Below are 56,731 nucleotides of genomic sequence, written 5' to 3' on the forward strand. Positions count from 1 at the left end.
GCGCTTCTTTCCCATGGGGGGCAGCCTACGTTCTCATTCGCCGGACACACGCGAATGCCTTGGCCTAAGCTGTCCCCAACTGTCACAGCAGTGCGGTGCGACATCAACCCCTCGGCTTGATTTTCACCCTTCCCGAATGGGGTGGACTCATGTCCGAATCCCGCCTCCTGTGTGGGGCGCGCTCCACTGGCGACTCGGTGATTTCACCCGAATCGCCGGAATGGTCGGGCATGTCGTCCGATCACTCCGTCGGGTGATCTGCCGCTTACCCATAGTCCGTTCGGACCATTCAAGATTGGGCCCGTCGGGGGTGTTGCACTGTGCCCGCCTTCCGTAACGTCCTCAACTGGCAGCGGTGAATATGCCGCTGCCGCCGTGGGGGAGCCTCGATTCGGGAGAGGACGGCGCCGGGATGGGCTGGGTTACCGACTGGAGTGCGCAGGCAGCCTGCCGCACTACCGATCCGGATGAACTGTTTGTTCAAGGAGCGGCACAGAACAGGGCCAAGGCGGTGTGCACCGGATGTCCGGTGCGGACCGAGTGCCTGGCCGACGCGCTCGACAATCGCGTCGAGTTCGGCGTGTGGGGCGGAATGACCGAGCGGGAACGACGTGCGCTGCTGCGCCGGCGTCCCACCGTCACCTCGTGGCGACGGCTGCTCGAAACCGCTCGCACGGAGTACGAGCGCAGTACGGGCATCCTGACGATGGATGCCGACGAGGAGATCGACGTTCCGTACGAGACGTACGCGGCGGCCGGGTAGGTCACCCGGACCCGCACGTACGGTACGAACGCCTACGCTCCGGCCGGAACCCCGGCCGCGAGTCGCTCTCCGATGGCCCGCAGCCCGGCGAGGTCGTGCACATCGCCGGGCAGGGCGGCCACTTCGGCCACCGCCACCTCGGGGTGCAGTGAGGTGAAGCGATCGCGTGTGCGCTGCTCGCGCGCGATCACCTGCATCCGTTCGGCATGCAGGCGCAGCAGTCCTGCCGTGATCTCGTCCACGTCGGGGGAGCCGTCGTCGGCGGCGTCACGAAGTCCAGCTTTCCCGGGCTCCTGATCGACAATGCCGCCTTCTTCAAGATTCTCTGCGGCGGCCAGCGCCCGTTCGGCGGACAGTTGGTCGGCTCCGCTGCCGTGCACCCGGTTCAGCACCAGACCGGCCAGCGGCATGTTCTCCGCGGCCAGCCGCTCCACGAAGTACGCGGCCTCGCGCAGGGCGTCCGGTTCGGGCGCGGCGACCACCAGGAAGGCCGTATCGGGGGCCTGGAGGAGCCGGAAGGTGGCGTCCGCGCGGGTGCGGAAGCCGCCGAACATCGTGTCCATGGCGGCCACGAAGGTCTGTACGTCCTTCAGCAGCGAGGCACCCATCAGCTTGCTGAGCGTGCCCGTCATCATCGACATGCCGACATTCAGGAACTTCATCCCGGCCCGGCCGCCCACCTTCGCCGGAGCCATCAGCACCCGGATGAACTTGCCGTCCAGGAAGGACCCGAGCCGCTTCGGCGCGTCCAGGAAATCCAGCGCGGACCGGCTCGGCGGGGTGTCCACGATGATCAGGTCCCAGTCGTCCCGGGCCCGCAGCTGCCCCAGCTTCTCCATCGCCATGTACTCCTGCGTGCCCGCGAAGCCGGCCGACAGCGACTGGTAGAACGGGTTGGCGAGGATGGCCTGGGCCCGCTCGGCGTCCGCGTGCGCTTCGACGATCTCGTCGAAGGTCCGCTTCATGTCCAGCATCATGGCGTGCAGTTCGCCGCCGCCCGCCCCTACGGTCGCCACCCTGCGCGGGGTGTTGTCCAGCGAGTCGATCCCCATCGACTGCGCGAGCCGCCGCGCCGGGTCGATGGTGAGCACGACCGCCTTGCGCCCGCGCTCGGCCGCCCGCACGCCGAGGGCCGCGGCCGTGGTGGTCTTGCCGACCCCGCCCGCCCCGCAGCACACGATGATCCGCGTCTTCGGATCGTCCAGCAGCCGGTCGACCGCCAGCTGCGGCGGAGTGTCCAGGCCCACGGTGTCCACCCCCTCGCTCATTCGGCCACCGACTGCTTCCGCAGGTCCTTGGCCAGCTCGTACAACCCGGCCAGATCCATCCCCGCACCGAGCAGGGGGAGTTCGTACGTCGGCACGCCCAGCTCGGCCAGTACGGCACGCTGCGCGCGCTCCAGCTCCACCCGGCCCGCGTGCTCGGCGGCCTGCGCGAGCAGCGGCTCCACCAGCCGCTCGGCCGCCGCGCCGCGGCGCGCGCCGCCCAGGCCCGCCCGGGACAGCGCCCTGGCCACCTCGGCGCGGTGCTCGCCGGCCGCGGTGCGCAGGGTGTCTTCGTCCAGGTGGTGCGGGCGCACCATGTTGACGACGACGCGGCCCACCGGAAGCCCGGCTTCGCGGAGTTCGGCGATGCCGTCCGCGGTCTCCTGGACGGGCATCTCCTCCAGGAGGGTGACCAGGTGCACGGCCGTCTCGGGCGACTTGAGCACCTTCATGACGGCCTGCGCCTGGTTGTGGATCGGCCCGAACCGGGCCAGGCCCGCCACCTCGTCGTTGACGTTCAGGAACCGGGTGATCCGCCCGGTCGGCGGCGCGTCCATGATCACGTGGTCGTAGACGAACCGGCCGGACTTGTCCTTGCGCCGCACCGCCTCGCACGCCTTGCCGGTCAGCAGTACGTCGCGCAGCCCGGGGGCGATGGTCGTGGCGAAGTCGATGGCGCCGAGCTTCTTGAGCGCGCGGCCGGCCGAGCCGAGCTTGTAGAACATCTGGAGGTAGTCCAGCAGCGCCCGTTCGGCGTCGATGGCGAGCGCGAAGACCTCGCCTCCGGCCTCACCGCCCCCGCCCGGGGCCACCGCGATCTTCCGCTCCTCGTACGGGAGCGCCTCGGTGCCGAAGAGCTGCGCGATTCCCTGCCTGCCCTCGACCTCCACCAGAAGAGTCCGCTTGCCCTCGCGTGCGAGGGCAAGCGCGAGTGCCGCGGCGACCGTGGTCTTGCCGGTGCCGCCCTTGCCGCTGACCACCTGGAGCCTGCTCACAGCGTCCGAGCCTAACGACTCGGATCCCGGGGCGCGCATGAGCCCCGTAGGACAGGCACTACCCTCGCTCCCATGACCAAGAAGTTCGAATACGCGACGGTCCCGCTGCTGGTCCACGCCACCAAGCAGATCCTGGACACCTGGGGCGAGGACGGCTGGGAGCTCGTCCAGGTCGTGCCCGGGCCGAACAACCCCGAGCAGCTCGTGGCCTACCTCAAGCGGGAGAAGGCATGAGCGGCGTCGTCGACGCGAAGCTGGCCGAGCTCGGCCTGACCCTCCCCGAGGTCGTCCCGCCGCTGGCCACCTACCAGCCGGCCGTGCGGTCGGGCGTGTACGTCTACACCGCCGGGCAGCTCCCGATGGTCAAGGGCAGCATGCCGGTCACCGGCAAGGTCGGCGCCGAGGTCTCGCCGGAGCAGGCCAAGGAACTGGCCGCCACGTGCGCGCTCAACGCCCTGGCCGCGGTCAAGTCGGTCGTCGGCGACCTCGACAAGATCGCGCGTGTCGTGAAGGTCGTCGGCTTCATCGCCTCGGCCCCCGACTTCACGGGTCAGCCGGGTGTGCTGAACGGGGCGAGTGAGCTCCTGGGCGCCGTCCTCGGTGACAAGGGATTCCACGCCCGCAGCGCGGTCGGCGTGGCGGTCCTCCCGCTGGACGCCCCGGTCGAGGTCGAGATCCAGGTCGAACTGGTCGCCGGAGCCTGAGTTCCCCCGAGGCGGCCGGCTCGCGCGGCTCGGCCGCCGGGCCGCCGCACCCGGCGGTGCCGTCCTGGTGCGGCGCCGCTGCCGGAACGCTGCCCCGGACCCTTCCCTGACTCCGTCCGGGGGACCCCGGCGCCTCGGATGCCGACGGGGTCCGATCGCGCCGGGCGCGCGGTTCCACGTCCGCCGTGCGGGCGGCACCGGCCGCATCCGGCCCGGCCGGCGTTCGAGGCGCCGGGCCCGGGGCGGAGTCCGGGAGGCCGGGCGGAGACCCGCCCGGCGTCGCGCCGCGTCGCGTCGCGCCGGGGTGCCCTCGAACATCGGCCCGGATGGCCGTAGCATCCGGCCATGCCGAATGGTCAGCAGCAGCCCCAGGCCCAGCCCCCCGCCGGAGGCCAGTGGTACCCGCCGGAATGGCCCGCCCGCATCCGCGCGCTCGCGGAGGGCTCACTCACTCCGGTCGACCCGCGCCGCGCCGCCACCGTGATGCTGCTCCGCGACACCCCCGCCGGGCCCGCCGTGCACATGTTGCGCAGGCGCGCCTCCATGGCCTTCGCCGGAGGCGCGTACGCCTACCCCGGCGGCGGGGTCGACCACCGCGACGAGGAACACCAGGTGGGCTGGGCCGGGCCGAGCCGGGACGACTGGGCCCGCCGCCTCGGCACGGACACCCGCACCGCCCAGGCCATCGTCTGCGGCGCCGTCCGGGAGACCTTCGAGGAGGCGGGCGTCCTGCTCGCCGGGCAGACCCCGGACACCGTCGTCGGCGACACCACCGGCGACGACTGGGAGGCCGACCGCCAGGCCCTGGTGGCCCGGGAGCTGTCCTTCGCGGAGTTCCTGGACCGCCGCGGCCTGCTGCTGCGCTCCGACCTGCTGGGGGCGTGGGCGCGCTGGATCACCCCGGAGTTCGAGCCGCGCCGCTACGACACCTGGTTCTTCGTCGCCGCCCTCCCCGAAGGCCAGCGCACCCGCAACGCCTCCACCGAGGCCGACCGGACCGTGTGGATCCGCCCCGCCGACGCGGCCGCCGGGTACGACAAGGGCGAGCTGCTGATGATGCCGCCGACCATCTCCACCCTGCGCTCGCTGGAGCCGTACGGGAGCGCCGCGGACGCGCTCGCCGCGGCCGGCGCGCAGGACCTGACCCCCGTACTGGCCCGGGCCGTGCTGGAGGACGGCGAGCTGGTGCTCAGCTGGCCGGGGCACGACGAGTTCACGAAGCGAGTGCGCCCCGGAGGCCCCGCGTGACCGACGCCGCCGCACTGCCGGGCCAGCCCCGAGGGGTCGTCGCCTCCGGGCCCGCCACCTCCCGCGCCGTCAACGTCCTGGCCCCCAACGCGTCCGCGATGACCCTGGACGGCACCAACACCTGGCTGCTGTCCGAGCCCGGGTCCACCCTGGCCGTGGTCGTCGACCCCGGACCGCTGGACGAGGCGCACCTGCGCGCGGTCATCGACACCGCCGAGCGGGCCGGCCAGCGGATCGCCCTGACCCTGCTCACCCACGGCCACCCCGACCACGCCGAGGGCGCCGGCCGGTTCGCCGAGCTGACCGGCACCAAGGTCCGCGCCCTGGACCCGGCGCTGCGCCTGGGCGACGAGGGCCTGGCCGCCGGGGACGTGATCCGCACGGGCGGTCTGGAACTGCGCGTGGTCCCGACCCCGGGCCACACCAGTGACTCGCTCTGCTTCCACCTGCCCGCCGACCGGGCCGTCCTGACGGGCGACACGATCCTCGGCCGCGGTACCACCGTCGTCGCGCACCCCGACGGCCGTCTGGGCGACTACCTGGACTCTCTGCGCCGCCTGCGCTCGCTCACGGTCGACGACGGCGTGCACACCGTCCTGCCGGGCCACGGGCCGGTCCTGGAGGACGCCCAGGGCGCCGTCGAGTACTACCTGGCCCACCGCGCGCACCGCCTCGCCCAGATCGAGACCGCCGTCGAGGACGGGTTCGTCACCCCGGAGCAGGTCGTCGCCCACGTCTACGCGGACGTGGACCGCTCGCTGTGGCCGGCCGCGGAATGGTCCGTCCGGGCGCAGCTGGAGTACCTTCAAGATCACGGACTGATCCCTGGGGGGCCCGAATGAACACCGTGTTCTTGCTCGTCATGCTCGTCGCGACGGCCGGTTGGATCACCTCCACGGTGACGCTCCGCGTGCAGAGCCTGCAGCTCAAGGCGGACCGCATGGAGCGTCGCCTGGCCCTGGTGCTGGACCACTTCGGCATCGAGGAGCCGGAGCCGGCCGGGATGGACGAGGTACGGGCCCATCTGGTGGCCGACCGCAAGATCTCGGCCATCAAGGCCTACCGCCGGATCACCGGCGCGGGCCTGGCCGAGGCCAAGCTGGCCGTCGAGTCCCTCGAGGTCGCCGGGAAGTCCTGAGGCAGGCCCGGGGGCCAGCCCCGTTCGCGAGGCGTCTTCGTACCGTGGCGGGCCGTGTACTCGTCCGCGAGCCATGGTCCGAGGTCCTCGATGTAGCCGTGCAGGACGGCCGGGTCCGCGACGGGGTGGACCGCCACGGCGGCCGCGGCCCGCATCTGGGCGGCCCGCTGCGGGTAGTAGGTGCCGAAGACCTCCGCGGACTCGGCGAGGTCGCTGGTCCAGCCGCCCCACCGCGGCATGACCAGGGTGAATCCGGTGCGCAGCAGGCGCCGCGCGAAGGCCCGGCTCAGGGCCCGGTACTCGTCCGGGGAGGACGCCGCCCGCGCCTTCGCCCGCCAGGTGGGCAGTACGTCGGCCAGGTCGCCGTTGGTCTCCCGGGCGAGCAGGCTGTCGGGGCGGTAGCGGGGCAGGTGCTCGGCCAGGTCGGCGCCGAGCAGCGGGGTGCACAGGCAGGCGAGGAACCAGCCCAGGCCGAATCGTTCCTGCTCGCTCAGCAGGGTCTCCTTGCCGTACAGCGGGATCGTGGCGCCCAGGATCTGCGGGAAGTCCTCGTCGAGGCCGCGCGCCAGCACCTCGGCGGCGTCACCGTCCTCGGCGGCGGGCTCGTGGTGCAGGGCGAGCAGCAGGTCGAGGCCGGACCGCCCGGGCCGGGCCGTCCCGCGCGGCACGGACCCGTACAGGTAGGCGCTGTGCAGCCGCCGTCCGTACGCCTCGGCGGTCCGTTCCCGCGCGGCGGCGACGACCTCCTTGAACTCGGCCCGCACCTGCCCCAGCGATCCCTCCCGCTCGAAGTACCCGTACGCGTCGAGGCCCCTGTGCTCCATACCTCCACTGTGCACGGTTCCCGGGCGAATCCGGCTGCGAACGGGTGAATCCGGGCGGGTCGGGGCAAAACACGGTGCCGGGAAACGCGAAGGCCCCGCCCGGGGTACGGGCGGGGCCCTTCACGAAGCCAGGGGTCAGCGTGTCAGCGCGAACGCTTCGCGAGGCGCTCCACGTCCAGCAGGATCACCGCACGCGCTTCCAGGCGGAGCCATCCGCGGCCGGCGAAGTCGGCCAGGGCCTTGTTCACGGTCTCGCGCGAGGCGCCGACGAGCTGCGCGAGCTCTTCCTGCGTCAGGTCGTGCACCACGTGGATGCCCTCTTCCGACTGCACGCCGAAGCGGCGCGACAGGTCGAGGAGCGCCCGCGCCACACGGCCGGGAACGTCGGAGAAGACCAGGTCGGACATCTGGTCGTTGGTCTTGCGCAGGCGCCGCGCGACGGCGCGCAGCAGCGCGGTCGCCACCTCGGGCCGGGCGTTCAGCCACGGCTGCAGGTCGCCGTGGCCCAGGCCGAGGAGCTTGACCTCGGTCAGCGCGGTGGCGGTGGCGGTGCGCGGGCCCGGGTCGAACAGCGACAGCTCGCCGATCAGCTCGCCGGGACCGAGGACGGCCAGCATGTTCTCGCGGCCGTCGGGGGAGGTGCGGTGGAGCTTCACCTTGCCCTCGGTCACGACATACAGCCGGTCGCCGGGATCGCCCTCGTGGAACAGGGCGTCACCGCGTGCGAGGGTCACCTCGCCCATGGAGGCGCGGAGCTCCGCGGCCTGCTCGTCATCGAGCGCCGCGAAGAGCGGGGCGCGCCGCAGAACGTCGTCCACGAGTCTCTCTCCTATGTCGACCAGCTCAGGGGACCGGTCTCCCATTTTGCCGGACGGCTCAAACAGTGCGATCAATCACTACCTAGGATGCCGGACATACGGGCGTGCTGTGCGGTGGGAGGCCAATCGGGGTGGTGTTACCTGAGGTCCGGGCGGGTGTCAGCGGCCGGCCTTAGGCTGGCCGGGTGTCCAACAAGCCGGTGAGAGCACAGGCCAAGGGGTCTGCGGGAGTGACCGCCGCCCATAATTCAGCCGTGGGCGAACAAGCCCCCTCGAAGGTGTCCGAGAAGGCCCGGCCCGCCCCTCAGGGCAAAGGTTCGGCCAAGAAACCGTCCGTGGCCAAGCCGGAGTCCCGTCTGGCCATGGTGCGCCGGGCCCGCCGCATCAACCGCGAGCTGGCCGAGATCTATCCGTACGCCCATCCGGAGCTCGACTTCCGCAATCCGTTCGAGCTGCTCGTCGCGACGGTGCTGTCCGCGCAGACCACCGACCTGCGGGTGAACCAGACGACCCCGGCCCTCTTCGCCGCCTACCCCACCCCCGAGGACATGGCGGCGGCGGCTCCCGAGCACCTGGAGGAGCTGATCAAGCCCACCGGGTTCTTCCGCGCGAAGTCCAGGTCCCTGCTCGGCCTCTCGCAGGCCCTGCGGGACGACTTCGGAGGGGAGGTGCCGGGCCGGATAGAGGATCTGGTGACCCTGCCCGGAGTCGGCCGGAAGACCGCGAACGTGGTCCTCGGCAACGCCTTCGGGGTTCCGGGCATCACCGTCGACACCCACTTCGGCAGGCTCGTGCGCCGCTGGAAGTGGACCGAGCAGGAGGATCCGGAGAAGGTCGAGGCGGAGATCTGCGCGATCTTCCCGAAGAGCGAGTGGACGATGCTCTCGCATCGCGTCGTCTTCCACGGCCGCCGGATCTGCCATGCCCGCAAGCCCGCCTGCGGGGCCTGTCCGATCGCCCCCCTCTGCCCCGCGTACGGGGAGGGCGAGACCGACCCGGAGAAGGCGCGCAAGCTGCTCAAGTACGAGAAGGGCGGCCAGCCGGGCCAGCGCCTGAGCCCGCCGCCGGACTACCCGGGCCTCCCGGCCCCGCCACTGGGCGCCCCGGTGCCCTGACGGGCGCGGGCAGGAACGAATCGGTACCCGGGCCGCGTTTGGCGGTGTGGGAGACGGTGTTCACGGAAAAGCTGCGACAGGGGTGCCTATGACGCGCGGTACACGGGACGAGACGACGGCGGGGCCTCGTGATGTCGGCGGAGCCCGGCCGGGCCGCGACGCGATCGAGGTCACCACGGACGGCCTGCCCGACTGGCTCGACCCCGTCGTCGAGGCCGTGCGCACGGTGCGTCCGACCCAGCTGAGCCGGTTCCTGCCGCCCGAGGACGGCCGGGGCCGGCAGTCCGCCGTGCTCGTCCTGTTCGGCGAGGGCCCCCGCGGGCCCGAGCTGCTGCTCATGGAGCGCGCCGGCACCCTGCGCTCGCACGCGGGCCAGCCGTCCTTCCCCGGGGGCGCCCTGGACCTGGAGGACGGCGATCCGCACACCACCGGCCCGCTGCGCGCCGCGCTGCGCGAAGCCGAGGAGGAGACCGGGCTCGACCCCTCCGGTGTCCAGCTCTTCGGGGTGCTGCCCCGCCTCTACATCCCGGTCAGCGAGTTCGTCGTGACCCCGGTCCTCGGCTGGTGGCGCGCTCCGAGCCCGGTCGGCGCCGTGGACCCGGCCGAGACGGCCCGGGTCTTCACGGTCCCGGTGGCCGATCTCACGGACCCCGGACACCGGGTCATGACCGTCCATCCCAGCGGCCACCTGGGTCCGGGATTCACCGTCGAATCGGCTCTGGTCTGGGGTTTCACCGCCGGGGTGATCGACCGGATCCTGCACTTCGCGGGATGGGAGCGGCCGTGGGACCGCTCACGTCACGTCCCGCTCGACTGGCGCGCATGAGACGGTGGCCCACGTGAACGTGCTGGACATCTTGTTGCTGCTCGCCGCCGTATGGTTCGCGATCGTCGGCTACCGCCAGGGGTTCGTCGTCGGCATCCTGTCGGTGATCGGCTTCCTCGGCGGTGGTCTCGTCGCGATGTCGCTGATCCCGCTGGTCTGGGACCGGGTGACGGACAACGGCACCCAGGTGTCCACCACGGTCGTCGTCATCGCCGTCGTCGTGATCATCGTCTGCGCCTCGATCGGCCAGGCCCTGACCACCCACCTGGGGAGCCGGCTCCGCCGCCACATCACCTGGTCGCCGGCGCGCGTGCTGGACGCGACCGGCGGCGCGCTGGTCAACGTCGTCGCGATGCTGCTGGTGGCCTGGCTGATCGGATCCGCGCTCGCCGGTACGTCACTTCCCACGCTGGGCAAGGAAGTCCGCAACTCCAAGGTGCTCCTGGGCGTGTCGCGCGTGCTGCCCTCCCAGGCGAACACCTGGTTCTCGGACTTCAGTTCCACCCTGGCGCAGAACGGTTTCCCGCAGGTCTTCAGCCCGTTCTCCAACGAGCCCATCGCCGAGGTCAAGGCACCCGATCCGGCGCTCGCGCGCAGTCCCGTCACCGAGCAGGCCAAGCGCTCGATCGTGAAGGTCGTCGGCACCGCCCCCAGTTGCAGCAAGGTGCTGGAGGGCACGGGCTTCGTCTTCGCGCCCGGCCGGGTGATGACCAACGCGCACGTCGTCGGCGGAGTCAGCGAGCCGACCGTGCAGATCGGCGGCGAGGGCAGGCTGTACGACGGCAAGGTCGTGCTCTACGACTGGGAGCGTGACATCGCCGTCCTGGACGTGCCCAAGCTGAAGGCCCCGCCGCTGGAGTTCACCGACAGGGACGCGGCGAGCAGCAGTGACGCGATCGTCGCCGGTTTCCCGGAGAACGGCGCCTACGACGTCCGCTCCGCCCGCGTCCGCGGCCGGATCAACGCCAACGGCCCGGACATCTACCACCGGGGCACCGTCCGGCGCGACGTGTACTCGCTGTACGCGACCGTCCGCCAGGGCAATTCCGGCGGCCCGCTGCTGACGCCCGACGGCAAGGTGTACGGGGTCGTCTTCGCGAAGTCCCTCGACGACCCGAACACCGGCTACGCGCTGACGGCGGACGAGATCCGCGACGACATCCGGATCGGCCGGATCGCCGAACAGCGGGTCGACAGCCAGGGTTGCGCCCTCTGAGACGCTGAGATGAGGTGGGGCCCCGACGCCGAGGCGCGGGGCCCCAGTGTCCTTCTACGTCCGTGGATGGCGCAGCCGCGCCGAGACCCACAGGGCCCGGCGGCGCAGGATGCGCGGAATCCCGAGTCGGAGGTCGTGGCCGTGGCGGCCGGCCCTCTCGTAGCTGCCCGGCGTCGCTGCCGAGCGGCGTTCGCGTGCGGTGTCACCGTAGTCGTGCGTCCAGCCCATACTCCGAGCTGTGCCCGTGCCCCAAGGTCGGTAACCCCGTCCGGGGCGGCCAATTGGCCTATGCGCCGGGCAATTGAATGCTTGTCATATCGGTCAGCGGTCCGGCTCGGGGTCCTTGAGCCAGTTCACCAGCTCGGTGGAGAAGGCCGCCGGGTCCTCCTCGTGCGGGAAGTGCCCGAGACCGTCGAACAGCCGCCAGCGGTACGGGGCTTCGACGTACTGGCCGGAGCCGGCCGCGCTCCGCGTGCGCATCACGGGGTCGAGCGAGCCGTGCAGGTGCAGCGTCGGCACCCGTACCGGCCGCTTCATCCGCCGGTTGAACTGGAGCCCGTCGGGCCGGGCCATGGACCGCATCATCCAGCGGTAGGGCTCGATCGAGCAGTGCGCGGTCGACGGGATGCACATCGCCCGCCGGTACACCGCGATGTCCTCGTCGGTCAGGTCCTCCTGGAGCCGCGGCCCGGACCAGTCCCGGATCAGCCGCCCGACGAGGGCCCCGTCGTCGGCGACGAGCTGCCGCTCGGGCACGAACGGCCGCTGGAAGCCCCAGATGTGCGAACTCGCCCGGGTCTGACCGAAGTCCGACAGCATCGCCGAACGCCAGCGGCGGGGGTGCGGCATGGACGAGACGACGAGCCGGCGCACCAGCTTGGGCCGCATCACGGCCGCCGTCCAGGCGAGGTAGCCGCCCAGGTCGTGCCCGACGAGCGCGGCGTCCGGCTCGCCGAGGGACCGTACGACCCCGGTGATGTCGAGCGCCAGGTTGGCGGGGTCGTAGCCGCGCGGGGTGCGGTCGCTGCCGCCCACGCCGCGCAGGTCCATCGCGACCGCGCGGTAGCCCGCGTCGGCGAGCGCCACCATCTGGTGCCGCCAGGTCCACCAGAACTGCGGGAAGCCGTGCAGGAGCAGCACGAGCGGTCCGTCGCCGAGCTCGGCGACGTGGAAGCGGGCGCCGTTGGCGGCGACGTCCCGGTGGGTCACCGCTTTCCCGCCGGGGAGGTCGAGCCGTACCGCCGTGGCAGCCGTGGGGGGAGTGCTGGGGTCCGGCGAGGGCGCTGTCATGAGGACGAGCGTGCCACACCCACGGCCTTGTCACTCAACGGCCGCTCGTGGGGCTTGACGGTTCCGACGAGCGCGGCGGTCTGCTTGACCGACTCGATGGTCTTCACCGGCGGCTTGACCTTCTTGAACTTCGCGTAGGCGAGGAGCCCGACCAGGCCCGCGAGCAGCCAGAACGCGACGCCGACGATGAGGAAGGACCAGGCGAGCCCGAGCCCGAGGTTATGGATCCCGTAGGCCGCGGCGAAACTCAGTACGGGGAGGGAGAAGAGCAGGAGCACGCCCGCGGCCATCGCGGCGCCGCTGCCGATGCCCGCGCGCTTGACGTCCTGCTTGATCTCCACCTTGGCGAGGGCGATCTCGTCGTGCACCAGGGCGGACATCTCGGCGGTGGCCGCGGCGACCAGCTGGCCGAGCGTGCGCTCGGCTCCCGGCACCCCTTGGTCCACTACGCTCATCGCTCTCTCCCTCAGTCGTCTGCTGCCGGCGGCTGCCTAGCGCCGTCGGTCCCAGTCAGATCATGCCGGACCGTCGTCCTCGATGCTGGACCCGGCCGCCGCTTCGGCCTTGCGGCGGTGCTCCGCGGCCTTCTCGTCGTAGATCTTCGCCATCCGCAGGTGGTACGCCGGGTTGTGCTCCTCGTAGATGTCCGGGATGCCGTCGAGGTCCTCGTCGCGCTCCTCGGCCTCGGTGAGCGCCCGGTACTTGCGGTCGCGGAGCTTGAGCAGGACACAGGCGACGACCGCGGCGATGAGGGAACCGATCAGGACGGCGGCCTTGATCTCGTACATGAGGGGCCGGTCGTCGCTGAAGGCGAGTTCGCCGATCAGCAGCGAGACCGTGAATCCGATGCCGGCGAGCGAGGCGATGGCGAGCACGTCCGGCCAGGCGAGGTCCTCGTTCAGCTCCGCCTTGGTGAAGCGCGCGGCCAGCCAGGTGCCGCCGAAGATGCCGACCGTCTTGCCGACGACCAGGCCGAGGACGACGCCGAGGGTCTCCGGCCGGGTGAAGACCTGGGCGATGGCCTCGTCGGAGAGCGAGACTCCGGCCGAGAAGAGCGCGAAGAGCGGGACGGCGAGCCCGGCCGAGACGGGCCGTACGAGGTGCTCGATGTGCTCGCCGGGGGACTGCTCCTCGCCCTCCTCGCGGTGGCAGCGCAGCATCAGGCCCATGGCGACACCGGCGATGGTGGCGTGGACCCCGCTGTTGTACATCAGGCCCCAGACGACCAGGGCGAGCGGGACGTAGACGTACCAGCCGCGGACACCCCGGCGCAGCAGGAACCAGAACAGCGCGAGGCCCACGACGGCGCCGCCGAGGGCCGGCACGTCGATGTCGCTGGTGAAGAACACCGCGATGATGACGATCGCGAAGAGGTCGTCGACGACGGCGAGGGTCAGCAGGAAGGCGCGCAGGGCGGACGGCAACGAGGTGCCGATGACCGCGAGGACGGCGAGCGCGAAGGCGATGTCGGTGGCGGTCGGGACCGCCCAGCCGGCCTGCGAGCCGTCGCCGAACACGTTGACGAGGGCGTAGACCCCCGCCGGGGCGGCCATGCCGCAGAGGGCGGCGATGACCGGGAGGGCGGCGGCCTTGGGGTCGCGCAGATCGCCCGCGACCAGCTCGCGCTTGAGCTCGATCCCGGCGACGAAGAAGAAGACCGCGAGCAGGCCGTCGGCCGCCCAGTGTTGTACCGACAGGTCCAGGCCGATGGCGGCGGGGCCGAAGTGGAAGTCGCTGACGGTCTGGTAGCTGTCCGCGAGGGCGGGGGTGTTCGCCCAGACGAGGGCGCCGACCGTGGCCACGAGCAGCAGCACACCACCGACCGTCTCGGCGCGCAGGGCATCGGCCACGAACCGGCGCTCGGGCAGCGAGAGCCGGCCGAGGAACGTGCGGCGCTGGGGTTCGGTCGGGTTGGGCGTGGCCACGGAAGGGAACCTCCGGTTGGTCGACGGCATGACGAATGCAGTTGCCGACCAGACTTCCCGGCTCACCCTGTGGACTTTCTTGACGCTTTCAATATGTTACAGGGTGTAGCCAAGGGCGTATCCGGCGATCGTCACTTTATGCGCGAAAAGGGCGCCCGGCGCGTTGCGCACCGGACGCCCTCCTTGGTCCGACCGGGCCGTCGGCCCGTCTCAGTCCTCGCTGGACGCGGCCGGCAGCTTGGACTGGATCAGGTCCATGACCGAGGTGTCGGCCAGCGTGGTGACGTCACCGACCGCGCGGTTCTCCGCCACGTCGCGCAGCAGACGGCGCATGATCTTGCCCGAGCGGGTCTTCGGCAGCTCCTGCACCGGCAGGATCCGCTTCGGCTTGGCGATCGGGCCGAGCGTGGCGCCCACGTGGTTGCGCAGGTCCGCGACCAGGTGCTCGGTCTCGGAGGCGCTGCCGCGCAGGATGACGAAGGCCACGATGGCCTGGCCGGTGGTCTCGTCGTTCGCGCCGACCACGGCCGCCTCGGCGACCGAGGGGTGCGACACGAGGGCCGACTCGACCTCGGTGGTCGAGATGTTGTGGCCGGACACCAGCATCACGTCGTCCACCCGGCCCAGCAGCCAGATGTCGCCGTCGTCGTCCTTCTTGGCGCCGTCGCCCGCGAAGTACTTGCCCTCGAACCGCGACCAGTACGTGTCGATGAACCGCTGGTCGTCGCCCCAGATGGTGCGCAGCATCGAGGGCCACGGCTCGGTGAGGACGAGGTAGCCGCCTCCGCCGTTCGGGACCTCGTTCGCCTCGTCGTCCACGACGGTGGCGCCGATGCCGGGCAGCGCGCGCTGCGCCGAGCCCGGCTTGGTCTGCGTGACGCCCGGCAGCGGGGAGATCATCATCGCGCCGGTCTCGGTCTGCCACCAGGTGTCCACGATCGGGCAGCGGTCGCCGCCGATGTGCTTGCGGTACCAGATCCAGGCCTCGGGGTTGATCGGCTCGCCGACCGAGCCCAGCACGCGCAGGCTCGACAGGTCGAACTTCGCGGGGATGTCGTCGCCCCACTTCATGAACGTGCGGATGGCCGTGGGCGCCGTGTAGAGGATGGTGACGCCGTACTTCTGCACGACCTCCCAGAACCGGCCCTGGTGCGGGGTGTCCGGCGTGCCCTCGTACATCACCTGGGTGGCGCCGTTCGCGAGCGGCCCGTAGACGATGTACGAGTGTCCGGTCACCCAGCCGATGTCGGCGGTGCACCAGTAGACGTCGGTCTCCGGCTTCAGGTCGAAGACCGCGTGGTGGGTGTAGGCCGCCTGCGTGAGGTAGCCGCCCGAGGTGTGCAGGATGCCCTTCGGCTTACCCGTGGTCCCCGAGGTGTAGAGGATGAACAGCGGGTGCTCGGCGTCGAAGGCCTGCGGCGCGTGCTCGGCGGACTGGCGGCCGACCACGTCGTGCCACCAGACGTCGCGGCCCTCGGTGAAGGCGGTGTCCTGGCCGGTGCGCCGCACGACGAGCACGTGCTCGACCTGCGGACACTTGGCGACGGCCTCGTCGATGGCGGGCTTCAGGGCGCTGGGCTTGCCGCGGCGGTAGCCGCCGTCGGCGGTGATGACCAGCTTGGCGTCGGCGTCCTGGATGCGGGAGGCCACGGCGTCCGCGGAGAAACCGCCGAAGACCACCGAGTGCGCGGCGCCGATACGGGCGCACGCGAGCATCGCGACGACCGCCTCGGGGATCATCGGCAGGTAGACGGCGACGCGGTCGCCGGCCTGGACGCCGAGCTCGGTCAGGGCGTTCGCGGCCTTGGAGACCTCGTCCTTGAGCTCGGCGTAGGTGATCGCGCGGCTGTCGCCGGGCTCGCCCTCGAAGTGGATGGCGACGCGGTCGCCGTTGCCGGCCTCGACGTGCCGGTCCACGCAGTTGTACGCGACGTTCAGCTTGCCGTCCGCGAACCACTTCGCGAAGGGCGGGTTCGTCCAGTCGAGCGTCTCGGTCGGCTCCGTGGCCCAGTGCAGCCGCCGGGCCTGCTCGGCCCAGAAGCCCAGCCGGTCCGCGTCGGCCTGTGTGTACGCAGCCTGTGTCACGTTGGCGGCGGCGGCCAGATCGGCGGGCGGTGCGAACCGCCGCTCCTCCTTGAGCAGATTGGCCAGGCTTTCGTTGCTCACGACATCTCCCTTTCCCAGGGTGTCCGTTGTGTCCCCGGGCATAGCTCATCAGTCAGCGGCCCAGGTGACAAGGGGTAGCCGGAAATTGGTTTAGACCTATAGCATGTCCGGACCCATGCGACGGCCCCTTCCCGCCGCAGGTCGCGGGAAGGGGCCACACGATGGCACGGACAGGGGAGGCTACCGGTTCATCGCTCCGGGGTTCAGGCGCGCTGGCCGACGGTGGCGAAGACCCGGCAGTCGAAGAAGTCCTCTCCCTCGGACAGCAGGTAGGCCTGCGCCTCGCCCACGTGGAAGTACATCCCGTGCAGCTCCAGCGTGCCCTCGGCGAGCCGCCTCGCCACCGATTCGTGCGCCCGCAGGTGCTCCAGCTGCTGCACCACGTTGGTCAGGCACAGCTGCTCCACGGCGTCGGCGGGGAGCCGGCCCGAGATCCGGGCCCAGGCGTGGTGTCGGCTCGCCATCCGCTCCAGGCTGGGCAGCCCGTGCCGCAGCCAGCGGCGCAGCGGGGTCATCGGGGTCCCGGGGGAGGAGTTGAGGAGCGCCTGCATGGCCCCGCAGCCCGAGTGTCCGCACACCGTGATGCTGTCCACCTTGAGCACGTCCACCGCGTACTCGATGGCGGCCGCGACCGAGTCGTCGGTGGACTCGGCGCCCGGCAGCGGGACCAGGTTGCCGACGTTGCGGACCGTGAACAGGTCGCCCGGCCCGCTGGCCGTGATCATGCTGGTCACCAGGCGTGAGTCCGCGCAGGTGAGGAAGAGCTGGGAGGGCCGCTGCCCCTCGCGGGCCAGCCGGGCCAGCTCGTCCCGTACGTGGGGCGCGGTGTCGCGCTGGAATGCGCTGATCCCGTTGGCCAGTTGGCCGGCGCCGCGCCGGCGGGGAGCCCGTGCGGAGGCCGCCGCGGCCGCTGACGCCGCTGACGCGGGAGCGCCTGCGGCGGTCGCGCCGTCGGTGGCCGTGTCCGGCGCCGCGCCCGCGCCCGTGGCCGCCGCCGTGTCAGCACGGGTGTCCGCGGCGCGGTGGTCGCAGTGGTTCTGCCACGGTGTCCAGGGGCGACAGCACTGGTGGCCCCCGCGCTGCGGTGTGCGCCGGGCCGGGTCGAGGAAGTGCGCGCCGTCGGCGCGGCGGCCGGTCACCTCCACCGATCCACCGTGGGCGCGGTGGGAGTCCTGCCAGTCCTGCAGCGTCTCGTAGGCCGCGTGGTCCATGAACGAGCCGTCCAGCTCGATCACGGCGCGCCCGTCGTGCGGGATCTGGTTCAGCACCCGGCTCAGCCGCGGCACGGCGAGGAAGGTCAGCTGGCCACGCGCCCATACGCGGTGGACCCCGGTCTCCAGCTGCTCCAGCGTGATCCGGGTGCGCGCCAGCCGGTGCAGGGCGAGTGCGACCGCCACCGCGATGCCGATGGCCACGCCTTCCAGGACCCCGCTGAGTACCACTCCCACGATGGTCGTGCCGTAGACCGCGATCTCGCCGTGCCGGGTGACCGTGCGCAGGTGCGTGGCGCTCACCATCCGCACCCCCACCGCCATCACCAGCGCGGCCAGCGCGGCCAGCGGGATCAGGTCGAGGGCGGGGACGAGCAGCCCCGCCGCGATCAGGACCCAGAGGCCGTGCAGCATGACCGACTTCCGGCTGGCGGCACCGGACTTGACGTTCGCCACGCTGCGCATGGCCCCGCCCGCGACGGGCAGCCCGCCCAGCGCGCCGGAGACGATGTTCGCCGCGCCCTGTCCCCGCAGTTCCCGGTTGAGGTCGGCGCGCGGCGGGCGCTTGCCCCTGCCGCGCTCGGAGGCGATCAACTTGTCGGTCGCGACCGCGGAGAGCAGGGACTCGACGCTGCCGACCAGGGTGACAGTCAGGACGGCGGCGATGATGCCGAGGACCGGGCCCTCGGGGAGCTCGGGCAGGGCGTGGCTGCGCCACGACGGCAGGTCCACCCGGGGCAGGCTGAGGCCGGCCAGGGCGGCGAACGCGGTGGCCGTCGCCACTGCGGCGAGCGCTGCCGGAACCTTGCGCAGGGCCCGGCCGGTCCGCCCGGGCAGCCTCGGCCAGCTGAACAGGACGAGCAGCGTCAGTGCGCTGATGCCGAGCGCGGCCGGGTGCAGATCGGCCAACTGGTCGGGCAGGCCGAGGACGTTGGCGACGGCGGAGCTCTGCGGCGTGCCGCCGAGCACGATGTGCAGCTGGGCCAGGGCGATGGTGACGCCGATGCCGGCGAGCATGCCGTGCACGATGGCCGGGCTGACCATGAGCGCGGACCGGGCGGTGCGCAGCAGGGCGAGGCCGAGCTGGCAGAGGCCGGCGAGCACGGTGACGGCGCAGGTGGTACGCCACCCGTAGTGCTGGATGAGTTCGGCGCTGACGACCGTGAGTCCGGCGGCGGGGCCGCTCACCTGGAGCGGGGCGCCGCCGAGCCAGCCCGCGACGATCCCGCCGACGGCCGCGGCGACCAGCCCGGCCTGGAGCGGGGCGCCGGTGGCCAGGGCGATGCCGAGGGAGAACGGCAGGGCGATCAGGAAGACGGCGATGGAGGCGGAGAGGTCCGCGGAGAAGTCCGCGGGGCGGTCCTTGCGGCTCTGCTGGTGGATCTCTTTGTTCGTGGATGTGGGGGAAGTGGCTGTCATAAGGTCCCGTCTCCTCGGGGGGAGGGATGAAGCGGCGGGAGTCTCAACACTCGGTAAATGGATGGTAATGGTGAGTAAAGAGCGATGGTGGGTAATGGGGGCAAATAGCCTATGAATTAACCCTCCAGGGTGATTAAGCATTTTGTACGGCTTGTCACACCTTCCTCGCATCGGATCGCGTGGGACGTTGCGGCGCGGAAGTCCTGCGATGAACTGCGAGGGAGAGGTGGGGCGGATGATCGCCGCCACGAAGAAGATCGCCGGCGGCCTGGCCGCCACGGCGCTGGTCCTCGGAGTCGCCGGGTGCGGCTCCTCGGAACCCGCCAAGCCCCCGGCGCCCGGAGGCCAGAACGCCCGGAAGGGCGCCGCCGCCCCCGAGGCCCCCGGCAGCGTCAACCGGCTCATCGGCGACGGTTCGACCGCGTACACCGGCGCGCAGCCGAACGTGCAGAAGGCGCAGAAGCTGAAGCCCGGCGAAAAGCCGCCGCAGTTCGTGGTGTTCTCGTGGGACGGGGCGGGCGAGGACAGCCAGAAGCTCTTCTCGCACTTCCGCGAGGTCGGCAAGAAGTACAACGCCCGGATGACGTACTTCCTCAGCGGCGTGTACATGCTGCCGGAGGAGAAGCGTTCCCTCTACACCGCGCCGCAGCACGAGTCCGGCCGCTCCGACATCGGCTTCGGCGACCTGCAGGGCATCAAGGACACCGCCACCCAGGTCCGCGGCGCCTGGCTGGAGGGCAACGAGATCGGCACCCACTTCAACGGCCACTTCTGCGGCCCCGACGGTGGCGTCGGCACGTGGTCCGTGGAGGAGTGGAAGAGCGAGATCAACCAGGCCAAGTCGTTCGTCAAGAACTGGAAGACCAACGCGGGCCTGAAGGACATGCAGGCGCTCCCGTTCGACTACGACAAGGAGCTCATCGGGGCCCGCACCCCCTGCCTCGAAGGCCAGAAGAACTTCATGCTGGCGGCGAAGGACATGGGCTTCCGCTACGACTCCAGCGGCATCAGCAAGCAGGTCTGGCCCAAGAAGACGGACGGGCTCTGGGACATCCCGCTGCAACTGGTGCCCGTGCCGGGTCGCGCTTTCGAGACGCTGAGCATGGACTACAACTTCATGACGAACCAGTCCGGGACCACCTCCCAGGGCGATCCCTCGCAGCACGCCTACTGGGGCGACCAGATGCGCGACGGCCTGGGCCAGGCCTTCGAGCGGGCCTACCAGGGCAACCGCGCACCGCTGATCATCGGCAACCACTTCGAGTCCTGGAACGGCGGCACCTACATGCGCGCCGTCGAGGAATCCATCAAGAACATGTGCACCCGGAAGGACGTCCGCTGCGTTCCGTTCCGGGAACTGGCGGACTGGCTGGACGCCCAGGACCCCAAGACCCTTGAGTGGATGCGCGCCCTCGACGTCGGCGAGACGCCGAAGCAGGGCTGGACGAAGTTCCTGACCGCGGGGCCGCCGCCCGCGCCTCCGACGGCCCCCGCAGGGGTCAAGCCGGCTGCGGAGCCGGCCGATGCCGGTGCGGACGAGGGCTGACGAGAGCGTCCGGATCCGCTGTCTCCCCGACCCGTTCGGTACGGCCCAGGCCCTCGCGCAGGACGAATTCGGGGTCGACCTGGTCCGCCAGGTCGGCCCCGGTCCTGGCGTTGCCCCAGCTCTCCGCGTTCCTGAGGTGGAACCGCACCATCTGCTCCGTGTACCGCTCCCAGTCGCGGTGCGCGTACGAGTCGTCGGCGGCGTCCTGGAGGGCCTGGAGGGCCAGCCTGTTGGTCGCCTCCAGCAGCTCGAACGAGGCCGGCCGGCCCTTCTCCATCGCCCGTACCCAGTCGGAGTGTCCGACGGTGACCAGCAGGTCCTCGCCCACCTCGTCCTGGAGGAACTCGATGTCCTCGGGGCCCTGCACCTTGTTGCCGATGACCTTGAGCGAGACCCCGAAGTCCCGCGCGTACTCCTTGTACTGGCGGTAGACGGAGACGCCCTTGCGGGTCGGTTCGGCGACCAGGAACGTCATGTCGAACCGGGTGAACATGCCCGAGGCGAAGGAATCCGATCCGGCGGTCATGTCGACGACGACGTACTCGTCGGGCCCGTCGACGAGGTGGTTGAGGCACAGCTCGACCGCCCCGACCTTGGAGTGGTAGCAGGCCACGCCCAGGTCGGCCTCGGTGAACGGCCCGGTGGCCATGAGCCGTACGGGCTCCCCGTCGAGGAGGAGCGTGCGCGCACAGGCCTCGTACACCGGGTTGTCCTCGGTGACCCGCAGCAGGCGCGACCCCCGGCCGGGCGGAGTCGTCTTGATCATCGTGTCGGCGGACGCGATGCGCGGGTTGGTGCCCCGCAGGTACTCCTTGATCAGGGGCAGGTGCGCGCCGAGGGCGGGCAGCGCGGCCGCGTCCGCGTCGTCGAGTCCGAGCGCGGCGCCCAGGTGCTGGTTGATGTCGGCGTCCACCGCGACGACGGGGGCCTCATTGGCGGCGAGGTGGCGGATGAAGAGGGAGGACAGCGTCGTCTTGCCGCTGCCGCCCTTTCCTACGAAAGCGATCTTCATGTTCACCAAGCGTAGCCGGTCGAACGCGTTGAGTTGTCAAGGTGAGTGAAGAAGACCACTCCAAGGAGGGGTCGGTGCTAAGGGTGCGCAGTGCGTAGGCTCCCTACTTATGAGTAGCGCTTCTGACCCGTTGGCCGCCCTGTCCGGGCTGCCGGGTGTCGCCGATTCCGTGGATTCCGTACGCAAGGCCGTGGACCGGGTCTACGGGCACCGGGTGATGCGCCGCCGCAGTGGCGAGATCACCTCGGAGGCCGCACTGCGCGGCGCCCGCGGGAGCGCGGCGCTGTCCGGTGCGGACTGGGCGCTGGAGGAGGTGCGCCGCCGGACCGACTTCGGGTCGGAGCCGGAGGCGCTGACGGTGGGCGCCGCGCTGCGGCTCACCGCCGAGGCGGGCCAGCTGCTGAGCATCTGGCGCCAGTCGCCGCTACGGGTTCTGGCGCGGCTCCACCTCGTGGCGGCGGGGTCCACGGCGGCCGGGGACGTGGTGGGCCGCCCCCGCCTGGCGGGCGAGCCGGTGGACGAACCGGTGGTCGATCTCCCACTGCCGGGCGCCGAGGAGGTCGCGGGCCGACTGGACGGACTCTCCCGCCTGATCGTCGCGGGCGGCTCGGCCCCGGCGCTTATCACGGCGGCCGTGGTGCACGGCGAACTGCTGGCCCTGCGCCCCTTCGCCACGTACAACGGCCTGGTCGCGCGGACGGCCGAGCGCATCGTCCTGATCAACAGCGGGCTGGACCCGAAGGCGATCTGCCCGGCGGAGGTCGGCCACGCGGAGCAGGGCCGGGAGGCCTACCTGGCTGCCTTCGAGGGGTACGTCTCCGGTACCCCCGAGGGGGTGGCCGCCTGGATCGCCCACTGCGGACGCGCGATCGAGCTCGGGGTCCGCGAGTCGACGGCGGTGTGCGAGGCGCTGCAGCGCGGCGCGGCCTGAGGCCTTCCGGCGGGGCTGGCCGGCCCGGCCGGACCCGGCGAACAGGGCCGGACACGGGTTGCGGCGACACCGTCTTGCTTTGGTGTCGCCGCTGGCACTTACGCCCAGTTACCAAGCGTCCTCGAAAATTGCCCATCAGGTCGGGAACTTTGCCCGTCACCTGGTGCAGCTGGCCCGTAATCGACGGGTCGACGTCGCGTGGGTGCTCGGCGTTCATGCTTCGGTCCGTGGGCCTTACTGCGTTTTAAAGATGATCCTCTCGGATGTTCTTTGGTCTCGCGGGCCGTTGCTTTATTTGTACTCCGCTTCGGAGTTATGCGAAACCCCTGGCTCCACTTTTTACCTAGCGGGATGACCTGGGGCGAATCGGACGGCCTGAATCGCCCCAGGTCGGGACAATCGCCCGGCGGGCGCTCGCCTCAGGCGGCGGGCGCTCGCCCAAGGCGGCGAGTGTCAGGCGGAGGCGGCCAGCGCGCGGCTGCGGCGCCGGCTCGCGTACCAGACCAGCCCGGCCGTGGCGGCGGCGGCGCCCACGGCGGCGGCGGCGACCAGCGCCGGCCGGGCGGGCATCGACAGCCCGGGCAGCCGCTGCTTCAGCCGCACCGGGCGGTTGAACACGAGCACCGGCCACTCCCGCGCCAAGGCCTCCTTGCGCAGGGCCCGGTCGGGATTGACGGCGTGCGGGTGTCCGACCGCCTCCAGCATCGGGATGTCGGTGGCCGAGTCGCTGTAGGCGTAGCACCGGTCGAGGTCGTACCCCTCGGACTCCGCGAGCTCGCGGACGGCTTCCGCCTTGGTGGGGCCGTAGGCGTAGTACTCGATCTCGCCGGTGAAGCAGCCGTCCTCGCCCACGACCATGCGCGTGGCGACGACCCGGTCGGCGCCGAGCATCTCGCCGATCGGCTCGACCACTTCCGCGCCGGAGGTCGACACGATCACCACGTCGCGGCCGGCGGTGTGATGGGCCTCGATGAGGGACGCGGCCTCGTCGTAGATGATCGGGTCGATCAGGTCGTGCAGGGCTTCCGCGACGATCTCCCGCACCTGCTGCACGTTCCACCCCTTGCAGAGGGCGGAGAGGTACTCGCGCATCCGTTCCATCTGGTCGTGGTCGGCGCCGCCGGCCAGGAAGATGAACTGCGTGTACGCGGTGCGCAGCACGGCTCGCCTGTTGATCAGGCCGCCGCGGTAGAAGGACTTGCTGAACGTCAGAGTGCTCGACTTCGCAATGACCGTCTTGTCCAGGTCGAAGAAGGCTGCGGTGCGAGGCGAGGAGTGCGGCAAGGGCTGATTTTCCACGCCCCGAGCATATGCGCCCACCATTCGGCGTAAGGTGTGGCGCGTGGGTTTGCCTGAGAAGGCTCTCGGGTACACCATGGAAGTCACGGATCGTTCGCGACCGTGCTAACCCGGTCTGGCTCCTCCCCCCCCGAGTCGGACCGTGGGGACGACCCCCGCTCTCCCCCCCGGCGGGGGTCGTCGCATGTCCGGACGCGGTTCGCGTCCCCGCCTTCGGCCCCGAGTGACCATCCCTGCGGCCCTCCTGTTGTACGAGGCCTCCATGGCGAAGGCCCTCACCCCTTCCAACTCGTGACGTTGCGTAGTGGTTCCGCCGCGCTCCGGAACTCACCTGCGCGAGTGGCCGGGTTATTCACAATCGGCGCGCTGTCCACAGTTTTCGCCCAAGATCCACTTCTTTTTCCCGATCGCTGCACGGTGATTCCAGCCGCGAAGTCCGCGGTGCTGGATTCGCAGCGAGAAGGGGGCGGAGATCGTGGCTCGATCGAAGTCGTACGAAACACCGAAGTCCGCGGTGGGCGGGGCCGGGAGCGTCGCCGCGGGTGCCGCCGTCGGCGGGCGCCCGCTGATCATCACCGAGGATCCCCTGCTGCTCGACGACCTGCTGCGGCTGTGCGCCGCCGCGGGTGCCGAGCCGCACGTGCACCACGAGGTGCCGGAGCCGGGTGGTACGGGCGGGCCTCGTGGGCCCGGTGGGAGCGGTGGGAGCGTCGGATGGGAGTCCGCGCCCCTGGTGCTGGTCGGGGACGACGCGGCCCGGCGGGTGCGCGGGGCACCGCGCAGGGACGGCGTGTTCCTCGTCGGCCGGGATCTGGACGACCCCCTCGTGTGGCAGCGGGCGGTGGAGATCGGCGCCGAGGAGGTGCTGAGGCTCCCGGACGCCGAAAGCGGTCTCGTCGACCGCATCGCCGACGTGGTGGAAGGAGCCGGGCGGCCCGCGCTGGCCGTCGGGGTGATCGGCGGCAGCGGCGGGGCCGGGGCATCCACCCTCGCCTGCGCACTCGCCGTCCGCGCCGCGCGCACGGGGGAGCGGACCATCCTCATCGACGGAGACCCGCTGGGCGGCGGCATGGACGTCCTGCTCGGAGGCGAGGGCGCGGAAGGGCTGCGCTGGCCCGACTTCGCGGCCTCGCGCGGCCGGGTGGCCGCCGGAGCCCTGGAGGAGTCCCTGCCCGAACTGCACGCGCTGCGGGTGCTGAGCTGGGACCGCGGGGACCGGGTCGTGGTGCCGCCCGCCGCGATGCGATCGGTGGTCTCGGCCGCCCGCCGCCGGGGCGGGGTCGTCGTGGTCGACCTCCCGCGGAGGGTGGACGAAGCCGTGGCGGAGGTACTGGCCCAGCTCGACCTGGTGCTGATGGTGGTGCCGGGCGAGCTGCGGGCGGTGGCCGCCGCGGGCCGGGTGGCGGCCGGGGTGCGGATGGTGGCCGGGGACGTGCGCGTCGTCGTCCGGGGCCGCTGCCCGGGCGGTCTCGACCCGGAGGCGGTCGCCGCACTGCTGGGGGTGCCACTGGCCGGTGAGGTGCCGGTCGAGGTGGGACTTCCCGGACGGGTGGCCGAGGGGGAAGCACCGGGGACACAGGGGCGGGGCGCGCTGTCCCGCTTCTGCGACGGCTTCTGGCAGCGGGCGCTCGGCTCCGCCCAGGGGGTGCCGGCATGAGCGCCTTGCTCCTGGACGCGGTGCGCCGCCAGCTCGCCGAAAGCGGCGCGGAACCGACCCCGGCGCGGGTCGCGGCGGCGCTGCGCTCTCAGGGCCGCCTGCTGGGCGACGCGGAAGTGCTCGGCGTCGCCGCCGAGTTACGGTCCGAACTGGTCGGCGCGGGCCCCCTGGAACCGCTGCTCGCCGACCCGGAGGTCACCGATGTACTGGTGGCCGCCCCGGACCGGGTGTGGGTGGACCGGGGCGGCGGGCTGGAACTGACCGGGGTGACCTTCACCGACCCGGGGGCCGTGCGCAGGCTCGCCCAGCGGCTGGCCGCCGTCGCAGGGCGACGGCTGGACGACGCCCGGCCCTGGGTGGACGCCCGGATGCCCGACGGCACCCGGCTGCACGCGGTGCTGCCGCCGGTGGCGGTCGGGTCGGCCTGCCTCTCCTTGCGGGTGGTGCGGCCGCGGGCGTTCACCCTGGAGGAGCTGGTCGCGGCGGGGACACTGCCGCCCGGCGGGCACCGGCTGCTGCGGGAGATGATCGAGGCCCGGCTGTCCTTCCTGGTCTCCGGCGGGACCGGAACCGGTAAGACCACTTTGCTCAGCGCCCTGTTGGGACTGGTCGGTTCCGGTGAGCGGATCGTGCTGGCCGAGGATTCGGCTGAGCTGCGCCCCGACCATCCGCATGTGGTGCGGCTCGAAACCCGGCCCGCCAACCAGGAGGGTGCGGGCTTGGTGACGCTGGCGGACCTCGTCCGCCAGGCGCTGCGGATGCGTCCCGACCGCCTGGTGGTCGGCGAGGTCCGGGGAGCGGAGGTCGCAGACCTGCTCGCGGCGCTGAACACCGGTCACGAAGGGGGCTGTGGCACGGTCCACGCCAATGCCGCGGCCCATGTCCCGGCCCGGCTGGAGGCCTTGGGGACGGCGGCCGGGCTCGACCGGGCCGCCCTGCACAGCCAGTTGGCGGCTGCGCTGACCTTGGTGGTGCACCTGGTGCGGGACCGCGAAGGGCGGCGCCGGGTGGCCGAGGTGCACGTGCTGGAGCGGGATGCCGCAGGTCTGGTGGTCACCGTGCCGGCGCTGCGCTGGGCCGCGAGGGGCTTCGTACGGGAGCGGGGCTGGGAGCGGCTGCGCCCGCTGCTGCGAGGTGCCCGGTGAGCGCCGTGGCGGCGCTGCCGGTGCCGGTGTTCGCGGGTGTGCTGTGCGCCGGGGCGGCCGCCTGGGGTCTGACGGGCGGCGACCGGGTGTTCCGGCGGGCCCGGGCGGTGGCGTCGGCCGGGAGCCGTCCGACGGCGCCGCGCGAACCGGTGCGCCTGGATCGCCTGCTCGCGGTTGTTCGGGTGCGGGCGGCCCGGTGGCGCGAGTGGGGCTGCCTCGCCGCCGGGCTGGTGGTCGCCGTGCTCGGCACGTCGGTGATCCCGCTGCTGGCCGGGGTGGCCGCCGTACCGCTGGTGCGGCGGTGGCTGCGGACCCGGGCTCGGGAGCGGGCCCGGGTGGCGCGGGCCGCAGAGGTGGTGGCGCTCTGCGGTGCGGCGGCGGGGGAGTTGCGGGCGGGAGCCCAGCCCGGCCAGGCCCTGACGGCGGCGATACGGAGGGCGGCGCCGGGACCCGGCGGTCCGGGCGCCGTGGAGGCGGGCGTGCTGGCCGCCGCGGCGTTCGGCGGGGACGTGCCCGGGGCGCTGCGCCAGGCGGCGCGGGAGCCCGGCGCGGAAGGGCTGGCCGGTATGGCCGCCTGCTGGCGGGTGTCGGTGGACGGCGGTGCGGGCCTGGCCGCCGGGCTGGACCGGCTGGAGGGGGCCCTGCGGGCCGAGCGGGACCGCCAGGAGTCGCTGGGTGCCCAGTTGGCGGGGGCGCGGTCCACGACGGTGGTGCTCGCCCTGCTGCCCCTGGTGGGCCTGGTGATCGGCACCGGGCTGGGAGCGGATCCGCTGCGGGTGCTGCTGCACACCCCGATGGGGTGGGGCTGCCTGGTCGCGGGCGGGGTGCTGGAAACGCTGGGTCTGCTCTGGTGTCGGCGGATCGTACGGATGGGGGAGCGGTGATGGGCGGCTTCGGGATCCACAGGCTGGGGATCGTGCTGTGCCTGGCGGTGGCTGCGCTGTGCGCGGTGGCGGCGGTGGCCGAGCGGATCCGGGCTCGGCGGGCCCGGCGCAGGCTCGGGGCCCTGCTGGGCGTGCGGCCGGCCCCACGGGAGCCGGTGCCGATGGCGCGGCTGCGCGGTGTGGTGGCCGTCTGGGGCCGGCCGGCCGGGGCACTGCTGGCGGGCTGGGTGCTCGTCGGCGGGGTGGCCGGGGTGGCCGTCGGCGTCGTGGCGGCGCTCGGGACGCGGCGGTGGCAGGCCAGGGCGCGGCCTGTGGCCGGGGTCGATCTGCGGGAGGCGGAGCGTCAGCTGCCGTTCGCGGCGGACCTGTTGGCCGCCTGCCTGGCAGCCGGGGCCGGTCCGGTGGAGGCGGCCGAGGTGGTGGGCGAATCGCTGGGCGGCCCGGTGGGCGAGCGGCTGGCACGCGCCGGGGCGGAGCTGCGGCTCGGCGGCGAACCGGGCGCCGCGTGGGGGAGGCTGGCGGAGATACCGGGTGCCCGGGCCCTCGCGGAATGCCTGGAGCGGGCCGCCCGGACGGGTGCTCCCGCGGCGGAACCCGTCTCCCGGCTCGCCTCGGCCCTCCGGGAGGACCGCGCCCGGCAGGCGGGCGCCAGGGCGCAGCGGGCGGCGGTGCTCGTCACCGCGCCGGTGGGTCTGTGTTTTCTCCCCGCTTTCCTCGCGATCGGGGTCGCTCCGGTGGTGATCGGAATGGCGTCGGGTCTCCTCACGAACACCTGACGCCCCATTAACCACGCATGTCAGCAAGGAAAATCAACAGGAGGTTGCCATGAGGATCATCTGGTTTCGTGTGCGGTCGGTACTGCGAGGTCGTGGGAGCGACGCGGGGATGTCCACCTCGGAATACGCCATGGGCACGATCGCGGCGTGTGCGTTCGCGGCTGTTCTGTACAAGGTGGTGACGAGCGAAGCGGTCGCCACGGCGCTTCAGTCGACCATCGGGAAGGCGCTCGATGTGCCGTTCTGAGGGAAATCCGGGCCGAATCCGGGGAATGGGCGACCGGGGATATGTGACGGCGGAGGCCGCCCTGGTGATCCCGGCCCTGGTGCTGTTCGCGGCGCTGCTGGTGTGGGCGCTGATGGCGGCGGCCGCGCAGATCCGGTGTGTGGACGCGGCCCGGGCCGGCGCCCGGGCGGCGGCCCGGTCGGAACCGGCCGAGGTGGCGGTGGCGGCGGCCCGGTCGGCTGCGCCGTCCGGGGCGCGGGTGGAGCTGGAGCGGGAGGGGGACCTGTGGCGTGTGCGGGTGGCGGCCCCGGCGCCGGGGCCGGGCGGACTGCCGGTGCGGCTCGGGGCGCAGGCGGTGGCCTTGGCGGAGGACAGCGTGGGGCCGCCGTCGTGAGCCGGGACCGGGGTTCGGCGACGGTGTGGGCGGCGCTGGTGGCGACGGTGCTGGGGGCGGTGTTCGGCGGTGTGCTGCTGCTCGGGCAGGCTGTCGTGGCCCGGCACCGGGCGGCGGCGGCCGCGGACCTGGCGGCGCTCGCGGCGGCGGCGACCTGGGCCCACGGTCCGCAGACCGCCTGCGCCGCGGCCCACCGGGTGGCACGGGCCCAGGACGCGGCCCTGGGTACCTGCACCCTCCGGGGCGAGGTGGCCGAGGTGACGGCCCAGCCCGTCACGGGACCCTTCGCCCCCACGATCACCGCCCGCGCAGGCCCTCCCGCCGGGGCCGTCGGGACCGGCGGTCCCGGTGGCGAGGGGGACTCCGGCCCCTCCCGTAAGCCGCCCGGAATCGGCCTCGGTTCCGGATCCGGCCTTGGTCCCAGAGACGCCCTCGGCTCCGGAATCGATCCAGGCAGCCCAGGCCCAGATTCTGGGGCGGCTGCGGGGAGCGGGGGCCCAGCTACTGCTGCGGGGTCTGCGGGGTCTGCGGGGCCTCGGACAGGAGGCGGGTGAGGAGGCGGACGGCGCCCCGCTTGTGGAGCGGGTCGTTGCCGTTGCCGCACTTGGGGGACTGGATGCAGGAGGGGCAGCCGGCCTCGCACTCGCAGGCCGCGATCGCGTCGCGGGTCGCCGTCAGCCAGGTGCGGGCCGTGTGGAAGGCCCGCTCGGCGAATCCGGCGCCGCCGGGGTGGCCGTCGTAGACGAAGACCGTCGGGAGGAGGGTGTCGGGATGCAGCGGCACGGAGACGCCGCCGATGTCCCAGCGGTCGCAGGTGGCGAACAGCGGGAGCAGGCCGATGGAGGCGTGCTCGGCGGCGTGCAGGGCGCCGCCGAGGATCTCCGGGTTGATCCGGGCCTCGTCGAGCTGGTCCTCGGTGACCGTCCACCACACGGCGCGGGTGCGCAGGGTGCGGGGCGGCAGGTCCAGCTTGGCCTCGCCCAGCACCTCGCCGGTGACCATTTTGCGCCGCAGATAGGAAACGACCTGGTTGGTGACCTCGACGGAGCCGTAACAGAGTCGGGCCGCGCCCCAGGGGATCTCCGCCTCGGTCTCCAGGACCGAGATGGAGGTGGTGTCGCGCGCGGTGGTGGAGAAGGGCGGATCCGCCTCCTCGACAAGGGCGACAGCATCCTCCAGGTCCAGGTGCTTCACGAGGTACGTGCGGCCCTGGTGCAGGTGGACGGCCCCGTCGTGGACGGCGGTGTGGGCGGCCGACTCGTCGACCGTGCCCAGCAGCCGGCCGGTAGAGGCCTCCACGATCTGCACCGGGCGCCCGCCGCCGCCCCGGATGTCCGTCAGGTCCGAGGCCCGCTCCCGGCGGGTCCAGTGCCAGGCCGTGGCCCGCCGCCGGAGCAGCTTCGCCGCCTCCAGCTGGGGGATGAGCTCGTGGGTGGCCGGGCCGAAGAGCTCCAGGTCGGCCTCGGTCAGCGGCAGCTCCGCCGCCGCCGCGCACAGGTGGGGGGCCAGGACGTACGGATTGTCCGGATCCAGGACGGTGGCCTCCACCGGCTGGCGGAACAGCGCCTCGGGGTGGTGGACGAGGTAGGTGTCGAGCGGGTCGTCACGGGCGATCAGCACGGCCAGGGCACCCTGGCCCGAGCGCCCGGCCCGGCCCGCCTGCTGCCACAGGGAGGCCCGGGTGCCCGGGTAGCCGGCGATCAGGACCGCGTCGAGCCCCGACACGTCCACACCCAGCTCCAGGGCGGTCGTGGCGGCCAGGCCAAGCAGCTCGCCGGAGTGCAGGGCCCGCTCCAGGGCCCGGCGCTCCTCGGGCAGGTATCCGCCACGGTAGGCGGCTACCCGCCGTACCAGCGAACGGTCGACCGCCCCGAGCCGCTCCTGGGCGATCACGGAGATCAGCTCGGCGCCGCGCCGGGAGCGGACGAAGGCCACCGTGCGGACCCCCTGAACGACCAGGTCGGTCAGCAGGTCGGCGGTCTCGGCCGTGGCCGTGCGGCGGACGGGCGCGCCCCTCTCGCCCCGCAGCTCGGTGAGGAGCGGCGGCTCCCAGAGGGCGAAGACCACCTCACCGCGGGGGGAGGCGTCGTCGGTGATCTCGACGACGCGGACCCCGGTCAGCCGGGACGCCGCTTTCGCCGGATCGCTGGAGGTGGCGGAGGCGAGCAGGAAGACCGGGTCGGAGCCGTAGCGGGCGCACAGCCGTCGCAGCCGGCGCAGTACCTGGGCCACGTGGGAGCCGAATACCCCGCGGTAGGTGTGGCACTCGTCGATCACCACGTAGCGCAGGGCACGCAGGAAGGAGGACCAGCGCGGGTGGGCCGGGAGGATGCCGCGGTGCAGCATGTCGGGGTTGGTGAGCACGTAATTGGCGTACTGGCGCACCCATTCGCGTTCTTCTACCGGCGTGTCGCCGTCGTACACGGCGGGCCGTACCGCGTTGCCGAGCGGGGCCGCCAGTTCCCGTACGGCGCGGCGCTGGTCGGCCGCCAGGGCCTTGGTGGGGGCCAGGTACAGGGCGGTCGCGCCGCGGCCGTTCGGGGCCTCGGCGCCGTCCACGAGGGCGGAGAGCACGGGGGCCAGATAGGCCAGGGACTTGCCCGAGGCGGTGCCGGTGGCGACGACCACGGATGTGCCGTCCAGGGCGTGCTCGGCGGCCGCGGCCTGGTGTTCCCACGGATGGTCGATCCCGGCGGCCTGAATAGCGGCTACGACATTCGTTCGGATGCGGTCCGGCCAGACTGCATGACGACCCTCCCGAGGGGGCAAGTGCTCCGTATGGGTGATGCGCGCAGCCCGGGAAGGCCCCCGTGACAGCCGGTCCAGGACCGTGTCGGGGGTGGGTCGAGGGTCCGCGGGTGGCGTGGGCCGACCGGGACGGTGAGTATTGGCCATTGGAACCGAGTGTGTCACTGGCGTGCGGGACAATGGTCCCAAGGCGTCGTGCGCGCCTGCCGGTAAGTGATTGAATGCCATCGCGGCAGCCAATCCCTCACCTACCTTCGGGTGGGGAGGCCCCTGGGGGGCGCCGCTCGATAGCAAGGTGCTGGAGGATCCGTGGACCTGTCCCTGTCGACTCGCACTGTCGGCGACCGTACGGTCGTAGAGGTCGGTGGCGAGATTGATGTGTATACCGCGCCCAAGCTGCGCGAGCAGTTGGTCGAGTTGGTGAACGACGGCAGCTACCACCTGGTTGTCGACATGGAGCGAGTGGACTTCCTCGACTCCACCGGGCTTGGTGTGCTCGTGGGAGGCCTCAAGCGCGTCCGCGCGCACGAGGGTTCGCTGCGTCTGGTGTGCAATCAGGAGCGCATCCTGAAGATCTTCCGCATCACCGGTCTGACCAAGGTGTTCCCGATCCACACCACGGTGGAAGACGCCGTCGCCGCCACCGACTGACGGCTCCGTAAGGCGAGGAGCCGAAGACGAGAGCGGGGGTACCGGGCCACGGTTGGCCCGGGCCCCTGTCAAGGCACGCCCGTAGTCCGAGGGGGACGCGCATGGCCACCGTTGAACTGCGCTTCAGCGCCCAGCCCGAACACGTCCGGACGGCCCGCCTGGTCGCGGCCGCCGTGGCGCGCCGGGCCGGAGTCGAGGAAGCCGTCCTCGACGAGGTCCGCCTCGCCGTGGGCGAGGCCTGCTCGCGTGCCGTCGGACTGCATCGCAGCATCGGGCTGTCCGCGCCCGTCCGGGTCGTCCTGACCGAGGAGGAGAAAGTTTTCTCCATCGAGGTCGGCGACGGGGTTCCCGGACCGGCCGGCGGCCAGGGCGATGCCGTGTCGGGCATGGACGCCGTCCTGGACCCCGACATCGAGGGCGAGGACGAGATGGGCCTCGCCGTGATCAGCGGGCTCGTCGACGACGTCGAGGTGACCAGTGGGGAATCGGGCGGGACCATCCGGATGCGCTGGCCGGTCTCGGGAGCCGCCGAGTCGCCGTAGATCCACGGCGCCGCGCATTCCTACGTATCTTCCGATCTTTATCAGGGCCCTGCTGAGCAGGGCCTTTTTCATTTCCCTAGATCAATGACCCGGCGTCAATGCTTTTGCCCCATTACTACTTTCGAGGGTAATGGAGTGACGCGATCTATTGCTGAGGAGCAAGAGCACGCCAATTCCGTTTCCTGCGCACTGTTTTGATCGGGGCGCGCTCCCTACAATCCGTCCATCTTGAGCTCATCACGTCAAGGAGGACGAATGACGGGGCTCTTCACCCCTATCGCGCCGGATCGCACCTCTGATCTGGCAGCCGCAGTACTCACCGATGACAACCGGCTCATCGTGATCGTCATCGCGGCCGTGGCACTGGCCGCACTCGTCGTCGCGCAGATCCTGGTCCGCCAGGTCCTCGCCGCCGACGAGGGAACCGACAGCATGAAGAAGATCGCCGCGGCCGTGCAGGAGGGCGCCAACGCCTATCTGGGCCGCCAGCTGCGGACCCTCGGCGTCTTCGCCGTCGTGGTCTTCTTCCTGCTCTTCCTGCTGCCCGCCGATACCTGGTCCCAGCGGGCGGGTCGGTCCGCCTTCTTCCTCGTCGGCGCCCTCTTCTCGGCGGCCACCGGCTACATCGGCATGCGCCTCGCGGTCCGCGCCAACGTCCGCGTCGCCGCCGCCGCGAGAGAGGCCACCCCCGCCGAGGGGGAGCCCGCCAAGGACCTGACCGAGGTCTCCCACAAGGCGATGAGGATCGCCTTCCGTACGGGCGGCGTGGTCGGCATGTTCACCGTGGGCCTCGGCCTCCTCGGCGCCTCCTGCGTCGTCCTGGTCTACGCGGCCGACGCGCCGAAGGTCCTGGAGGGCTTCGGCCTCGGCGCCGCGCTGATCGCGATGTTCATGCGCGTCGGCGGCGGCATCTTCACCAAGGCCGCCGACGTCGGCGCCGACCTGGTCGGGAAGGTCGAGCAGGGCATTCCGGAGGACGACCCGCGCAATGCCGCGACCATCGCCGACAACGTGGGCGACAACGTCGGAGACTGCGCCGGAATGGCCGCCGACCTCTTCGAGTCGTACGCCGTCACCCTGGTGGCCGCACTCATCCTCGGCAAGGCCGCCTTCGGCGACCTGGGGCTGGCCTTCCCGCTGATCGTCCCCGCGATCGGCGTCATCACCGCCATGATCGGCATCTTCGCGGTCTCCCCGCGCCGCAGCGACCGCAGCGGCATGACGGCGATCAACCGCGGCTTCTTCATCTCCGCCGTGATCTCCCTGGTCCTGGTCGCGATCGCCGTCTACGCGTACCTCCCGGCCACGTACAAGGAGCTCGTCGGGGTCGAGGACGCCGCGATCTTGAACCACTCCGGAGACCCGCGCGTCCTGGCGGTCGTCGCCGTCGCGATCGGCATCGTGCTCGCGGCACTGATCCAGCAGCTGACCGGCTACTTCACCGAGACCAACCGGCGTCCCGTCCGGGACATCGGCAAGTCCTCCCTGACCGGCGCGGCCACCGTCGTCCTCGCCGGCATCTCCGTCGGCCTGGAGTCCGCCGTCTACACGGCGCTGCTCATCGGCCTCGGCGTCTACGGGGCGTTCCTGCTCGGCGGTACGTCGATCATGCTCGCGCTCTTCGCGGTGGCCCTGGCCGGCACCGGCCTGCTCACCACGGTCGGCGTGATCGTCGCCATGGACACCTTCGGGCCCGTCTCCGACAACGCGCAGGGCATCGCCGAGATGTCGGGTGACGTCGAGGGCGCCGGGGCGCAGGTCCTGACCGACCTGGACGCGGTGGGCAACACCACCAAGGCCATCACCAAGGGCATCGCCATCGCCACGGCCGTGCTCGCCGCCGCCGCGCTGTTCGGCTCGTACAACGACGCGATCGCCACCGCGGTCAGGGAAGTCGGCGCCAAGGCCGGGGAGATGAACCTCAGCCTCGACATCGCCCAGCCCAACAACCTGGTCGGGCTGATCCTCGGCGCCGCCGTGGTGTTCCTGTTCTCCGGCCTCGCCATCAACGCGGTCTCCCGCTCCGCGGGCGCCGTGGTCTACGAGGTGCGCCGCCAGTTCCGCGAGCACCCCGGGATCATGGACTACTCCGAGAAGCCCGAGTACGGGCGTGTCGTGGACATCTGCACCAAGGACGCGCTGCGCGAGCTCGCCACGCCCGGCCTGCTCGCCGTCCTCACCCCGATCGCCGTCGGCTTCAGCCTCGGCGTCGGCGCGCTCGGCTCCTTCCTCGCCGGCGCCATCGGCACGGGCACGCTGATGGCGGTCTTCCTCGCCAACTCCGGCGGCGCGTGGGACAACGCGAAGAAGCTCGTCGAGGACGGTCACCACGGCGGCAAGGGCAGCGAGGCCCACGCCGCGGTCGTCATCGGGGACACGGTCGGCGACCCGTTCAAGGACACCGCCGGTCCCGCGATCAACCCGCTGCTGAAGGTGATGAACCTGGTGGCGCTGCTGATCGCCCCGGCGGTCGTGCAGTTCAGCTACGGCCCGGACACCAGCCCCGTGGTACGGGCGATCGTGGCGGTGCTCGCGATCGGCGTCATCATCGGCGCGGTGTACATCTCCAAGCGCCGCGGCATCGCCGTCGGCGACGAGACCGGGGGCGGAGCCGCCGAGCGGGTGGCCCAGTCGGCCGACCCCGCGACGGTCTCCTGACCCGAGACCGCATCGGTACGGGCGGTGCCGGGCAGGGCCGGGCCGTGCGCCCGAACGGCGGACAGGCGGCGCGGACTGACGCGCCGTCTGTCCGCCTTTGTGTGTCCCCGGATGGCAGCCGTGTATCTTCCGGGCCGAGAGCCTTCGAAGGGACCAATCCGGTGAACAAGAAGCTTGCGGCCGCGTTGTCGGGCGGTGCGGTACTGATGCTCGTCCTGTCCGGCTGCGGCGGGGACGACAGCGATGGGAAGGCCAACGCCTGGGCCAAGAAGGTCTGCGACCAGTGGCAGCCCGAACTCAAGAAGATCGAGGCGGCCAACGCCGACATCAAGCGCGTGGCGACGGAGAGCAGCAAGCCCGAGGAGGTCCAGAAGACCGACTCGGCTGCGTTCGCGACCATGTCCGAGTCGTACAAGACGATGGGGACCGCCCTGCAGCAGGCGGGAAGCCCGCCGGTCAAGAACGGTGCCGCGACCCAGGACGCCGCGGCCAAGGGGTTCGAGTCGACCTCCAAGGGCTACGCCGACCTCAAGGTCAAGATGGACGCGCTGGACCCCAAGGACCAGACGAAGTTCGCCGACGGCCTCAAGGAGGTGGCCGGCGGCCTCGAGGAGGCGACGAAGGGCGGCAAGGACGCACTCGCCCAGCTCAACGCGGGCGGTCTGGACAAGGCCATCAACAGCCAGAAGGGCTGCCAGGTGGCGGCGCCGTCGCCGTCGCCCAAGTAGCGGGGCCGGGCGATGCGATGAGCTGACGCCCGGCGGTCAGGGCGGCCGGGTCCCGTGCGGGGCCGTGGCCGCCCTGTCGCACGTCCCGCCCCGTGGCCCGCCGCGGTGCTCCACCGCGTGGCCCACCCCGGTGGCCCACGCCGACGCCCGCGCGCCGCACGGATTGTCGGCCCCAACCGCCACAATGGTCGGGTGAGTACCACCAGCCTTCCCGCGCCCGACCACGCCGCCGAGATCCGAACCGCCATGCTCGCCGCCGGTTTCACCGCCGACGGTCTGCTCGACCTGCTCGGTGCCCCCGCCTATGCCGCGCTGGCCCGCAGCGAGACGGTTCCCGCCCTGCGCGCCACCCGCGGCGGTGGTGACGGCCCGCTCGCGAGCCTGGTCCGGCTGTTCCTGCTCCAGCAGCCCGTTCCGTACGCGCAGGCCGCGGCCGCCCTGCCCGCCGAGGCGGCCGTGGCCGACGGCTGGCTGCGTCGGGAGGGGGCCGCCGACGGCGAGGACACCGTGCGCGCCACCGTCGACGTGCGCCCGTACGGAGGCCCGGACGGCGAGGACTGGTTCATCGTCTCCGACCTCGGCTGCGCCGTCGGCGGGGCCGGCGGGATCGGCAGCCGCGATGAGGGCGTGGTCCTCGGGGTGGGCGGCGCCTCCACCACCCTGGCCGGGATCACCGTCCCCACCCCGGTGGGCTCCGCGCTGGACCTCGGCACCGGCTCGGGCATCCAGGCGTTGCACGCGGCCCAGCACGCCACGCGGGTCACGGCCACCGACGTCAACCCCCGGGCCCTGGAATTCACCCGTCTGACGCTGGCGCTGTCCGGCGCCCCGGAGGCCGAGCTCCTCACCGGGTCGCTCTTCGAGCCGGTCGGGGACGCCACGTACGACCTGATCGTGTCGAACCCGCCGTTCGTGATCTCGCCCGGCGCCCGGCTCACGTACCGGGACGGCGGCATGGGCGGCGACGACCTGTGCCGGACGCTGGTCCAGGAGGCGGGCGCGCACCTCAACCCCGGCGGGCACGCGCAGTTCCTCGGCAACTGGCAGCACGTGGAGGGCGAGGACTGGCACGACCGGGTCCGTTCCTGGGTGCCGCGCGGCTGCGACGCGTGGATCGTGCAGCGTGACGTGCAGGACGTGACGCAGTACGCGGAACTCTGGCTGCGCGACGCGGGCGACCACCGCGCCGACCCCGCCGAGTACGCGCGGCGGTACGAGGCCTGGCTGGACGAGTTCGAGGCCCGCAAGACCAAGTCCGTCGGCTTCGGGTGGATCACCTTGCGCCGGTCGGACGCGGCCGAACCCTCGATCGTGGTCGAGGAGTGGCCGCACTCGGTGGAGCAGCCGCTCGGCGAGACCGTCCTGGCCCACTTCGCCCGCCAGGACTACCTGCGCGAGCACGACGACGCCTCCCTGCTGGAGGGCTATTTCGTGCTGGCCGGCGAGGTGGTGCAGGAGCAGGTCGGCGCGCCCGGCGCGGAGGACCCGGAGCACGTGGTGCTCCGGCAGAACCGCGGGATGCGGCGTGCGACCAAGGTCGACACGGTCGGGGCGGGTTTCGCCGGAGTGTGTGACGGCTCACTGACGGCGGGCCGGATCCTGGACGCCATCGCGCAACTGGTGCAGGAGGATCCGGTCGTCCTGCGGGACCGCACCCCGGAGGCCATCAGGATGCTGGTGGAGCAGGGCTTCCTGGAGCCCGTGACGGGCCCCGCGCGGTAGTCGGCACCGGGATGTAACCCGGGGTTCGCCGGCCGTACCCGAGCGGCTGGAAGGCTCCTGACCCCGGGATCCGGGGGGATTCCGGGGATGGCCCACCGGGAAGGGGAGCGCGGTATGGACAACGGCCCGGCGGTCTTCGCGGGGACCGTGTTCCTGCTGTTCGGGGGCGCTCTGCTGGCCTGGACAGGGGCGCGTGCACTGCGCCGCGCGCCGGTGGCTGATGGCGTGCGCCCCGCCGTGGCCGTCCCGCTGGCCCTCCTCGCCGCCGGGACGTCGCTGGCGCTCGGGGCGTGGTGCCTCGCACGCCCCTGAGGCGGGGCCGCGACCGGCCAGGATCTCCGGCAGAAGCCGACGTGGGACGGGTTGCGGGAGCGCGGCCAGACGGCCCCCCGGCCACCCGGCCCGGTGATCGGGAAGGGTCCGGCGCGGCATCCGGGCGGCAGAAACGGCACTTGTCGGGTTACCGTTCGAGTGGCCGTTGCGGGCTTGTGCCGTTTGACACGGGGGCGGGTTGTACCGTCACACTCCGCAGCGTCGCCGTACTGCGACCGAGTGCCGACCGGAGAGAAGAGCCAAGTTGTCCCCGACTAGCGAGACCGCAAAGGGCGGCCGCCGACTCGTCATCGTCGAGTCCCCTGCCAAGGCGAAGACGATCAAGGGCTACCTCGGCCCGGGATACGTCGTCGAGGCGAGCGTCGGGCACATTCGCGACCTCCCGAACGGCGCCGCGGAGGTCCCCGACAAGTACACGGGCGAGGTCCGCCGCCTCGGCGTGGACGTCGAACACGACTTCCAGCCGATCTACGTCGTCAATGCCGACAAGAAGTCGCAGGTCAGGAAGCTCAAGGAGCTCCTGGCCGATTCCGACGAACTCTTCCTCGCCACCGATGAGGACCGCGAGGGCGAAGCCATCGCGTGGCACCTGCAGGAAGTCCTCAAGCCCAAGGTCCCCGTCCACCGGATGGTCTTCCACGAGATCACCAAGGACGCGATCCGCGATGCCGTCGCCAACCCGCGCGAGCTCAACCAGCGCATGGTCGACGCACAGGAGACCCGCCGCATCCTCGACCGCCTCTACGGCTACGAGGTCTCGCCGGTCCTGTGGAAGAAGGTCATGCCGCGGCTGTCGGCCGGGCGCGTCCAGTCGGTGGCCACCCGCCTCGTCGTCGAGCGGGAGCGCGAGCGCATCGCCTTCCGCTCCGCCGAGTACTGGGACCTGACCGGGACCTTCTCCACCGGCCGCGCCGGGGACGCCTCGGACCCGTCCACGCTGGTCGCCCGCCTGAACACGGTGGACGGCAAGCGCGTCGCGCAGGGCCGCGACTTCGGCTCGAACGGGCAGCTCAAGAGCGAGGTGCTGCACCTCGACGAGGCGAACGCCCGGGCGCTGGCCGCCGCGCTGGACGGTGCCTCGTTCGCCGTCCGCTCGGTCGAGTCCAAGCCGTACCGCCGCTCCCCGTACGCCCCGTTCCGTACGACGACGCTTCAGCAGGAGGCCTCGCGCAAGCTGGGCTTCGGTGCGAAGGCGACCATGCAGGTGGCGCAGAAGCTGTACGAGAACGGCTTCATCACCTACATGCGTACGGACTCCACCACGCTCTCCGACACCGCGGTGTCGGCGGCGCGGGCGCAGGTCACGCAGCTCTACGGGGCCGACTACCTGCCGGAGAAGCCGCGCGTCTACGCGGGCAAGGTCAAGAACGCGCAGGAGGCGCACGAGGCGATCCGCCCCTCGGGCGATCGTTTCCGCACTCCGGCCGAGACCGGCCTGTCCGGCGACCAGTTCCGCCTCTACGAGCTGATCTGGAAGCGGACCGTCGCCTCCCAGATGAAGGACGCGGTCGGCAACTCGGTGACCGTGAAGATCGGCGGCCGGGCCTCGGACGGACGCGACGCCGAATTCTCCGCCTCCGGCAAGACGATCACCTTCCACGGCTTCATGAAGGCGTACGTCGAGGGCGCGGACGACCCGAACGCCGAGCTCGACGACCGCGAGAAGCGCCTTCCGCAGGTCGCGGAGGGCGACGCGCTCGCCGCCGAGGAGATCACGGCGGACGGCCACTCGACCAAGCCGCCGGCCCGCTACACCGAGGCCTCGCTGGTCAAGGAGCTCGAAGAGCGCGAGATCGGCCGCCCGTCGACGTACGCGTCGATCATCGGCACGATCCTGGACCGCGGCTACGTCTTCAAGAAGGGCACGGCGCTCGTGCCGTCCTTCCTGTCCTTCGCCGTGGTCAACTTGCTGGAGACGCACTTCGGCCGGCTCGTCGACTACGACTTCACCGCGAGGATGGAGGACGACCTCGACCGCATCGCGCGGGGCGAGGCCCAGTCCGTGCCGTGGCTGAAGCGGTTCTACTTCGGCGCCGAGGACGCCTCGGAGGTCGTACCGGCCGACGGTGACGCGCTCGGCGGTCTGAAGGAGCTGGTCACGGACCTGGGCGCGATCGACGCCCGGGAGATCTCCTCCTTCCCCGTGGGCGAGGGCATCGTGCTGCGGGTCGGCCGTTACGGTCCGTACGTCGAGCGGGGCGAGAAGGACGCGGAGGGCCACCAGCGGGCCGACGTCCCGGACGACATGGCTCCGGACGAGCTGACGGTCGCCTACGCGGAGGAGCTGTTCGCCAAGCCGAGCGGCGAGTTCGAGCTCGGCAAGGACCCGGTGAGCGGGAACGAGATCGTCGCGAAGGACGGCCGCTACGGGCCGTACGTGACGGAGATCCTGCCCGAGGGCACGCCGAAGACGGGCAAGAACGCGGTCAAGGCGCGGACGGCCTCGCTCTTCCAGTCGATGAGCCTGGACACGGTCACGCTGGACGACGCGCTGAAGCTGATGTCGCTGCCGCGCGTGGTCGGCGTGGACGCGGAGGGCGTGGAGATCACGGCCCAGAACGGCCGCTACGGCCCGTACCTGAAGAAGGGCACGGACTCGCGGTCGCTGGAGACCGAGGACCAGCTCTTCTCGATCACGCTGGACGAGGCGCTGGCCATCTACGCGCAGCCGAAGCAGCGGGGCCGTGCGGCGGCCAAGCCGCCGCTGAAGGAGCTGGGCACCGACCCGGTCAGCGAGAAGCCGGTGGTGGTCAAGGACGGCCGCTTCGGTCCGTACGTGACGGACGGCGAGACGAACGCGACGCTGCGGCGGGACGACGACGTCGAGACGATCACGCCGGAGCGGGGCTACGAGCTGCTCGCGGAGAAGCGGGCGAAGGGCCCGGCCAAGAAGGTGGCGAAGAAGGCCCCGGCGAAGAAGGCCCCGGCCAAGAAGGCTCCGGCGAAGAAGGCGACGGCGACGAAGACCGCCGCCGCGAAGAAGACGACTGCGGCCAAGAAGACCACTGCCTCGGCCGCCGCCAAGAAGACGACGGCGAAGAAGACGGTGACGAAGAAGATCGCTGAGGCTCCGGCGGACGAGTAACCGCCCCGGCTGCGGTCTCCGGCTCCGTCCGCCCCGCTCCGCCCGCCCCGGGCCCCTGTGCGACCGCACGGGGGCCCGCGGTGTTCCCGGCGTGGCGGGCGGGGCCGGGCAGAGCCGCGGGAGGTGGGTGCGGGGTCACACCGGACCTTGTCCACAGGCCTCCGCAACCGCGAAGCACAGCGGATAGGCTGGGCGGATGACGCGAGCCGAGCAGCCAACGGTCGTGACCGCCCCGGCGAACCCCACCTACGACGAAGCCCTAGCCGCGGATTCCCGCGAGCGTGCGGTGCGCGCACTGCTGCGCACCCCCCGGTTGCGCCGGCTGTGGAGCGCCCAGCTGGTGAGCGGCATCGGTGACGCCCTCGCCCTGCTGGTGCTTGTGCTGCTGGCCCTCCAAGCGGCCGTCTCCGAGGAAACCTTCGGCGGGGGCTACCGCAGCGCGGCTCTGGCCGTCGCCGTCGTCTTCGGGGTCCGGATCCTCGCCACCCTGCTCTTCGGAGCGGTCCTGCTGGGCCCGCTGGCCGGGCTCGTCGCCCCCGGCGGCAAGCTGGACCGCCGCTGGACGATGATCGGCGCCGACGGGGTCCGGCTCGGCCTCTTCGTCGTCGCCCCCCTGTGGCTCGACTGGATTCCGGCCCACGCGCTCACCGCGCTGCTGGCCACCGTCTTCGTCGCCGGCGCCGCCGAGCGGCTGTGGACCCTGGCCAAGGACAGTGCCGCTCCCGCCCTGCTGCCGGCGCCGCCGCCCGAGGGGGCGACCGTGCGGCCGCTTCCGGACCACCTGGACGCGCTGCGGCGGCTGACCCTGCGCACGTCCTTCGCGGCGCTCCCCGTCGCGGCGGCCGCGCTGCTCGCCGCGACCCTGGTCGGCAAGGCGCTCGGCCTCGGCGTGGACTGGTTCGCCGAGAACCAGGCCGCCCTCGGCTCGTACGTGGCCTCCGGCCTCTTCGCGGCCTCGGTCTCGCTGCTGCTGCCGCTGGTACTGCCCGGGGCGAAGACCCCGCGTCCCCGTTCACCGCTGGAGGGCCTGCGCGCCCCCAAGGCCGGTGACCGGCCCGACAAGGGCCGGACCGGCGCCACCCCCCTTCTGGTCCTGGCCTGCGCCGCCGTCGCCGGAGCGGTGTCCAGCGCCGTCGCCGTGGCCGTGCTGCACGCCTTCGACCTGGGCGGCGGCCCGGCCGCGTTCGCGCTGATCGTCCTCGCGCTGGTCGGCGGCACCGCCGCCGGCATCCGCGCGGCCCAGGCCGGCAAGGTGCTGCCCGCCCTGTCGCGGCGCCGCCTGCTGGCCCTGGCCATAGCGGTGGCCGGGACCGCGCTGCTGCTGGCCGGGCTGGTCCCGGACACGGCCACCGTGCTCTTCCTGTCGCTGCTCGCCGGCACCGCCGCGGGCGTCGCGGCCAACACCGGCCACACCCTGCTGGACCAGGAGACCGAGGAGTTCCGCCGGGCGCGCGTCACCGAGCACCTTCAGGCGGTCGTGCGGGTGGCCGTGGCCCTCGGGGCGGTTCTCGCCCCGGTGCTGGCCGCGGTGATCGGCCCGCACCGGCTGACCGGCGCCGAGATCGTCCTCGCGCACGGCGGCGCCGCCTTCACCCTGATGCTGGTCGGCGCGCTGCTGCTGCCGGTCGCCGCCGTCGTCCTCGCCAAGCTCGACGACCGCAGCGGCGTACCCCTGCGGCGCGACCTGCGTGAGGCGCTGCGCGGCGGGGAGCCGGTGCAGGCCGCCTCCGGGACCGGATTCTTCATCGCCCTGGAGGGCGGCGACGGAGCGGGCAAGTCCACCCAGGTGGAGGCGCTGGCCGACTGGATACGGGCCAAGGGCCACGAGGTGGTCGTGACGCGCGAGCCGGGGGCCACCCCGGTCGGCAAGCGGCTCCGCTCGATCCTGCTCGACATCTCCTCCGCGGGGCTGTCGAACCGCGCCGAGGCACTGCTGTACGCCGCCGACCGCGCGGAGCACGTCGACACGGTGGTGCGCCCGGCCCTGGAGCGCGGCGCGGTCGTCATCTCGGACCGCTACATCGACTCCTCGGTGGCCTACCAGGGAGCAGGCCGCGACCTCTCACCGACGGAGATCGCCCGGATCTCGCGCTGGGCCACCGACGGGCTCGTGCCGAACCTGACCGTGCTGCTCGACGTATCGCCGGAGGCGGCGCGGGAGCGGTTCACGGAGGCCCCGGACCGGCTGGAGTCGGAGCCGGCGGAGTTCCACCAGCGGGTGCGGTCCGGGTTCCTGACGCTGGCCGCGGCCGACCCGGGGCGCTACCTGGTGGTCGACGCGGGCCAGGACCCGGACTCGGTGACCACCGTCGTACGGCACCGCCTGGACCGGATGCTCCCGCTCTCCGAGGCCGAGGTGGCCGCCCAGGCGGAGGCCCGGCGCCTCGCCGAGGAGGAGGCCCGGCGCAAGGCCGAGGCTGAGGCGGCGCGCAAGGCGGAGGAAGCCCGGCTGAAGGCCGAGGAAGAGGCCCGGCTGGCCCGCGAGGCCGAGGCGGCACGGATCAAGGCCGAGGCGGAAGCCGCCCGCAAGGCGGAGGAGGCCCGGCTGAAGGCCGAGGAGGAGGCCAGGGCCCGGGCCGAGGCGGAGCGGCTGCGCGCCGAGGCCGAGGAGAAGGCGCGCGCCGCGGAGGCGGAGCGGCTGCGCAGGCAGGCCGAGGAGGAGGCCCGGCTGCGGGCCGAGGCCGAGGAGCGGCGGCTGGAGAAGCAGCGGCGGGCCGAAGAGGCACTGCTGAAGGCCGAGGAGGCGCGTCGGCTGGCGGCGGCCGAGGCGGCCGAGGCCGCGGCGAGGGCGTCGGCTGCCGCGGCGGCGGCGGAAGCCGCGTCGGCGTCGGCGTCGGTGGCCCCTTCGGCGCCGGTTTCGGACGGTCCGCATCCGGACGATGCCGTGACGATCGAGACGCCGGCGCTCAGCCGGGTCGTCCGGCCGGACGACGTGACCCAGACCGTTCCGGTGCCCAAGGCCGATCTGTCGAAGCCGCCGGTCCGCCCGACCGATGAGACGGCCGTACTGCCGCCCGTACGCCCGGACGCCGGTGCCTCCGGCTCGGCCGGTCAGGCCCGGTCCGCCTCGCGGCCCACGGCCCGGCGCCCCGAGGAGAACCCGGCCGACCGTGTTCCGCCGGGCATCTTCCGGGACGGCGGCGGCGACGACCGGACGCGGGAGCTGCCGGCTCTCGGTGACGACGGCCGCCCGCGTCGCCCGCGCCCGGACTGGGCCGAGGAGACCCCGCTGGACGACCTGCCGACGCTGGCGGACGAACTGCTGGGCCGCCGGGACGACGAGTACGGCGACGGCGACGACGAGCGGGGCCCGCGCCGCCGCGGCTGACCCCGGGGGAGCGGACCGGGCCGGACCGGATTGTCAGTGGCGCGGGCCACAATGGGTGCACGGAGAGTGAAAGGTGGTGGGCGGGATGCCCGTATGGGACGACCTGGTGGGACAGGACAAGGTCCAGGCGCAGCTGGCCGCCGCCGCCCGTGATGCCGACGCCCTGGTCACCGCCGTCTCGGACGGGACGCCGCCGCCCGCAGCGAACAAGATGACCCACGCCTGGCTGTTCACCGGACCGCCCGGCTCCGGGCGGTCCACGGCTGCCCGGGCCTTCGCGGCTGCCCTGCAGTGCACCAGCCCCGACCGGGCGCTCGGCGGCCAGCCGGGCTGCGGTTTCTGCGACGGCTGCCACACCACCGTGATCGGCACCCACGCCGATGTGGAGATCGTCCGCACCGATCTGCTGTCCATCGGTGTGAAGGAGACCCGCGAGCTGGTCCGCAGGGCGCAGCTCTCCCCGGCCGTCGGCCGCTGGCAGGTCATCGTCCTGGAGGACGCCGACCGCCTCACCGAAGGCGCGGGAAATGTGCTGCTCAAGGCCGTGGAGGAGCCCGCTCCGCGGACGGTGTGGCTGCTGTGCGCTCCCTCGCTGGAGGACGTGCTGCCCACGATCCGCTCCCGCTGCCGGCACCTGACATTGCGCACCCCGCCCGTTGACGCCGTCGCCGAGGTGCTGGTCCGGCGCGACGGCATCGAGCCCGCCGCGGCGGCGGCCGCCGCCCGCGCGACCCAGGGGCACATCGGCCGGGCCCGCAGGCTCGCCACCGACGAGGCCGCCCGTGCCCGCCGGGCCTCCGTGCTCAGGCTCCCGCTCCGTGTCGACGACGTGGGCGGCTGCCTCAAGGCGGCGCAGGAACTCGTCGACGCCGCCGCCGAGGATGCGAAGCAGGTCGCGGAGGAGGTCGACACGAAGGAGACCGAGGAGCTGCGGGCCGCGCTCGGTGCCGGAGCGGGCGCGGGCAGCCGCATGCCGCGCGGCACGGCAGGCGTGATGAAGGAGCTGGAGGACCGGCAGAAGCGCCGTCGTACCCGCACCCAGCGCGACAGCCTCGACCTGGCGCTGACCGACCTCACCGGCTTCTACCGGGACGTGCTGGCCCTGCAGCTCGGCTCGTCCGTGGCCATCGCCAATGAGGAGATACGACAGGACCTCGACCGGATCGCCCGGGCCTCGGGTCCCGAGCGGACACTGCGCCGGATCGAGGCGATCATCGCCTGCCGGGACGCCCTGGACCGTAATGTGGCGCCCCTCCTCGCGGTCGAGGCGATGACGATGTCGCTTCGCGCGGGCTGACCGCCGTCCGCCCCGCCCCCGCTCTGACCAGCGGGGCGGCCCCGGACCGGCGCGCCCGGTCCACTTCCGGTTGACCGGCTCACCCGTACGGGCGGACCGGCCGGCGGCGGCGGGACACGGCCCGGCCCGTGCCCTGCCCGGCGCGGTCCACGGAAGGTGCCCCGCCGTCCGGCGCCGGACCACCTCTTGGCCCGGGCCGGCAGCACGTAGGCTCCAAGGATGGACACCAGTCGTCTGCTGCGTACCACCGGGATCGTGATCGCGGCCGCCGGGCTGCTGCTCTCCGGATGCAGTTCGGGCGGTTCGGGGGAACCCCGGGCCGTCGCATCCTCCGAGGGAGGCTCCGCTGCGCCGTCCGCCCAGCCGACCCCCGATCAGGCGGCGCTGCGCCCGTACTACGAGCAGAAGCTCACCTGGCGCGACTGCGGTGTGCCCGGGTTCCAGTGCGCCACCATGAAGGCGCCGCTCGACTACGCGAACGCCGGCTCCGGCCAGGACGTCGACATCGCGGTGGCCCGTCGGCCCGCCACGGGCCCGGGCAAGCGGCTCGGCTCCCTGGTGGTCAACCCCGGCGGCCCGGGCGGTTCCGGCATCGGGTACCTGCAGGCGTACGCGGGCATCGGCTATCCGGCGCCCGTCCGTGCCCGGTACGACATGGTCTCCTTCGACCCGCGCGGGGTGGACCGCAGCAGTCCGGTGGAGTGCCTGACCGGCCCGCAGATGGACAAGTACACGCAGGTGGACCAGACGCCGGACGACGCGGCCGAGCGGGCCCGGCTGGTGGCCGCGTTCAAGGAGTTCGCCGCCGGCTGCCAGGCGCGTTCGCAGAAGGTCCTTCCGCACGTCTCCACCGTCGACGCCGCCCGCGACATGGACCTGCTCCGCGCGGTGCTCGGCGACGAGAAGCTCGCGTACGTCGGGGCCTCGTACGGCACCTTCCTCGGGGCGACGTACGCGGACCTCTTCCCGGACCGTGTCGGCCGGCTGGTCCTGGACGGGGCGATGGACCCCAGCCGCCCGGCGTTGGACCTGAACCGGGACCAGACGGAGGGCTTCGAGACGGCGTTCACCGCCTTCGCCAAGGACTGCGCGAAGCGGCCCGGCTGCCCGCTCGGCCAGGGCGATCCCGCAGCGGTGGCGGCCCGCCTGAAGGACTTCTTCCGCAAGGTCGACGCCCAGCCGGTGCCGACCGGGGAGGATGCCCGTCCGCTGGGCGAGTCCCTCGCGACCACCGGGGTGATCGCGGCGCTGTACGACGAGAGCGCGTGGCCGCAGCTGCGCGAGGCGCTCACGGCGGCCATGAACGGCGACGGCGCGGGCCTGCTGAGTCTGGCCGACAGCTACTTCGAGCGCGAGCCGGACGGCAAGTACGCCAACCTGATGGCCGCGAACGCCGCCGTCAACTGCCTGGACCAGCCCCCGGCCTTCACCGGCCCGGAGTCGGTCGAGTCCGCCCTGCCGTCCTTCGAGAAGGCCTCCCCGGTCTTCGGTGCCGGTCTGGCATGGGCCTCGCTGAACTGCACGTACTGGCCGGTGAAGGCCACGGGCGCGGCGCGGCCGCTGACCGCGAAGGGCGCCCCGCCTATCCTGGTGGTCGGCACCACGCGCGACCCGGCGACCCCGTACAAGTGGGCCCAGGCCCTGGCGGGCCAGCTCGACTCGGGCACCCTCCTCACGTACGACGGCGACGGCCACACGGCGTACGGGCGCGGCAGTGACTGCATCGACACCTCGATCAACCAGTACCTGCTGGAGGGGAAGGTCCCGCCGGACGGCAAGAAGTGCTGACCGGCTGACCGGCTGACCGGCTGACCGGCTGACCGGCTGACCCGCCCCTGCCGCGGAGGCGGCATGGCCCCTTCCGGGGGCGAAGCGGCACGCACAGAGCCGGATGCGCCCGATACGCCACATCCGCCCGAGTGTGTGTCTCTTTCTCGTCCCCGGAGAACCTGGTTCAGGGCACCAGCCCACACCCTGTAGACTTAGCGCCGCTGCTGATGAGCACACCTCTTCGGGGGAATGCTTGTCTGACCAGCGGTGCCGCCTTAGCTCAGTTGGCCAGAGCAACGCACTCGTAATGCGTAGGTCTCGGGTTCGAATCCCGAAGGCGGCTCTGTAGAAGCCCCAGGACTCACTCGCCGTGACCTGGGGCTTTTGCTATTTCCGAGGTCAGGTGGCGCGTGCGCCGCCTGGGGCCCGAAACCCCGTGCGTGAGCGATGCGTGAGCGGAGGGGTCGTCAGCCCTTCTTAGCGGTCTTCTCGGCCTTGCCCTTCTTCTTCCCCTTGGCCTTCGACTTCGCGGCTTGCTTGGCCTTCTTGGCGGCCTTGCGGGCCTGCTCTTCCTGCTCGGCCTTGCGCTGGAGGGGGACCAGCTTGGCTGTGGCCTCGGCGGCGCTCTTGCCGACGTGGGGGAGCACGCTCTGGTAGATGTCGCGCGTGATCCGGGTGTCGCTGTGCCCGAGCGTGTCCGACACGATCTTGATGTCGATATCGGCGGCCAGCATGAGCGTGGCCGCGCCGTGCCGGAGGTCGTGCAGCCGGATCGGCGGGAGTCCGGATGCAGCGACGAGCCGCTCGAAGAGATCGGTCACCTTGCCCGGGTGCAGCCAGGAGCCGTCCTCCTGCGTGAAGACGAGCCCGGTGCTCACCCAGGCCGAGCCCCACCCGGCGCGGTCGGCCTCCTGCTGCTTGCGGTGCCGCTCCAGGACGCCGACTGTGTCGTCGTCGAGTGCGACGACACGGAAGCCGCTATCCGTCTTCGGCTCGGACGCCTCGACCTCCCAGCCGTCCTGGACGAGCTGCCCCGTCACGGTGAGGGAGTGCCGGTCGAGATTGGTCTCCGACCACGGCTGTCCGCACGCCTCACCCCGCCGCAGGCCGCGGAACGCGATCAGGTGCCACATCGCGTACAGCCGGTCGTTGGCGACGAAGTCGAGGAAGGCGCCTGTCTGTTCCGGCGTCCAGACCATCACCGGGGAGGGCTTCTCGCCGGCCTGCTCCCACTTGGCGACCCGCTCGTCCGTCCACACCAGCGCCTTCGGCTTACGCACCGGATCGATCTCGACGTGGGCCGCCGGGTTGAACGTGATGATCTGCTGCTCGATCGCATCGTTCAGGGACGCGCGGAGCGTCGCCTTCACGTGCTGGCGCGTCGCCGGACCTGTCACCCGGCGGAAGGCCGGCATCGCGTTGAGCGCAGCCTTCAGCGCCTTCCGGCGAGCACGGTTCTCGCCGCCCCTCCACGGGATCGTCGCCAACTCCTCTACGGCAGCACGTCGCTGGGCGTTCTGCTCCAAGACCTCGGCGTTGCCGTCGGCGATGGCCGTGAGCATCTCGCTCAGGTGGCTGACCCGCAGCCGGTCGAGGCGCCGGTGCCCGATGCGCGGCTTGAGGTGCACGCGGATGTCGGTCTCGTACCGGCTGATGCCCGACTTCCGGATCCGCTTGCCCGCCAGCCAGCGGTCCAGCCACTCGGCGACGGTCAGGCTGCCGGCAAGATCCTGGCCGGCCTTGAGCCGCCGCCGGGTCTCCTCCACCTCGGGCAGGGGCAGTTTCTCGCCGCTGACTTCGGCGAGCATCACGGCGACCAGCTGTATGCCTTGAATGCGACGCCATCCGCTTCGCCGACGGCGACACCACACCCGCCCTCACCCAGCTCGCCGAACGCGGCGACTTCACCTGGGGACAAGCAGCCCAGCGCGCCGAGGAACACCGCGCCCACCCGCACGAGGCCATCCTCCGCACACAGCAGGCTCTGCAACTGATCGCCGCGAACTGGGCCGCCGTCCACGACCTCGCAGCCCGACCCGAACCCCGTACGCCCAGGAGATCCTCGACGGCCTCACCCCAGAAGCACACGCACTCGCCACACACCTGACCGCCAGGGCCGCCTGACACCGCTAACACCTGCGGGGCCAACGCAGAAACGCGTTGGCCCCGAGGCTGTTGCACTGTCCTGGCCGTGATACTCCCTCATCTCGCACCGGGGTCCACGTGCACTGGCCCAGACATCGCTGCTGGCGAGTCAGCAGTGAGCCGCAACGCCTTCGACGGCGATCGTGGCCGCTCAAGTTGAGGCACCGCAGGTCAGAGAGTCGACGCGCCTCGACGTATTTGAGACAGGACAGGAATCGCACGCCTGCCCGATGTCCACCTGCGCAGTTCCCGCGGGCTCGCCGTGCCGGACCGGCAAGGCCAAGGTGGCCATCCAGTACCACACCGCCCGCTTCCGTCTCGTGCCCCAACTCGCCAAGGCACTCGGCATCCCGACCCCTGCCGTACGCAAGCCAGGCTCGGTCTGGACCGAGCGCCCCCGGCCCGCGAGCGCCGGCGCCGAGACGGTCGGACACGTCCGGCTCGGGTGCGCCCGCGCCTCGACTGCCCGGCAGCCCCTGGACGCACAGCTCGACTCCCTCGCCGAGGCCGGGGTGCCCCGGGTCTTCTCGGAGAAGATCTCCACCCGCGCCACCAGGCGCCTCCAGCTGGAGGCGGCTGTCAGACTCGCCGGGGAGATCCGTTCCTCTGGCGTGCGCGTCACCCTCGTCGTCCACGAACACAAACGGCTCGGCCGCGGCATCGAACTCGCCATGCTCGCCGAGGAACTGAAGGCGAGCGACGTCGGCCTGGAAATTCCTCGCCGGGGAGCTGAAGGGCTCGCACAACCCCTCCGGCATTGTGTTCACCGTGCTGGCTGCCATGTCCGGCATGGAGCGCGAGTACATCCGCGACCGCACCCTCGAAGGCCACGAGTCCGCCCGCAAACACGGCAAGACCATCGGCGGCGCCGGCGTCACCGACCCCGCCATGCTCTCCATGGCCCTCCACCTGCGCGACGAGAAGGAGATGAGCCTGCGCGACATCGCCAAGCGGCTCGTCATCACCACGGGCACGAAGAAGGGACAGCACCCCTCACCCGCCACCGTCATGCGGATGTTGCGCGAACACGACGAACAGGCGGCAGCACTGACGAGCGCCTGACCGCTGCGACCCCTGTCGCTACTTTGCACCGTGGGTCAGAGATAGGAGACCGAGGTCAATACCGAAGCGGGGATCACCTCACGCACCCTCGCGTCCTGGCTCACCAGTATTCGCGTCGGCGGTATCGGTCTCAACGGTGTTCACGTGCTGGTCGTGGGCGAGGCCGCGATGTGCGACGACCGCGACATCGCTGAACTGCTCACCCACACCGCCCAGACCGGCACGAAGGACGGCGGCATCGGTAACCGAAACAACGGCACTCGCCCGGCATCGGCGGCAGCTTCGCCGCCATCCACCACATTGTTGGGGCCCTCACCCTCAACGAGAACTTCCGGCAGAAGGACATGGTCGAGCGCCGGGCACTGGAGCTGTGGCGCGACAACAACCGCGTACAGGCCTGTGCACCTTCGCCGGAAGTGGCATCGTGCATGCCCTCGCGGACAAGGACGCCGCCCTCACCGCAAGGCTCACCGTCTGGGCCGACAAGCGCGCCGCGCACAGCGACGACCACACTGCCGTGCAGCAGCTACTCATGCTGGCCGCTACCAACGAAATCGTGGAGGAAGTGAACCTCGGCGCCCGTGCCCTCCGGAAGGCGAGTGGCGATGACCAGTCCGGAACACACCTACGCCCTGCCAGGCGGCGGCGAACTGACGTTGTCCGTTGGGGACCAGGTCCTCCTTCGGACCAACGACTACCGGGGCAAGCGGGCCCGAGGTAAGCACGAGGACGTACTGAACGGCTACTGCGGCATCGTTCGCGCCGTGGACGAGGAGCGCCGGGTCATGGTCGAGTGGAGGGAGAAGAGCGCCGACGCCACCGCGACGTCACCGAGTGTGTGGATTCCGACTACACGCGCAGGGCGGGCTCAGCCTTGGGTACGCCATCACCGGCCACAAGTCCCAAGGCCCTGAGTGCCCAAGAGGCCCTGGTCTACGGCCTTGGCGCACAGGCGAACGCTCCCTATACGAGTGCGATACATCCGCACCGCACGGTTACGCAACTCCTGCGGGTACTTCCTCGGTGCGACCACGGCCACAGTTCCGGTCATGAGTCCCATCTGACCCGCAGTGACCCCCGCATCCTGCGGGACACTCAACCCGCCTGCTCCGTGTCAGCGAAGAAGTAGGGACTCCCAAACGATTGCCGCGCCTGCGAGCGGATCCTGGCAGCACGGTCGACTGCACCATCCCGAGCCGCCGCGAATGCCTCGGCAATTAGGACCATAGACGTCTCGGAAGCGCCTTCGAACGTCACCTCGTTGGTGCCCAGCCGGAACACAGGGCCTGAGAAGCCCGGCATGTCAGTCTGGACGTTGACCCGGATGCCGGCCTCGGCCAGGGCTCCAGAGAGCTTGTTGGTTGTGGCGTGGTCCCCGACATCAACCCAGATCTGGTGGTTATCGGTAAACCCGTTTGTGCAGCGGGCAACGTCAAAGCCCTGCTTCGCCAACTCCGCACCGAACCGCTTGGCATTGACAACGACCTGTCGTGCGTAAGCTGGGCCGAAATGCTGGAACTCGCGTGCGGCCAGACCCAGAGCCAGGGTCGCGGCGAAGTGGTGACTGCTTAGCAAGGTGTACTGCGCGTCCTTGATAAGCCGACTCACATGCGGCAGTCGAGTGAACAGGACGCCCTTGTGCGGCCCGGGAAAGGTCTTGTGCGTTGAGCCACCGAAGGAGGTTGCGCCGAGCTCAAGTGGGTTGGGCACCTGGCCGCCGAGAACGAGCCCGAGGGTGTGACTGGCGTCGACGTGCAGCAAGGTGTGCGGGCTGTGCTCAGCGAGACAGGCGGCAACTGCGGCGACGTCCAGCAGATGCAGGCTGTTCTGCAGGTCGAGGTAAAGCAGGGATACGTTCTGCGAAGTGAGGATCTTCCGCAGGCCATCGACGTCCACGGCGCCTGCCTCAACAGAGACCGTGGCAGGAACAAAGCCAAAACGCTCGATCACATCGACGGTGGCATAGTGGCCTCCGCTCGCGGGGTCAATGCAGACGACCGTGCTGCCCGTGTCGCCGCCCATGCCCGAGATCGCGATGATCATCGCGCTGAGCCCGGAAACCGGGCGGAGGTTGACGAACTGCGCATCGGACAGCGCGCTCAAGCTGCTATGCGCCACATCTGTTTCGATGTCTGCGATGCTTTCCCCGCCCCTGAATTGCCAAAAATCCGGGTCGTGGTCTTCATTAAAGAAGTAGCGATTGTAAAAATCGAGCTGCAGGGGCAACTGCGCCAAAGGAGAAAGACGGTTCTCGCTTGGGACCAGACTCAGTGCATCCCGGCTACGGTTATGGCCATCGCGAAGTCGCCGTGCGAATTCATAGAGTTGACGCCCATGCTGTTCTTGTGAAACTCCGCTGGGTATAGCGCTTTCTTGCACCGGCACCTTACCCCGCATATGAGAGTGAACTAAGACTGATGGGAAGACAGGCATTTTTGCGCCTGCTCAACCTGGACTGCATTGCATAAGCATCCAGGGGATGAACGGGTCGTTCAGCTCGTGCCGATTACCTGAGTGGGCACTGAGTGACCGAACCGTCTCAAGGACTGAAACGGTATCCAAAGGCCAGTCGAGCGTCAAGATCCAACACCGACGCAGCCCCTTGTGCGGGAGGTGACATAAGCGGACATTCTGCGGCGATCTGTCCGCATATTATCCTGTGATGATGCAGGGTCGACTGGTGTTTGGCTTGGGGGCCGTCGCCCTCCCGTCGCACCCCAGCGCTCTACTCATCAGACCATTGCAAGACAGATCTACTACCGGCAACGACGCCAACGAGCTCTCGAAGCTCCCCTGCAGTACCGGCCTGACAGTGACCGAGCTATCACTCCATCAGAGCCGCACCATTCTTCTTTGCTGGGCGCCAGAAGTAGTTGTACGGTCTCAGGGCCAAGCAAGTCAGATATGAGGCGCGGGGGTGATGGTCGGCTCTGGGGCCACCGACTCTCATGCTGACGGGCTCCGATGCCAACATCCCTCTTGTCATGCCGATGAAACGTGCCGATCGATACTCGTGTCACCTCAAGCGAGCGGTGATAGTCGAGGCGACGGAAAGGCGTTCAACAATGGCGAGAGATCAACGGGGAAGTACTGTTCATGCCTGCCAAAATAGAATCCGACGTCGAAGTGATCATAACCTGGCGCGGAAACGCTCACGACTTTAATGGGGTAAATCCAGAAGGAGGGCGTAGCAATCTAAAAGCCGGCGATCGACTGGAATTCACCATATCGAGTCGCACCGGACTATTTCAACCCAAAGCCGTGCCGGGCATTGGCGCTTTTGAGGTTTCCAGCAATCACCTCCTCCTTTCGAATTTCACCACGTGCTCCACTTTTGCGGTCGAGAACCTAGAAGGGGGGGCGGAGCTAATCAAGGTGCGCCCTCGCCGATTGGATATGGTAATCCCTTTTGAAATGTCTCGAATTCTAATTCCGTCCGGTTCGGGCATAGTCGAACTCACTGTGTTCAGTCCGCCGCCAGTCGTTCTCGGACCTGAGCGGGCCGCTAGAGTGGCCGAATCGGATATGTTCAAATTGGATACGGCGAGCAAATACTTTGCTGTTCTCGTTGCGCTCTGTGAGCCGCGATTGCACGGTTCATCTATGGCGGCAGTGCCCTCAGTTCAAGAGGTTGTTGAGAGGTTGAGGAGTACCGAACAGTTCAAAGGTGCAAACCGCAGCAGTATCAATTACCACATCGAATACCTGACCGATCAGAAGCTACCGGTCAGCCATTGGGCCAAGTACGTGGACGGGGGCCGTATGCATGCCAAGCGTGAGGCCCTTGTTGCATTCGCCCTCAGGTTCGACCTGGTCCGCGAGGAACATCTTGCCGTGCTTCCTGACCTCTATAGCCGAAAGCGCAACGCTGAAGTGGCGCCGCCCACCCTGCGGCCGCTTCCTCGACGAATTTCTCGCGCAGCGTTCCTGGTATAGAGAAACAGCATGCGGGTTTGATTTCCGTGGAGCGGCTGTTCGCGCGGAACCCTGCGATGTCAGCGGGCGTGCGGAACCGGGCTGTCGAGTGAGTGAGCCCACAGCCGTTACGAGCGGCGCCTCGCGGATGTCCCTGTGGGCGGTCGCCAGGTCCGGATCGACCTGACCCATCCTGCCCGAAGACGGCCTTTGCCGAGCAGGTGCCGGCGCAGACCGTCCGCTACCCGCGGCGCACGCCGCTGCTGCAGGTGGTCGAGGGGGCCGGGATCCTGCTGGTTGGCCGCGGCGGGGCTCCGATGCTGCGGGTCATCCACATCGCGCTCTCCCGCTGCACTGCGCTTTCCCAGCTGATGCGGGTCTCGCTGCTGCTGGTCACTACCAGGTGCTGGGGTTGTACAACTTCGCGCTCTATGGCGACACCATACGGCACCCACCTCGAAGACGCGACCACCGGTCTCCCACTACCCTCTTGGAAGGCCGCGACGCCGAACGTCTCGGCCGATGGCCACGCGAGCATCCCGGCGTCGAGGTCGCCTGCCGCGACGGCTCTCTTACCTACCGGCAGGGAATTTCTCTCCTCGGCAGTTGCGGAGCCGGAGCCCGCCGAGGTGACACCCGAACCTGCGGCAGCAAAGACTCGCGCCGACCGGCATTCCCAGCGGCTGTTCGAGGTCGTGCACGCCCTCACCGACGCGGGCCGTTCCTTCAGCAGCATGTCCCGCGAACTCGCCCTGGACCGCAGGACAGTACTCAGCGAGCAGATCCAGAAGGAGCTTGTAGCCGGCGGCGTCATCGGTGATATGCCCCTTGGCCACCAACTGGCCGCTGTCGTCGACCAGGGCGACGTCATGTGTCTTCTCCGCCCAGTCGATGCCGTAGTAGATCAAGATCATTCCCTTCCCCGTGCTCGGGTGTTCGTACTGGTCACGAGCTCATGCGGAACCACGCAGCGACCTAATCCAAGGACTCGACACGGGGCCGGTCCGCCACCTCAGTAGCTGTCTAGAGATCTTTAATGGTGGGGGTTCTGGGCCTGCTGACGGTTGATGTTGTGTGCGCTATGCCGGAGGTATGCGGTACCCCGATGGTGGTGGGCTGACGGCCGAGGAACGGGCCAGGAGAGAACAAGTGCGGCTGGCTGCTGCGGAGTTGATCGAGAGGGGGGATCAGCGACGCGGAGGTGGCCCGTCGGTTCGCGTGACGCGGATGTCGGTCAACCGCTGGCGCAGGGCCCTGGCCCCGGGCGGGCGGCAGGCCCCGGCGTCGAAAGGAGCCGGCGGTGCCCGCTGCAGGCTCACCGCGGATCAACTACGCCGGCTGGAGGCGAGCTGGATGCCGGTCCGGCCGCGCACGGCTGGGATGAGGACCAGTGCTGGACGCTGGCGCGGATCGCCGAGGTGATCCACCGCCGGTTCGCGGTCGACTGCACGCTAGCCGGGGTGGATCTGCTGCTGCGCCGGATCGGATGGAGCGTGCAGGTTCCCTCCCGCAGAGCTGCCGAGCGCGACGAGGCGAAGATCGCTCTGTGGCAGGACGAGAGGTGGCCCGTCATAAAAAGACCCCGGCGGACCTCGGCGCCTGGCTCTGCTTCGAGGACGAGGCAGGCCAGGGGCCGAGGCCGCGCACCGGCCGCACCTGGGGGCGCCGGGGCCAGACGCCGATCGTGAAAGTGACCGCCGTGGGCACCAAACGCGTGTCACTCACCGCACTGTTCTGCACCCGACCCGGCCACCGGCCCCGGCTGAGCTACCGCACCCTCCTCGACGAGTGGGCCTACCTACGGCCCTACACCTCGAACGACGAACGGACCGAAGACCTGGCAGACTTCCTCCACACCTACAACCACCACCGCAGTCACACCGCACTCAACGGACACCCGCCCATCAATCGCGTGAACAGCGCTCCGGGTCAATACACCAGGCGGCGGTGCCAG

46 protein-coding genes, 1 tRNA gene and 5 pseudogenes (1 of these 52 cut by a window edge) are annotated in these 56,731 nt (G+C 71.2%); 35 read left to right on the top strand and 17 right to left on the bottom strand.

Translation table 11 applies throughout. The features are described from left to right. A pseudogene (locus ACFCZ1_RS16705) lies at positions 1 to 15 on the bottom strand (transglycosylase domain-containing protein); its annotated part reaches 2,217 nt to the left of the window's first position; the annotation flags it as partial. Positions 16 to 412: 397 nt separating this feature from the next. On the opposite strand from ACFCZ1_RS16705, the gene ACFCZ1_RS16710 reads away from it, so the two are divergent. Next, positions 413 to 763 (top strand): WhiB family transcriptional regulator, encoded by a 351-nt coding sequence (locus ACFCZ1_RS16710; protein WP_257559391.1) that lies wholly within the window; start codon positions 413 to 415, stop codon positions 761 to 763. 32 nt (positions 764 to 795) lie between these two features. On the opposite strand, the gene ACFCZ1_RS16715 is transcribed toward ACFCZ1_RS16710, so the two are convergent. Further along, the gene (locus ACFCZ1_RS16715; RefSeq protein WP_376679007.1) at positions 796 to 2,031 is read right to left on the bottom strand and encodes an ArsA family ATPase; all 1,236 of its coding nucleotides are present in this window, start codon (positions 2,029 to 2,031) and stop codon (positions 796 to 798) included. Then, the gene (locus tag ACFCZ1_RS16720) at positions 2,028 to 3,023 is read right to left on the bottom strand and encodes an ArsA family ATPase (RefSeq protein WP_376679008.1); all 996 of its coding nucleotides are present in this window, start codon (positions 3,021 to 3,023) and stop codon (positions 2,028 to 2,030) included. The genes ACFCZ1_RS16715 and ACFCZ1_RS16720 overlap by 4 nt, the downstream gene beginning before the upstream one ends. A 72-nt stretch (positions 3,024 to 3,095) precedes the next feature. On the opposite strand from ACFCZ1_RS16720, the gene ACFCZ1_RS16725 reads away from it, so the two are divergent. The 5 genes from ACFCZ1_RS16725 to ACFCZ1_RS16745 all read left to right on the top strand — a co-directional run bounded on the left by ACFCZ1_RS16725 (position 3,096) and on the right by ACFCZ1_RS16745 (position 6,113). Then, positions 3,096 to 3,257, top strand: a complete 162-nt coding sequence (locus ACFCZ1_RS16725) for a DUF4177 domain-containing protein (protein ID WP_007264966.1) — start codon at positions 3,096 to 3,098, stop codon at positions 3,255 to 3,257. Beyond that, positions 3,254 to 3,727 (top strand): RidA family protein, encoded by a 474-nt coding sequence (locus ACFCZ1_RS16730; protein ID WP_376679009.1) that lies wholly within the window; start codon positions 3,254 to 3,256, stop codon positions 3,725 to 3,727. Before ACFCZ1_RS16725 ends, ACFCZ1_RS16730 begins: the two co-directional genes overlap by 4 nt. A 345-nt stretch (positions 3,728 to 4,072) precedes the next feature. Continuing rightward, the gene (locus tag ACFCZ1_RS16735) at positions 4,073 to 4,975 is read left to right on the top strand and encodes an NUDIX hydrolase (RefSeq protein ID WP_376679010.1); all 903 of its coding nucleotides are present in this window, start codon (positions 4,073 to 4,075) and stop codon (positions 4,973 to 4,975) included. Further along, the gene (locus ACFCZ1_RS16740; RefSeq protein ID WP_376679011.1) at positions 4,972 to 5,817 is read left to right on the top strand and encodes an MBL fold metallo-hydrolase; all 846 of its coding nucleotides are present in this window, start codon (positions 4,972 to 4,974) and stop codon (positions 5,815 to 5,817) included. Before ACFCZ1_RS16735 ends, ACFCZ1_RS16740 begins: the two co-directional genes overlap by 4 nt. Then, positions 5,814 to 6,113: a ribosomal protein L7/L12 gene (locus tag ACFCZ1_RS16745; protein ID WP_376679012.1), complete on the top strand. Its 300-nt coding sequence runs from the start codon at positions 5,814 to 5,816 to the stop codon at positions 6,111 to 6,113. Before ACFCZ1_RS16740 ends, ACFCZ1_RS16745 begins: the two co-directional genes overlap by 4 nt. Here the strand turns inward: ACFCZ1_RS16745 and ACFCZ1_RS16750 are convergent. Together ACFCZ1_RS16750 and ACFCZ1_RS16755 are read right to left on the bottom strand one after the other, a co-directional pair. Beyond that, positions 6,035 to 6,937: a nucleotidyltransferase gene (locus tag ACFCZ1_RS16750; RefSeq protein ID WP_376679013.1), complete on the bottom strand. Its 903-nt coding sequence runs from the start codon at positions 6,935 to 6,937 to the stop codon at positions 6,035 to 6,037. The two genes, ACFCZ1_RS16745 and ACFCZ1_RS16750, sit on opposite strands and share 79 nt — an antisense overlap. Before the next feature lie 143 nt (positions 6,938 to 7,080). After that, positions 7,081 to 7,755, bottom strand: coding sequence for a Crp/Fnr family transcriptional regulator (locus ACFCZ1_RS16755; protein WP_003981529.1), 675 nt, complete (start codon positions 7,753 to 7,755; stop codon positions 7,081 to 7,083). Positions 7,756 to 8,033: 278 nt separating this feature from the next. On the opposite strand from ACFCZ1_RS16755, the gene nth reads away from it, so the two are divergent. The 3 genes from nth to ACFCZ1_RS16770 all read left to right on the top strand — a co-directional run bounded on the left by nth (position 8,034) and on the right by ACFCZ1_RS16770 (position 10,912). Beyond that, on the top strand, positions 8,034 to 8,870 hold the full coding sequence (gene nth, locus ACFCZ1_RS16760) for an endonuclease III (RefSeq protein WP_376679061.1): 837 nt from the start codon (positions 8,034 to 8,036) through the stop codon (positions 8,868 to 8,870). 88 nt (positions 8,871 to 8,958) lie between these two features. After that, on the top strand, positions 8,959 to 9,696 hold the full coding sequence (locus ACFCZ1_RS16765) for an NUDIX hydrolase (RefSeq protein WP_376679014.1): 738 nt from the start codon (positions 8,959 to 8,961) through the stop codon (positions 9,694 to 9,696). Positions 9,697 to 9,709: 13 nt separating this feature from the next. Further along, positions 9,710 to 10,912 carry a MarP family serine protease gene (locus tag ACFCZ1_RS16770; protein WP_376679015.1) on the top strand — a complete coding sequence of 401 codons (1,203 nt, stop codon included), beginning with the start codon at positions 9,710 to 9,712 and terminating at the stop codon, positions 10,910 to 10,912. 321 nt (positions 10,913 to 11,233) lie between these two features. Here the strand turns inward: ACFCZ1_RS16770 and ACFCZ1_RS16775 are convergent, their stop codons facing one another. The 5 genes from ACFCZ1_RS16775 to ACFCZ1_RS16795 form a co-directional block, all read right to left on the bottom strand. Beyond that, complete coding sequence (locus tag ACFCZ1_RS16775) at positions 11,234 to 12,202, bottom strand: alpha/beta fold hydrolase (RefSeq protein WP_376679016.1); 969 nt, start codon at positions 12,200 to 12,202, stop codon at positions 11,234 to 11,236. Then, a complete protein-coding gene (locus ACFCZ1_RS16780) occupies positions 12,199 to 12,657 on the bottom strand; it encodes a phage holin family protein (protein WP_376679017.1) in 459 nt (152 codons plus the stop codon). The genes ACFCZ1_RS16775 and ACFCZ1_RS16780 overlap by 4 nt, the downstream gene beginning before the upstream one ends. 60 nt (positions 12,658 to 12,717) lie before the next feature. Then, on the bottom strand, positions 12,718 to 14,127 hold the full coding sequence (nhaA, locus tag ACFCZ1_RS16785) for a Na+/H+ antiporter NhaA (RefSeq protein ID WP_376679018.1): 1,410 nt from the start codon (positions 14,125 to 14,127) through the stop codon (positions 12,718 to 12,720). Positions 14,128 to 14,337: 210 nt separating this feature from the next. Next, a complete protein-coding gene (gene acs / locus ACFCZ1_RS16790) occupies positions 14,338 to 16,335 on the bottom strand; it encodes an acetate--CoA ligase (protein ID WP_376679019.1) in 1,998 nt (665 codons plus the stop codon). 161 nt (positions 16,336 to 16,496) lie between these two features. Continuing rightward, entirely contained in the window at positions 16,497 to 18,923 is a 2,427-nt protein-coding gene (locus ACFCZ1_RS16795; protein WP_376679020.1) for a SulP family inorganic anion transporter, read from the bottom strand. 235 nt (positions 18,924 to 19,158) lie between these two features. On the opposite strand from ACFCZ1_RS16795, the gene ACFCZ1_RS16800 reads away from it, so the two are divergent. After that, positions 19,159 to 20,469, top strand: coding sequence for a hypothetical protein (locus ACFCZ1_RS16800; protein ID WP_376679062.1), 1,311 nt, complete (start codon positions 19,159 to 19,161; stop codon positions 20,467 to 20,469). Here the strand turns inward: ACFCZ1_RS16800 and ACFCZ1_RS16805 are convergent. Then, positions 20,423 to 21,481, bottom strand: coding sequence for an ATP-binding protein (locus ACFCZ1_RS16805; RefSeq protein WP_376679021.1), 1,059 nt, complete (start codon positions 21,479 to 21,481; stop codon positions 20,423 to 20,425). The two genes, ACFCZ1_RS16800 and ACFCZ1_RS16805, sit on opposite strands and share 47 nt — an antisense overlap. Before the next feature lie 109 nt (positions 21,482 to 21,590). Between ACFCZ1_RS16805 and ACFCZ1_RS16810 the strand changes: the two genes are divergently transcribed. Then, the gene (locus ACFCZ1_RS16810; RefSeq protein ID WP_376679022.1) at positions 21,591 to 22,412 is read left to right on the top strand and encodes an oxidoreductase; all 822 of its coding nucleotides are present in this window, start codon (positions 21,591 to 21,593) and stop codon (positions 22,410 to 22,412) included. A 453-nt stretch (positions 22,413 to 22,865) separates the two neighbouring features. Here ACFCZ1_RS16810 and ACFCZ1_RS16815 read toward each other — a convergent pair whose 3' ends face one another. Further along, on the bottom strand, positions 22,866 to 23,735 hold the full coding sequence (locus ACFCZ1_RS16815; RefSeq protein ID WP_376679023.1) for an HAD family hydrolase: 870 nt from the start codon (positions 23,733 to 23,735) through the stop codon (positions 22,866 to 22,868). A 490-nt stretch (positions 23,736 to 24,225) separates the two neighbouring features. On the opposite strand from ACFCZ1_RS16815, the gene ssd reads away from it, so the two are divergent. The 7 genes from ssd to ACFCZ1_RS16850 are packed head-to-tail and all read left to right on the top strand — an operon-like array spanning position 24,226 to position 29,347. Continuing rightward, complete coding sequence (ssd, locus tag ACFCZ1_RS16820; protein WP_376679063.1) at positions 24,226 to 25,368, top strand: septum site-determining protein Ssd; 1,143 nt, start codon at positions 24,226 to 24,228, stop codon at positions 25,366 to 25,368. After that, entirely contained in the window at positions 25,365 to 26,513 is a 1,149-nt protein-coding gene (locus ACFCZ1_RS16825; RefSeq protein ID WP_376679024.1) for a TadA family conjugal transfer-associated ATPase, read from the top strand. Before ssd ends, ACFCZ1_RS16825 begins: the two co-directional genes overlap by 4 nt. Further along, entirely contained in the window at positions 26,510 to 27,397 is an 888-nt protein-coding gene (locus tag ACFCZ1_RS16830; RefSeq protein WP_376679025.1) for a type II secretion system F family protein, read from the top strand. Before ACFCZ1_RS16825 ends, ACFCZ1_RS16830 begins: the two co-directional genes overlap by 4 nt. Beyond that, a complete protein-coding gene (locus ACFCZ1_RS16835; protein ID WP_376679026.1) occupies positions 27,397 to 28,173 on the top strand; it encodes a type II secretion system F family protein in 777 nt (258 codons plus the stop codon). Before ACFCZ1_RS16830 ends, ACFCZ1_RS16835 begins: the two co-directional genes overlap by 1 nt. Positions 28,174 to 28,222: 49 nt before the next feature. Then, positions 28,223 to 28,420, top strand: a complete 198-nt coding sequence (locus ACFCZ1_RS16840; RefSeq protein WP_376679027.1) for a DUF4244 domain-containing protein — start codon at positions 28,223 to 28,225, stop codon at positions 28,418 to 28,420. 25 nt (positions 28,421 to 28,445) lie between these two features. Further along, positions 28,446 to 28,793, top strand: a complete 348-nt coding sequence (locus ACFCZ1_RS16845; protein ID WP_376679028.1) for a TadE family type IV pilus minor pilin — start codon at positions 28,446 to 28,448, stop codon at positions 28,791 to 28,793. A gap of 59 nt (positions 28,794 to 28,852) precedes the next feature. After that, entirely contained in the window at positions 28,853 to 29,347 is a 495-nt protein-coding gene (locus ACFCZ1_RS16850; RefSeq protein ID WP_376679064.1) for an Rv3654c family TadE-like protein, read from the top strand. Here the strand turns inward: ACFCZ1_RS16850 and ACFCZ1_RS16855 are convergent. Then, complete coding sequence (locus ACFCZ1_RS16855) at positions 29,295 to 31,769, bottom strand: DEAD/DEAH box helicase (RefSeq protein WP_376679029.1); 2,475 nt, start codon at positions 31,767 to 31,769, stop codon at positions 29,295 to 29,297. The two genes, ACFCZ1_RS16850 and ACFCZ1_RS16855, sit on opposite strands and share 53 nt — an antisense overlap. An 81-nt stretch (positions 31,770 to 31,850) precedes the next feature. Here ACFCZ1_RS16855 and bldG point away from each other — a divergent pair, with 81 nt between their 5' ends. From bldG to ACFCZ1_RS16910, 11 genes are all read left to right on the top strand, one after another. Next, positions 31,851 to 32,192, top strand: a complete 342-nt coding sequence (gene bldG, locus ACFCZ1_RS16860) for an anti-sigma factor antagonist BldG (protein ID WP_030152678.1) — start codon at positions 31,851 to 31,853, stop codon at positions 32,190 to 32,192. Positions 32,193 to 32,293: 101 nt separating this feature from the next. After that, positions 32,294 to 32,734, top strand: coding sequence for an ATP-binding protein (locus ACFCZ1_RS16865; RefSeq protein WP_376679030.1), 441 nt, complete (start codon positions 32,294 to 32,296; stop codon positions 32,732 to 32,734). Positions 32,735 to 32,989: 255 nt separating this feature from the next. Further along, entirely contained in the window at positions 32,990 to 35,392 is a 2,403-nt protein-coding gene (locus ACFCZ1_RS16870; protein ID WP_376679031.1) for a sodium-translocating pyrophosphatase, read from the top strand. Between the two features lie 161 nt (positions 35,393 to 35,553). Beyond that, positions 35,554 to 36,120 (top strand): small secreted protein, encoded by a 567-nt coding sequence (locus tag ACFCZ1_RS16875; protein ID WP_376679032.1) that lies wholly within the window; start codon positions 35,554 to 35,556, stop codon positions 36,118 to 36,120. Positions 36,121 to 36,312: 192 nt separating this feature from the next. After that, positions 36,313 to 37,842 (top strand): methyltransferase, encoded by a 1,530-nt coding sequence (locus ACFCZ1_RS16880; RefSeq protein ID WP_376679033.1) that lies wholly within the window; start codon positions 36,313 to 36,315, stop codon positions 37,840 to 37,842. A 114-nt stretch (positions 37,843 to 37,956) separates the two neighbouring features. Further along, entirely contained in the window at positions 37,957 to 38,154 is a 198-nt protein-coding gene (locus ACFCZ1_RS16885; protein WP_376679034.1) for a hypothetical protein, read from the top strand. 265 nt (positions 38,155 to 38,419) lie between these two features. Further along, positions 38,420 to 41,260, top strand: a complete 2,841-nt coding sequence (gene topA / locus ACFCZ1_RS16890) for a type I DNA topoisomerase (RefSeq protein WP_376679035.1) — start codon at positions 38,420 to 38,422, stop codon at positions 41,258 to 41,260. 196 nt (positions 41,261 to 41,456) lie between these two features. Next, on the top strand, positions 41,457 to 44,588 hold the full coding sequence (gene tmk / locus ACFCZ1_RS16895; protein WP_376679036.1) for a dTMP kinase: 3,132 nt from the start codon (positions 41,457 to 41,459) through the stop codon (positions 44,586 to 44,588). 85 nt (positions 44,589 to 44,673) lie between these two features. After that, entirely contained in the window at positions 44,674 to 45,885 is a 1,212-nt protein-coding gene (locus ACFCZ1_RS16900) for a DNA polymerase III subunit delta' (protein ID WP_376679037.1), read from the top strand. Positions 45,886 to 46,104: 219 nt separating this feature from the next. Then, on the top strand, positions 46,105 to 47,673 hold the full coding sequence (locus ACFCZ1_RS16905) for an alpha/beta hydrolase (protein ID WP_376679038.1): 1,569 nt from the start codon (positions 46,105 to 46,107) through the stop codon (positions 47,671 to 47,673). Between the two features lie 251 nt (positions 47,674 to 47,924). After that, positions 47,925 to 47,998: transfer RNA gene (locus ACFCZ1_RS16910), tRNA-Thr, on the top strand. 124 nt (positions 47,999 to 48,122) lie between these two features. Here ACFCZ1_RS16910 and ACFCZ1_RS16915 read toward each other — a convergent pair. Beyond that, positions 48,123 to 49,487: pseudogene (locus ACFCZ1_RS16915) on the bottom strand (tyrosine-type recombinase/integrase); the annotation flags it as partial. Further along, the gene (locus ACFCZ1_RS16920) at positions 49,463 to 49,645 is read right to left on the bottom strand and encodes a hypothetical protein (RefSeq protein WP_376679066.1); all 183 of its coding nucleotides are present in this window, start codon (positions 49,643 to 49,645) and stop codon (positions 49,463 to 49,465) included. The pseudogene ACFCZ1_RS16915 and the gene ACFCZ1_RS16920, both read right to left, overlap by 25 nt. Before the next feature lie 385 nt (positions 49,646 to 50,030). Between ACFCZ1_RS16920 and ACFCZ1_RS16925 the strand changes: the two are divergent. From ACFCZ1_RS16925 to ACFCZ1_RS16935, 3 genes and pseudogenes are all read left to right on the top strand, one after another. Further along, positions 50,031 to 50,456 (top strand): annotated as a pseudogene (locus tag ACFCZ1_RS16925) (recombinase family protein); the annotation flags it as partial. Between the two features lie 112 nt (positions 50,457 to 50,568). Then, a complete protein-coding gene (locus ACFCZ1_RS16930; protein ID WP_376679067.1) occupies positions 50,569 to 50,862 on the top strand; it encodes a hypothetical protein in 294 nt (97 codons plus the stop codon). A gap of 108 nt (positions 50,863 to 50,970) precedes the next feature. Then, on the top strand, positions 50,971 to 51,471 hold the full coding sequence (locus tag ACFCZ1_RS16935; protein ID WP_376679065.1) for a hypothetical protein: 501 nt from the start codon (positions 50,971 to 50,973) through the stop codon (positions 51,469 to 51,471). A 486-nt stretch (positions 51,472 to 51,957) separates the two neighbouring features. On the opposite strand, the gene ACFCZ1_RS16940 is transcribed toward ACFCZ1_RS16935, so the two are convergent. Beyond that, entirely contained in the window at positions 51,958 to 53,295 is a 1,338-nt protein-coding gene (locus ACFCZ1_RS16940; RefSeq protein WP_376679039.1) for a hypothetical protein, read from the bottom strand. A gap of 663 nt (positions 53,296 to 53,958) precedes the next feature. On the opposite strand from ACFCZ1_RS16940, the gene ACFCZ1_RS16945 reads away from it, so the two are divergent. Further along, on the top strand, positions 53,959 to 54,798 hold the full coding sequence (locus ACFCZ1_RS16945) for a hypothetical protein (RefSeq protein ID WP_376679040.1): 840 nt from the start codon (positions 53,959 to 53,961) through the stop codon (positions 54,796 to 54,798). A 746-nt stretch (positions 54,799 to 55,544) separates the two neighbouring features. Here the strand turns inward: ACFCZ1_RS16945 and ACFCZ1_RS16950 are convergent. Further along, positions 55,545 to 55,691, bottom strand: a pseudogene (locus ACFCZ1_RS16950) (transposase); the annotation flags it as partial. A 153-nt stretch (positions 55,692 to 55,844) separates the two neighbouring features. Here ACFCZ1_RS16950 and ACFCZ1_RS16955 point away from each other — a divergent pair. Together ACFCZ1_RS16955 and ACFCZ1_RS16960 are read left to right on the top strand one after the other, a co-directional pair. Next, positions 55,845 to 56,465 carry a winged helix-turn-helix domain-containing protein gene (locus ACFCZ1_RS16955; protein WP_376679041.1) on the top strand — a complete coding sequence of 207 codons (621 nt, stop codon included), beginning with the start codon at positions 55,845 to 55,847 and terminating at the stop codon, positions 56,463 to 56,465. Positions 56,466 to 56,545: 80 nt separating this feature from the next. Beyond that, positions 56,546 to 56,713: pseudogene (locus ACFCZ1_RS16960) on the top strand (integrase core domain-containing protein); the annotation flags it as partial. Positions 56,714 to 56,731: the final 18 nt, after the last annotated feature.

The sequence above is a fragment of the Streptomyces sp. NPDC056224 genome, from assembly GCF_042267665.1.
Taxonomy (GTDB): Bacteria; Actinomycetota; Actinomycetes; order Streptomycetales; family Streptomycetaceae; genus Streptomyces.

What these genes read in the sequence shown, in the direction of transcription:
- ACFCZ1_RS16885 (WP_376679034.1), top strand. Translation starts at nt 37,957, where the DNA reads ATGGACAACGGCCCGGCGGTCTTCGCGGGGACCGTGTTCCTGCTGTTC.
- ACFCZ1_RS16710 (WP_257559391.1), top strand. Translation starts at nt 413, where the DNA reads ATGGGCTGGGTTACCGACTGGAGTGCGCAGGCAGCCTGCCGCACTACC.
- ACFCZ1_RS16800 (WP_376679062.1), top strand. Translation starts at nt 19,159, where the DNA reads ATGATCGCCGCCACGAAGAAGATCGCCGGCGGCCTGGCCGCCACGGCG.
- ACFCZ1_RS16845 (WP_376679028.1), top strand. Translation starts at nt 28,446, where the DNA reads ATGGGCGACCGGGGATATGTGACGGCGGAGGCCGCCCTGGTGATCCCG.
- acs (WP_376679019.1), bottom strand. Translation starts at nt 16,335, where the DNA reads ATGCCCGGGGACACAACGGACACCCTGGGAAAGGGAGATGTCGTGAGC.
- ACFCZ1_RS16835 (WP_376679026.1), top strand. Translation starts at nt 27,397, where the DNA reads ATGGGCGGCTTCGGGATCCACAGGCTGGGGATCGTGCTGTGCCTGGCG.
- ACFCZ1_RS16730 (WP_376679009.1), top strand. Translation starts at nt 3,254, where the DNA reads ATGAGCGGCGTCGTCGACGCGAAGCTGGCCGAGCTCGGCCTGACCCTC.
- ACFCZ1_RS16805 (WP_376679021.1), bottom strand. Translation starts at nt 21,481, where the DNA reads ATGAAGATCGCTTTCGTAGGAAAGGGCGGCAGCGGCAAGACGACGCTG.
- ACFCZ1_RS16765 (WP_376679014.1), top strand. Translation starts at nt 8,959, where the DNA reads ATGACGCGCGGTACACGGGACGAGACGACGGCGGGGCCTCGTGATGTC.
- ACFCZ1_RS16840 (WP_376679027.1), top strand. Translation starts at nt 28,223, where the DNA reads ATGAGGATCATCTGGTTTCGTGTGCGGTCGGTACTGCGAGGTCGTGGG.
- ACFCZ1_RS16745 (WP_376679012.1), top strand. Translation starts at nt 5,814, where the DNA reads ATGAACACCGTGTTCTTGCTCGTCATGCTCGTCGCGACGGCCGGTTGG.
- tmk (WP_376679036.1), top strand. Translation starts at nt 41,457, where the DNA reads ATGACGCGAGCCGAGCAGCCAACGGTCGTGACCGCCCCGGCGAACCCC.
- ACFCZ1_RS16870 (WP_376679031.1), top strand. Translation starts at nt 32,990, where the DNA reads ATGACGGGGCTCTTCACCCCTATCGCGCCGGATCGCACCTCTGATCTG.
- ACFCZ1_RS16900 (WP_376679037.1), top strand. Translation starts at nt 44,674, where the DNA reads ATGCCCGTATGGGACGACCTGGTGGGACAGGACAAGGTCCAGGCGCAG.
- ACFCZ1_RS16775 (WP_376679016.1), bottom strand. Translation starts at nt 12,202, where the DNA reads ATGACAGCGCCCTCGCCGGACCCCAGCACTCCCCCCACGGCTGCCACG.
- ACFCZ1_RS16715 (WP_376679007.1), bottom strand. Translation starts at nt 2,031, where the DNA reads ATGAGCGAGGGGGTGGACACCGTGGGCCTGGACACTCCGCCGCAGCTG.
- ACFCZ1_RS16810 (WP_376679022.1), top strand. Translation starts at nt 21,591, where the DNA reads ATGAGTAGCGCTTCTGACCCGTTGGCCGCCCTGTCCGGGCTGCCGGGT.
- ACFCZ1_RS16905 (WP_376679038.1), top strand. Translation starts at nt 46,105, where the DNA reads ATGGACACCAGTCGTCTGCTGCGTACCACCGGGATCGTGATCGCGGCC.
- ACFCZ1_RS16725 (WP_007264966.1), top strand. Translation starts at nt 3,096, where the DNA reads ATGACCAAGAAGTTCGAATACGCGACGGTCCCGCTGCTGGTCCACGCC.
- ACFCZ1_RS16780 (WP_376679017.1), bottom strand. Translation starts at nt 12,657, where the DNA reads ATGAGCGTAGTGGACCAAGGGGTGCCGGGAGCCGAGCGCACGCTCGGC.
- ACFCZ1_RS16815 (WP_376679023.1), bottom strand. Translation starts at nt 23,735, where the DNA reads ATGGTGGGCGCATATGCTCGGGGCGTGGAAAATCAGCCCTTGCCGCAC.
- ACFCZ1_RS16945 (WP_376679040.1), top strand. Translation starts at nt 53,959, where the DNA reads ATGCCTGCCAAAATAGAATCCGACGTCGAAGTGATCATAACCTGGCGC.
- ACFCZ1_RS16865 (WP_376679030.1), top strand. Translation starts at nt 32,294, where the DNA reads ATGGCCACCGTTGAACTGCGCTTCAGCGCCCAGCCCGAACACGTCCGG.
- ACFCZ1_RS16940 (WP_376679039.1), bottom strand. Translation starts at nt 53,295, where the DNA reads ATGCCTGTCTTCCCATCAGTCTTAGTTCACTCTCATATGCGGGGTAAG.
- ACFCZ1_RS16855 (WP_376679029.1), bottom strand. Translation starts at nt 31,769, where the DNA reads ATGGCATTCAATCACTTACCGGCAGGCGCGCACGACGCCTTGGGACCA.
- ACFCZ1_RS16735 (WP_376679010.1), top strand. Translation starts at nt 4,073, where the DNA reads ATGCCGAATGGTCAGCAGCAGCCCCAGGCCCAGCCCCCCGCCGGAGGC.
- ACFCZ1_RS16750 (WP_376679013.1), bottom strand. Translation starts at nt 6,937, where the DNA reads ATGGAGCACAGGGGCCTCGACGCGTACGGGTACTTCGAGCGGGAGGGA.
- ACFCZ1_RS16955 (WP_376679041.1), top strand. Translation starts at nt 55,845, where the DNA reads ATGTTGTGTGCGCTATGCCGGAGGTATGCGGTACCCCGATGGTGGTGG.
- ACFCZ1_RS16825 (WP_376679024.1), top strand. Translation starts at nt 25,365, where the DNA reads ATGAGCGCCTTGCTCCTGGACGCGGTGCGCCGCCAGCTCGCCGAAAGC.
- ACFCZ1_RS16795 (WP_376679020.1), bottom strand. Translation starts at nt 18,923, where the DNA reads ATGACAGCCACTTCCCCCACATCCACGAACAAAGAGATCCACCAGCAG.